52 protein-coding genes and 1 pseudogene (1 of these 53 running past the window's edge) are annotated in these 57,671 nt (G+C 48.1%); 20 read left to right on the forward strand and 33 right to left on the reverse strand.

The genetic code is table 11. The features are described 5' to 3' along the window. Positions 1 to 84: 84 nt before the first annotated feature. Positions 85 to 423, forward strand: a pseudogene (locus FHS77_RS07260) (transposase); the annotation flags it as partial. Here the strand turns inward: FHS77_RS07260 and FHS77_RS07265 are convergent. The 4 genes from FHS77_RS07265 to FHS77_RS07280 are packed head-to-tail and all read right to left on the reverse strand — an operon-like array spanning position 398 to position 4,497. Then, positions 398 to 1,669, reverse strand: coding sequence for a F390 synthetase-related protein (locus tag FHS77_RS07265; protein ID WP_184221843.1), 1,272 nt, complete (start codon positions 1,667 to 1,669; stop codon positions 398 to 400). The pseudogene FHS77_RS07260 and the gene FHS77_RS07265 sit on opposite strands and share 26 nt — an antisense overlap. Further along, a complete protein-coding gene (locus FHS77_RS07270; RefSeq protein WP_343060968.1) occupies positions 1,666 to 2,541 on the reverse strand; it encodes an MBL fold metallo-hydrolase in 876 nt (291 codons plus the stop codon). Before FHS77_RS07270 ends, FHS77_RS07265 begins: the two co-directional genes overlap by 4 nt. Beyond that, a complete protein-coding gene (locus FHS77_RS07275; RefSeq protein ID WP_184221847.1) occupies positions 2,510 to 3,487 on the reverse strand; it encodes an NAD-dependent epimerase/dehydratase family protein in 978 nt (325 codons plus the stop codon). Before FHS77_RS07275 ends, FHS77_RS07270 begins: the two co-directional genes overlap by 32 nt. Further along, a complete protein-coding gene (locus tag FHS77_RS07280; protein ID WP_184221849.1) occupies positions 3,487 to 4,497 on the reverse strand; it encodes a 3-oxoacyl-[acyl-carrier-protein] synthase III C-terminal domain-containing protein in 1,011 nt (336 codons plus the stop codon). Before FHS77_RS07280 ends, FHS77_RS07275 begins: the two co-directional genes overlap by 1 nt. 165 nt (positions 4,498 to 4,662) lie before the next feature. Here FHS77_RS07280 and FHS77_RS07285 point away from each other — a divergent pair, with 165 nt between their 5' ends. Next, the gene (locus FHS77_RS07285) at positions 4,663 to 5,283 is read left to right on the forward strand and encodes a phosphatase PAP2 family protein (RefSeq protein WP_184221851.1); all 621 of its coding nucleotides are present in this window, start codon (positions 4,663 to 4,665) and stop codon (positions 5,281 to 5,283) included. Further along, positions 5,280 to 6,395 carry a sterol desaturase family protein gene (locus tag FHS77_RS07290; protein WP_184221853.1) on the forward strand — a complete coding sequence of 372 codons (1,116 nt, stop codon included), beginning with the start codon at positions 5,280 to 5,282 and terminating at the stop codon, positions 6,393 to 6,395. The genes FHS77_RS07285 and FHS77_RS07290 overlap by 4 nt, the downstream gene beginning before the upstream one ends. 66 nt (positions 6,396 to 6,461) lie before the next feature. Here FHS77_RS07290 and FHS77_RS07295 read toward each other — a convergent pair whose 3' ends face one another. The 3 genes from FHS77_RS07295 to FHS77_RS07305 form a co-directional block, all read right to left on the reverse strand. After that, positions 6,462 to 7,133, reverse strand: coding sequence for a L,D-transpeptidase (locus FHS77_RS07295; RefSeq protein ID WP_184221855.1), 672 nt, complete (start codon positions 7,131 to 7,133; stop codon positions 6,462 to 6,464). 91 nt (positions 7,134 to 7,224) lie between these two features. Next, the gene (locus FHS77_RS07300) at positions 7,225 to 7,947 is read right to left on the reverse strand and encodes a L,D-transpeptidase (RefSeq protein ID WP_246431264.1); all 723 of its coding nucleotides are present in this window, start codon (positions 7,945 to 7,947) and stop codon (positions 7,225 to 7,227) included. An 87-nt stretch (positions 7,948 to 8,034) separates the two neighbouring features. Beyond that, on the reverse strand, positions 8,035 to 9,627 hold the full coding sequence (locus tag FHS77_RS07305) for a peptidoglycan D,D-transpeptidase FtsI family protein (RefSeq protein ID WP_184221858.1): 1,593 nt from the start codon (positions 9,625 to 9,627) through the stop codon (positions 8,035 to 8,037). Between the two features lie 162 nt (positions 9,628 to 9,789). Here FHS77_RS07305 and FHS77_RS07310 point away from each other — a divergent pair, with 162 nt between their 5' ends. Next, a complete protein-coding gene (locus FHS77_RS07310) occupies positions 9,790 to 10,260 on the forward strand; it encodes an Lrp/AsnC family transcriptional regulator (protein WP_184221860.1) in 471 nt (156 codons plus the stop codon). Positions 10,261 to 10,380: 120 nt separating this feature from the next. Then, positions 10,381 to 12,381: a BCCT family transporter gene (locus tag FHS77_RS07315; protein ID WP_184221862.1), complete on the forward strand. Its 2,001-nt coding sequence runs from the start codon at positions 10,381 to 10,383 to the stop codon at positions 12,379 to 12,381. A 30-nt stretch (positions 12,382 to 12,411) separates the two neighbouring features. Here the strand turns inward: FHS77_RS07315 and FHS77_RS07320 are convergent, their stop codons facing one another. Further along, positions 12,412 to 12,945 carry a response regulator transcription factor gene (locus tag FHS77_RS07320; protein WP_184221865.1) on the reverse strand — a complete coding sequence of 178 codons (534 nt, stop codon included), beginning with the start codon at positions 12,943 to 12,945 and terminating at the stop codon, positions 12,412 to 12,414. A gap of 10 nt (positions 12,946 to 12,955) precedes the next feature. Further along, a complete protein-coding gene (locus tag FHS77_RS07325) occupies positions 12,956 to 14,200 on the reverse strand; it encodes an ATP-binding protein (RefSeq protein ID WP_184221867.1) in 1,245 nt (414 codons plus the stop codon). 293 nt (positions 14,201 to 14,493) lie between these two features. Here FHS77_RS07325 and FHS77_RS07330 point away from each other — a divergent pair, with 293 nt between their 5' ends. The 4 genes from FHS77_RS07330 (at position 14,494) to FHS77_RS07345 (ending at position 17,641) form a co-directional block, all read left to right on the forward strand. Then, positions 14,494 to 14,874, forward strand: a complete 381-nt coding sequence (locus FHS77_RS07330) for a c-type cytochrome (protein ID WP_184221869.1) — start codon at positions 14,494 to 14,496, stop codon at positions 14,872 to 14,874. Positions 14,875 to 14,891: 17 nt separating this feature from the next. Beyond that, positions 14,892 to 15,281: a hypothetical protein gene (locus tag FHS77_RS07335; protein ID WP_184221871.1), complete on the forward strand. Its 390-nt coding sequence runs from the start codon at positions 14,892 to 14,894 to the stop codon at positions 15,279 to 15,281. A gap of 156 nt (positions 15,282 to 15,437) precedes the next feature. Further along, positions 15,438 to 15,968, forward strand: a complete 531-nt coding sequence (locus FHS77_RS07340; RefSeq protein WP_184221873.1) for a YcnI family copper-binding membrane protein — start codon at positions 15,438 to 15,440, stop codon at positions 15,966 to 15,968. 101 nt (positions 15,969 to 16,069) lie between these two features. After that, entirely contained in the window at positions 16,070 to 17,641 is a 1,572-nt protein-coding gene (locus FHS77_RS07345) for a copper resistance CopC/CopD family protein (protein ID WP_246431265.1), read from the forward strand. A 392-nt stretch (positions 17,642 to 18,033) separates the two neighbouring features. Here FHS77_RS07345 and FHS77_RS07350 read toward each other — a convergent pair whose 3' ends face one another. The 9 genes from FHS77_RS07350 to FHS77_RS07390 all read right to left on the reverse strand — a co-directional run bounded on the left by FHS77_RS07350 (position 18,034) and on the right by FHS77_RS07390 (position 30,323). Further along, positions 18,034 to 20,442 (reverse strand): TonB-dependent receptor, encoded by a 2,409-nt coding sequence (locus tag FHS77_RS07350; protein WP_184221877.1) that lies wholly within the window; start codon positions 20,440 to 20,442, stop codon positions 18,034 to 18,036. 106 nt (positions 20,443 to 20,548) lie between these two features. After that, a complete protein-coding gene (locus FHS77_RS07355; protein ID WP_184221879.1) occupies positions 20,549 to 21,508 on the reverse strand; it encodes a FecR family protein in 960 nt (319 codons plus the stop codon). Beyond that, on the reverse strand, positions 21,505 to 22,038 hold the full coding sequence (locus FHS77_RS07360; RefSeq protein WP_184221881.1) for an RNA polymerase sigma factor: 534 nt from the start codon (positions 22,036 to 22,038) through the stop codon (positions 21,505 to 21,507). Before FHS77_RS07360 ends, FHS77_RS07355 begins: the two co-directional genes overlap by 4 nt. Before the next feature lie 373 nt (positions 22,039 to 22,411). Next, entirely contained in the window at positions 22,412 to 24,022 is a 1,611-nt protein-coding gene (locus tag FHS77_RS07365) for an ABC transporter substrate-binding protein (protein WP_184221883.1), read from the reverse strand. 40 nt (positions 24,023 to 24,062) lie between these two features. After that, the gene (locus FHS77_RS07370) at positions 24,063 to 25,196 is read right to left on the reverse strand and encodes an S-methyl thiohydantoin desulfurase family protein (protein ID WP_184222129.1); all 1,134 of its coding nucleotides are present in this window, start codon (positions 25,194 to 25,196) and stop codon (positions 24,063 to 24,065) included. Continuing rightward, complete coding sequence (locus FHS77_RS07375; RefSeq protein WP_184221885.1) at positions 25,189 to 26,745, reverse strand: hydantoinase/oxoprolinase N-terminal domain-containing protein; 1,557 nt, start codon at positions 26,743 to 26,745, stop codon at positions 25,189 to 25,191. Before FHS77_RS07375 ends, FHS77_RS07370 begins: the two co-directional genes overlap by 8 nt. Before the next feature lie 18 nt (positions 26,746 to 26,763). Beyond that, the gene (gene nikE / locus FHS77_RS07380; protein WP_184221893.1) at positions 26,764 to 28,410 is read right to left on the reverse strand and encodes a nickel ABC transporter ATP-binding protein NikE; all 1,647 of its coding nucleotides are present in this window, start codon (positions 28,408 to 28,410) and stop codon (positions 26,764 to 26,766) included. Between the two features lie 3 nt (positions 28,411 to 28,413). Next, positions 28,414 to 29,295, reverse strand: coding sequence for an ABC transporter permease (locus FHS77_RS07385; RefSeq protein WP_184221895.1), 882 nt, complete (start codon positions 29,293 to 29,295; stop codon positions 28,414 to 28,416). After that, on the reverse strand, positions 29,295 to 30,323 hold the full coding sequence (locus FHS77_RS07390) for an ABC transporter permease (RefSeq protein ID WP_184221897.1): 1,029 nt from the start codon (positions 30,321 to 30,323) through the stop codon (positions 29,295 to 29,297). Before FHS77_RS07390 ends, FHS77_RS07385 begins: the two co-directional genes overlap by 1 nt. A gap of 136 nt (positions 30,324 to 30,459) precedes the next feature. Here FHS77_RS07390 and FHS77_RS07395 point away from each other — a divergent pair, with 136 nt between their 5' ends. Then, positions 30,460 to 32,817: a helix-turn-helix transcriptional regulator gene (locus FHS77_RS07395; protein ID WP_246431266.1), complete on the forward strand. Its 2,358-nt coding sequence runs from the start codon at positions 30,460 to 30,462 to the stop codon at positions 32,815 to 32,817. A 95-nt stretch (positions 32,818 to 32,912) separates the two neighbouring features. On the opposite strand, the gene FHS77_RS07400 is transcribed toward FHS77_RS07395, so the two are convergent. The 6 genes from FHS77_RS07400 to FHS77_RS07425 are packed head-to-tail and all read right to left on the reverse strand — an operon-like array spanning position 32,913 to position 38,666. Then, a complete protein-coding gene (locus tag FHS77_RS07400; protein WP_184221901.1) occupies positions 32,913 to 33,971 on the reverse strand; it encodes a sn-glycerol-3-phosphate import ATP-binding protein UgpC in 1,059 nt (352 codons plus the stop codon). Beyond that, the gene (locus tag FHS77_RS07405; RefSeq protein ID WP_343060969.1) at positions 33,964 to 34,665 is read right to left on the reverse strand and encodes an HAD family hydrolase; all 702 of its coding nucleotides are present in this window, start codon (positions 34,663 to 34,665) and stop codon (positions 33,964 to 33,966) included. Before FHS77_RS07405 ends, FHS77_RS07400 begins: the two co-directional genes overlap by 8 nt. After that, complete coding sequence (locus tag FHS77_RS07410; RefSeq protein ID WP_184221903.1) at positions 34,662 to 35,402, reverse strand: glycerophosphodiester phosphodiesterase family protein; 741 nt, start codon at positions 35,400 to 35,402, stop codon at positions 34,662 to 34,664. Before FHS77_RS07410 ends, FHS77_RS07405 begins: the two co-directional genes overlap by 4 nt. Before the next feature lie 24 nt (positions 35,403 to 35,426). Continuing rightward, positions 35,427 to 36,347, reverse strand: a complete 921-nt coding sequence (locus FHS77_RS07415; RefSeq protein WP_184221905.1) for an ABC transporter permease subunit — start codon at positions 36,345 to 36,347, stop codon at positions 35,427 to 35,429. 2 nt (positions 36,348 to 36,349) lie between these two features. Further along, positions 36,350 to 37,354 (reverse strand): ABC transporter permease subunit, encoded by a 1,005-nt coding sequence (locus tag FHS77_RS07420; protein WP_184221907.1) that lies wholly within the window; start codon positions 37,352 to 37,354, stop codon positions 36,350 to 36,352. Then, entirely contained in the window at positions 37,341 to 38,666 is a 1,326-nt protein-coding gene (locus FHS77_RS07425; protein WP_184221909.1) for an extracellular solute-binding protein, read from the reverse strand. Before FHS77_RS07425 ends, FHS77_RS07420 begins: the two co-directional genes overlap by 14 nt. 137 nt (positions 38,667 to 38,803) lie before the next feature. On the opposite strand from FHS77_RS07425, the gene FHS77_RS07430 reads away from it, so the two are divergent. Beyond that, entirely contained in the window at positions 38,804 to 39,739 is a 936-nt protein-coding gene (locus FHS77_RS07430; RefSeq protein WP_184221911.1) for a sugar-binding transcriptional regulator, read from the forward strand. A 68-nt stretch (positions 39,740 to 39,807) separates the two neighbouring features. Here the strand turns inward: FHS77_RS07430 and FHS77_RS07435 are convergent, their stop codons facing one another. Continuing rightward, the gene (locus tag FHS77_RS07435; RefSeq protein WP_184221913.1) at positions 39,808 to 40,857 is read right to left on the reverse strand and encodes an LLM class flavin-dependent oxidoreductase; all 1,050 of its coding nucleotides are present in this window, start codon (positions 40,855 to 40,857) and stop codon (positions 39,808 to 39,810) included. Positions 40,858 to 41,045: 188 nt separating this feature from the next. Between FHS77_RS07435 and FHS77_RS07440 the strand changes: the two genes are divergently transcribed. The 3 genes from FHS77_RS07440 to FHS77_RS07450 all read left to right on the forward strand — a co-directional run bounded on the left by FHS77_RS07440 (position 41,046) and on the right by FHS77_RS07450 (position 42,623). Further along, positions 41,046 to 41,741, forward strand: coding sequence for a helix-turn-helix transcriptional regulator (locus FHS77_RS07440; RefSeq protein WP_184221915.1), 696 nt, complete (start codon positions 41,046 to 41,048; stop codon positions 41,739 to 41,741). A gap of 79 nt (positions 41,742 to 41,820) precedes the next feature. Further along, entirely contained in the window at positions 41,821 to 42,192 is a 372-nt protein-coding gene (locus FHS77_RS07445) for a VOC family protein (protein ID WP_184221917.1), read from the forward strand. Next, positions 42,192 to 42,623 carry an EVE domain-containing protein gene (locus FHS77_RS07450; RefSeq protein ID WP_184221919.1) on the forward strand — a complete coding sequence of 144 codons (432 nt, stop codon included), beginning with the start codon at positions 42,192 to 42,194 and terminating at the stop codon, positions 42,621 to 42,623. The genes FHS77_RS07445 and FHS77_RS07450 overlap by 1 nt, the downstream gene beginning before the upstream one ends. Positions 42,624 to 42,681: 58 nt before the next feature. On the opposite strand, the gene FHS77_RS07455 is transcribed toward FHS77_RS07450, so the two are convergent. The 4 genes from FHS77_RS07455 to phnD form a co-directional block, all read right to left on the reverse strand. Continuing rightward, positions 42,682 to 43,827 carry an ABC transporter substrate-binding protein gene (locus FHS77_RS07455; RefSeq protein WP_184221921.1) on the reverse strand — a complete coding sequence of 382 codons (1,146 nt, stop codon included), beginning with the start codon at positions 43,825 to 43,827 and terminating at the stop codon, positions 42,682 to 42,684. 47 nt (positions 43,828 to 43,874) lie between these two features. Continuing rightward, positions 43,875 to 44,960 (reverse strand): ABC transporter ATP-binding protein, encoded by a 1,086-nt coding sequence (locus FHS77_RS07460; protein ID WP_184221923.1) that lies wholly within the window; start codon positions 44,958 to 44,960, stop codon positions 43,875 to 43,877. Continuing rightward, complete coding sequence (locus FHS77_RS07465) at positions 44,960 to 46,756, reverse strand: ABC transporter permease (protein ID WP_184221925.1); 1,797 nt, start codon at positions 46,754 to 46,756, stop codon at positions 44,960 to 44,962. The genes FHS77_RS07460 and FHS77_RS07465 overlap by 1 nt, the downstream gene beginning before the upstream one ends. A 180-nt stretch (positions 46,757 to 46,936) precedes the next feature. Continuing rightward, a complete protein-coding gene (gene phnD / locus FHS77_RS07470; protein ID WP_184221927.1) occupies positions 46,937 to 47,911 on the reverse strand; it encodes a phosphate/phosphite/phosphonate ABC transporter substrate-binding protein in 975 nt (324 codons plus the stop codon). A 107-nt stretch (positions 47,912 to 48,018) separates the two neighbouring features. Between phnD and FHS77_RS07475 the strand changes: the two genes are divergently transcribed. Genes FHS77_RS07475 through FHS77_RS07485 form a run of 3 tightly spaced genes read left to right on the forward strand, consistent with a single transcriptional unit; the run spans position 48,019 to position 51,129 of the window. Then, positions 48,019 to 48,690, forward strand: coding sequence for a response regulator transcription factor (locus tag FHS77_RS07475; RefSeq protein WP_184221930.1), 672 nt, complete (start codon positions 48,019 to 48,021; stop codon positions 48,688 to 48,690). Between the two features lie 19 nt (positions 48,691 to 48,709). Beyond that, positions 48,710 to 50,125 carry a sensor histidine kinase gene (locus FHS77_RS07480; RefSeq protein WP_184221932.1) on the forward strand — a complete coding sequence of 472 codons (1,416 nt, stop codon included), beginning with the start codon at positions 48,710 to 48,712 and terminating at the stop codon, positions 50,123 to 50,125. Next, the gene (locus FHS77_RS07485) at positions 50,122 to 51,129 is read left to right on the forward strand and encodes an ABC transporter substrate-binding protein (protein ID WP_184221934.1); all 1,008 of its coding nucleotides are present in this window, start codon (positions 50,122 to 50,124) and stop codon (positions 51,127 to 51,129) included. The genes FHS77_RS07480 and FHS77_RS07485 overlap by 4 nt, the downstream gene beginning before the upstream one ends. A gap of 49 nt (positions 51,130 to 51,178) precedes the next feature. Here FHS77_RS07485 and FHS77_RS07490 read toward each other — a convergent pair whose 3' ends face one another. The 4 genes from FHS77_RS07490 to FHS77_RS07505 form a co-directional block, all read right to left on the reverse strand. Then, positions 51,179 to 51,751: a DoxX family protein gene (locus FHS77_RS07490; protein WP_210307065.1), complete on the reverse strand. Its 573-nt coding sequence runs from the start codon at positions 51,749 to 51,751 to the stop codon at positions 51,179 to 51,181. A 136-nt stretch (positions 51,752 to 51,887) separates the two neighbouring features. After that, positions 51,888 to 52,586, reverse strand: coding sequence for an amino acid racemase (locus tag FHS77_RS07495; RefSeq protein ID WP_184221936.1), 699 nt, complete (start codon positions 52,584 to 52,586; stop codon positions 51,888 to 51,890). A 685-nt stretch (positions 52,587 to 53,271) separates the two neighbouring features. Continuing rightward, on the reverse strand, positions 53,272 to 54,849 hold the full coding sequence (locus tag FHS77_RS07500; protein WP_184221938.1) for an ABC transporter substrate-binding protein: 1,578 nt from the start codon (positions 54,847 to 54,849) through the stop codon (positions 53,272 to 53,274). 28 nt (positions 54,850 to 54,877) lie between these two features. Beyond that, a complete protein-coding gene (locus FHS77_RS07505) occupies positions 54,878 to 55,456 on the reverse strand; it encodes a MarR family winged helix-turn-helix transcriptional regulator (protein ID WP_184221941.1) in 579 nt (192 codons plus the stop codon). Between the two features lie 183 nt (positions 55,457 to 55,639). Between FHS77_RS07505 and FHS77_RS07510 the strand changes: the two genes are divergently transcribed. From FHS77_RS07510 to FHS77_RS07520, 3 genes are all read left to right on the forward strand, one after another. Continuing rightward, positions 55,640 to 56,347, forward strand: coding sequence for a creatininase family protein (locus tag FHS77_RS07510; RefSeq protein WP_184221943.1), 708 nt, complete (start codon positions 55,640 to 55,642; stop codon positions 56,345 to 56,347). A 108-nt stretch (positions 56,348 to 56,455) separates the two neighbouring features. Further along, positions 56,456 to 57,430, forward strand: coding sequence for an ABC transporter permease (locus FHS77_RS07515; protein ID WP_184221945.1), 975 nt, complete (start codon positions 56,456 to 56,458; stop codon positions 57,428 to 57,430). Beyond that, positions 57,430 to 57,671, forward strand: the 5' portion of a protein-coding gene (locus FHS77_RS07520) for an ABC transporter permease (protein WP_184221947.1). Its footprint extends 640 nt past the window's final position; only the first 242 of its 882 coding nucleotides appear in the window; it begins with the start codon at positions 57,430 to 57,432; the stop codon falls past the right edge of the window. The genes FHS77_RS07515 and FHS77_RS07520 overlap by 1 nt, the downstream gene beginning before the upstream one ends.

A 57,671-nucleotide genomic window follows, 5' to 3' on the forward strand; every position in this document is an offset into this window, starting at 1 on the left:
TGGCCATGGGCCAAGTTTGAATGGAGAGCCGTATGCGCTGAAAGGTGCACGTACGGTTCGGGGAGGAGAAGCGCGTTTGCGCTTCTTACTCCACTCTCTATGCAGCGTGGTTTTCTTTATCTGGTTGCGATTATGGATTGGGCAACGCGCAAAGTGCTTTCATGTCGACTCTCAAACACAATGTATACCAGCTTCAGGGTTGAAGCCTTAAATGAGGCTATTTTCAAATACGGAAAGCCTGAAATAATGAATAATGATCAAGGGGCCCAGTTTACTGGAAAAGACTGGATCGCTATTCTGACTGATGCCAAGATCAAAATATCAATGGATGATAGCGGACGTTATCCCGACAATATTTACATCGAAAGACTATGGCGCCCCCTCAAGCAAGAAGCGACTATTTCGCAATTACGCGGCGGCGTTTTTGATCTAAGTGGCTTGTAATACCTTGATGAAAATTAAGTTCTGGAAGCTGCGTATTTAATTTTGCAGCTTCCATCAGTAGGTTTTGCTCAACATATTGACAAGCCAATGCAAAATCATCCGTATCCAACCAAATTTTCAGCAGATGCTGGCCAACTTGCACAGCGCGATAATCACGAATTTCACATTGGCTTGTAGCAACGGCCTGCCGGATAAGATCGGAGGGGATCATTTGCAATCCGCCATCATGCTTTTGCCAATAAAGAATATCATCGCAGCGCCCTTCAATGCGTTTCAAACGCAGACTTGCACAGCCACAAGGACACGGCTCATCATCAGGGATTAAAATATCATCTAAGCGATATTTTAACACTGGTTGGGTTTCACGTGTCAAATCCGTAATAATGGGGGCAAAGGCGCCGCTCGCTTCATCAATAATATCTCGCTCAATATGCACATAAGCTTCATTTAAGTGCAAAGAACCGGCGCGGCATGTCATACCAAGCACGCCTTCGGTGCATTGATAAACCTGATCCACTTCCACACCAAAAACATCTGTAATCGCAACCTCGTCTTCGGGGGAAAGCACTTCTGCGACAGATATGATGCAACGAGGTTGAATATCAATTGCACCATCATTTTGAGCATGTGCCAAGAGCCGCAAAATTTGTGCCGGTGCAATCAGAACTGTTGGATTTTGCTTGTTCAAACGCGGCAGATGGAGATCAAACGCCTGTAGCAAATCGTAAAACTCAAAACTGATCAGCGCATTTCCCAACCGCTCATAAAGCATATTATTGGCACGCAGAAATAAGCAAACCCGCTGACTGCGTAAAAAAGACGGCGAAAAACGCCCCAACATTAAAGCAGCCCATAATGCGCGTTCACGTTTATTGGAAGCAAAAAGTCCGCGCTGACCGGATGTGCCGGTGGAAAGCCCCACAGCAACCTGCCCGATCATTGGTGCGAAATCGCGCTTTTCTTCTGAGGTTAAAGCGATGTCTAAGGCATCTTCTTTGGTAATACCGGCTGTGTTGATGTCTGTAAAATGCTCCATCATCAGTGCTTTATTCATCATCGGCCAGTTTTCATATGGCTGATCCGCAAAGTCTTTATAAAATGGCGAGCGCGGCATAATATGGCGGCGTAAATGCGCAAATGCCTGTTGCTGATGCCGGGCTATCGCTTCGCGCGATGCAAAGCATTTACCATAACGCGCGCGCAAAAAAACGCTGAACGGGTTCATATTTTCACCTCTGATGATGAAAGCGGGTAACTTTCAGTGCAATGCGAGGCGATTATTTTGACCTCCGGCTGAGCCAGGTGAAAGGCACGTAACTTTGCAAAACTATCCATAAAGGCGGCAGCATTGCCCAAACGATGCAAAGTAAACTTTGGTGGTGGCAAATTACGCTGCAAAGATTGAAAACTCCAAACGGCATCTGCCACCAGAAAAATCGCACCCTTAGAGGTTTTGGGTAAAAATAAACCTGTTTGGCCGAAACCGTGTCCGGGAAGTGAAACTGCAATCGCAGTCTGATCACCCAATAGATCATAACCGCTGCCGAAAGCTTGCAATCCGTAGGGTTGAAGGCTGAGCTGGGGCAGGCTTTCAACTGCTTTTAAAGGTAAGGCTTTTAACCGGTCACGCAGCATTGCCGGACATCCAGCTTGTAAACTGGCAAGGCGCTTTGCGTTTAGTTTTTCAATCGCCGTTTGGGATGTGATAACGGGCGGGATAGTGTTTAAATCAAATAAACCTGCCACATGGTCAGCATGAAGATGTGATAAAAAAACTAAATCAGGCGCAGAAACTCCAAGCTTTTGCAGTTGACTGGGCAAGTTATAATTCGCATTAAAAGACACAGGTGTCAGCCAGCGATAAATGCGCTCCGGAAATGGCTTTGTCGCTTGATTAAAAAGTGCGCCATAGCCCGCATCAAACAATATCGTGCCATGAACCGGATGGCGCAGTAGCGCTACACCCGCAGGAAAACGCCTCATGCGCCACGGCGCGCCGCGTTGCGTCATTGCGTGAGGCCCGCGACAATAGCCAATATGAAAACAAGTAAATTCCAGCACGGTTTCAGATGTTTGCGGCATAATCCTGAATACCATCTTCAATAGATATAGCTGGGATGTAGCCCAGCTTTTCTTTTGCTTTCGTGATATCAAGCGTCAGGCTGCAACCGAGCGACGCGACCGCCTGACATGTAATGACAGGCTCCTTTTGAGGCATCAAAACGCGGTGTACAAATTCCAGCATTTTTGCCAGTCGCATGGCATTTTCATGTGAAATATGAACTTGGCGAGGGGCAGCGCCGTTTAACGAACAAACAGCCGCCAAAAGCTCGGAAAAACGGTAAGCAACGCCGGAGGTAATATTAAAAACTTCGCCGCAGGCGCCATCTTCAAATCCAGCAAGTGCCATAGCGCGTGCTGCATCTGACACATGGGTGATATCAATCAGGCTTTTACCACCGCCAATCATCGGCACACGCCCGCGCTTAATGGCTTGCAACAGACGCGGCATCAGCGAACGATCACCGGTGCCATAAATCGCACGCGGGCGCAAAGCGGTGGTGCGCATAGCGCTCACATTATCGGCGGCCAGCACCAGACATTCCGCTTCATATTTGGTGCGGGCATAATGACTTGGAAAATGCTCCGGCAATGCTGCATCTTCTGCAAGATTAAAGCGGTCTTTTCCATTAGCATAAATGCTGGGCGATGAGGCAAAAACAAAGCGCCCAACTTGTGCTTTGGCCGCAGCTTCAAGCAAGCGTTTGGTGGCGGTAACATTGACGGCTTCAAACTCTTGACGAGGCCCCCAAGCGGATGAAAGTGCCGCGCAATGAAAAACGATATCAACATGCTGAAACGCTGCAGCCGGATAATTGCCCTTCAAATTAAAGGCAAGAAATTCGATGCCTTCAGCTGCAAATTCTGAGCCCGCAGCCAGGTCACGCCCCTGCGCCAGCACATGATGTCCTTGTGCCGATAAATATTGGCTTAGTCGTTTTCCCAGACAGCCGGTTGCACCGGTTACAAGAACTTTTGCCATTAATATCGCAATATTGCTCCGCCAATGGAAATACCCGCTGATGTGCCAGCCAGCAAAATTACATCATCACGCTTCACACGTTCTTCCGTTATTGCCGTATGTAAAGCCATCGGAATTGAGGTGGCGATTTGATTGCCGAAACGCGAAAATGTCTGGATGACATGATCAGGGTTAAGCCCGATACGTGCCAAACCATGCGTAAGCGACGGACCGCTTGCCTGATGCGGAATAATGCAATCAATATCTGCAATATGCATATCGGCCTGCATAAATAACCGTTTTAAAAACCGTGGCAAATAACGGGCAGTGATCCGAAATGCAGCCTGACCATTCATCTTGAAATAGGATGCTTCAGCCGCTGCGTCACGGTCAACAGCTGCCGAAATTCGAGTGCCACCACCTGCCAGCACACAAGCCTCGCCACCTTCAGAATAAGTTTCAAATCGGCTGGCAATCAGGCCGTTTCCGTCAGCGGTTAAAACAACAGCCGCAGCACCATCACCAAAAATGGCTGCAACATCCGGTTCACGCCAGTCCAAGCCAACGGAAGCAATATCAGCAGAAAAAATCAAAACACTGCGGGCAACGCCCAGCTGAATTTTCATCGCAGCTAAATCAAGCGCCTGAATGAAGCTTAGACAAGTTGCATTGACATCATATGCCGGTATGCCGGATTTTCCCAATCCTAACCGCTGCTGAACCAAAGTGGCGGTAGATGGAATAACTTGCTCCATAACCCCGCAGGCACCGAGAATAAGATCAAGCTCTTGCGGGACAATTCCGGCAGCTTTCAGCGCCTGTCTTGAGGCTTGTTCAGCCATGAAAGAGCTGGTTTCCTGCCCCTTTGCCACATATCGCGCGGTCAAACCAAAGCGGTTTTCCACCGTGCCCTGAGGCCAGCCAAGTCGGGCATCAATCTCAGAAGAAAGGACACGGGTCTCAGGCAGATAGGCACCGGTTCCAGCGATTTTTAATCCGGGTTTCCCCGCACCATTTTGAACGATTGTCATTAATGTCCGCACTTAAATTATGGTGTTCATTTACGCAGTCGCATGATAGTCCCCCTCCCGTCAAGAGGTGTTTTTCTACTATAATCTGACGATAATTACTTATAAAAACGGCTATATTGAAACAAATCTTATGATTATAAGCTATATTTCCGTGCTGGAGAATGAATGAATTCGCTATATTCGCGCTTGTGGTACATGTTAACCGGATGGGGTGCTGTGGGGGTTGTTTATAGCCTGACCAGCAGTCAGGATCAGGCATCGGCACACCTTCTCCAGCCTTCTGTCGTTGATTTGTGGTTTGAGTTTGATCCCAGTGCAATATGGCTTTATCTGTCGTTTTTTATATTATGTGCATATGCTTATTTATGCTGCCCGCAACAGCGTCTCGTTTGGCTGGCACGCTCCATGCAATTGTCAGCAGTTGGTGCAGGTATCGTTTTTACTTTTTGGCCAACGACAATGGAATTTCCGGCCGTCACACAGGAAACACTCAGTGCAGATGTGCTGCGTTTGTTAATCCAGCTGGATTCTATGCAAAACTGCCTGCCATCGCTGCATGTCACGCTGACAATTCTGGCGGTTTACGCACTATGGCAAAAAACGCAATTATTTCTCAGTCTTTTCACCGCTCTTTGGGGTATTGCCATTACTGTCTCGATTTTGCAATTACACCGGCATCAGTTTGTTGATGTTTTGGGCGGAGCAGCCCTTGCCATTTTTGCATGCATATTTGCTCACTCTATTCTTAATTGGCAAAATAAAAGAATTTTGAGGCGCGCGCTATGATGGCTATTGCCTTCCCCATTCTGCTCCTCATCATTCTGGTGCTCGGTGAGATGATTATTCTCACCAAGACCGAACAGGAAAAAGTGGATTGGCATGATGTCGTTTTCAACCTGAATTCAGGCCATATGATGTTATGGTTGTTTCGTGGGCTGGAACTTGCCTGTTACGGTTTCATTGTAACGCATTTGAGCTTAAACCTTGTCGAAGGCTGGCCGCAAGTCTGGGTGTGGCTGCTTGCCATTTTGATGTGGGATTTTTGCTTTTATTGGTTGCACCGTTTGCATCATAAATTCGCGCTTTTATGGGCGGTGCATGTGGTTCACCATCAAGGCGAACATTTTAATCTCTCTTTGGCCGTACGCAATTCGTGGTATTCGTCACTGGCGTCTATTCCGTTTTTCATTCCAATGGCCTTGATCGGCATACCGCTGCCCGTTTTCATCACAGTGTCGGTACTGCATTATTCCATTCAATTGATGAATCATAGTGCCCTGACACCGCGCCTTGGCTGGCTGGAATATATTCTGGTAACGCCGGCTCACCACCGCATCCACCATGTCAATGACAGAGCCTATTCGGATGCCAATTATGCAGGCAGCTTTGCTTTTTGGGATAGATTATTTGGCACCTATCGCCCAGATCTGCCGGAGCATGAATTTGCATATGGCGTTAAAGGCAAAAAATCGTCTCAAAATCCGTTTGTCGCGAGTAATGAACCGTTCCGCGAATATTTACAAAACCGCCGTGAGAAAAGAAAAGATAAAGCAGCGGATTTTGTCAGCTCCGGCTTCATCGTGCTAAGTGGCGCGATAATCTTATTCATACTGGTGACCGGATATATCTGGCTTTACGGTTATCAAATCAGCCAGTCATTGACAGAGCAGATTGTGTTGTTTTTACTTCTTGCGGCAGGCTCTGTTGCCCTTGGCGGCATTAGTGAGGGCAGACAATGGGGCGTTGTCGGCTGGCTCGCAATTACATGGGTAATGCTTCTAAGCTTTGCTTTTTATTTCCAATGGCACAGTGTTTTTTGGATGGTCAGCATGATTGCGCTTGCCGTTCATAGCAGCGCAGTGTTTTTGGGTTGGGGACGTGAAAAGGCTGACTTTTAAGATGGTTGTTATCGTGAAAAATTATACTGATTTTATCACGATAACAACTAATATTGATAATCTGCTTTAAGAGGCAGAAGCGACCTGTCCGGAATTACCCTGCAACACCACAACCTTTGTACCGTTAGGGATACGGGTATAAAGATCGATAATGTCCTGATTAAGCAGGCGGATACAGCCACTGGAAATCGCGCGGCCGATTGACCAGTCTTCATTGCTGCCATGAATACGATAAAGTGTATCACGCCCGTCTTTGAAGAGATAAAGCGCGCGTGCACCAAGCGGGTTGGTTGGCCCAGGCGCCATGCCGGATGCCAGTGGCCCATAGCGTTCAGGCTCGCGCTTGATCATATCCTGCGTCGGCGTCCAGCTTGGCCATTGGCGTTTATATTGAATGGTGCCTTCGCCCTCAAATTCAAGTCCCGCCTTGCCAACACCGATACCATAACGCAATGCGCGGCCATTTTCCTGTTGTAAATACAGGAAACGTTTCTGCGTATCGATAATAACCGTACCCGGTACATAACCGCTCGCGTAAGCAACTTCCCGGCGGTAATATTGCGGGTCAATCTTTTTCAAATTAGGTGCAGGTACCGAAAAAGGCTCCCCCTCAACGGCTGCATACATTGCGTTATGATATGCGGAAACCTTCGGCCCCTCTTTCACAGCTTGTGTTGATGTACAAGCTGCAAGGGCTGCCGGTAAGCCAACAACAAATGCGCGTCGTGTCAGAGACATAATATAATTATCCTACAATCAATAACTGTTCCGGATTGGCACACAATAAGCGCACCAATCCTGTTTATAGGTCACAATAGACCGGACATCGTTAACGAACTATGATACGCGAGCCTGGTTTGACGCGATCATGAAGATCGATAATATCTTGGGACAAAAGACGGATACATCCAGCGGAAACCGCTTTACCGATAGACCATGGCGCATTTGTGCCGTGAACGCGATAATATGTGTCCTGACCATTTTGATGTATATAAAGTGCACGCGCACCCATCGGATTTTTAGGCCCGCCTTCTACACCATCCTTATATCGTCCATAATGTTTCGGGTTACGTTTAATCATAGATGATGTTGGCGTCCACCGTGGCCAAGCCTGTTTATAGGCAATAGTTGCCGTTCCCTGGAAATTGCGCCCTGCAGGCCCGACACCAACAGCATAACGTACCGCTTTATTGTCAGGCAAAACATAATAAAGATAGCGGCTTTTCTGCTCGACAATCACAGTTCCGACCGGTTCATTTGTCTCATAAGATACAATCTGGCGCATATGCTCAGGCTTCATGCGCTTCACATCAACCGCAGGAATATCAAACCGACCATCATTCATCGCACGATACATATGTGCAGGATCAGCAAGCGGTTTACCTGATGTTTTTTTCGATGATGTGCCCGTTTCAGCTTTTTGCTGCAGCTTGACTTCCTTCGCCGAAGTGTCGGTTGCAGCCACCGTTTCCGTTTTCTGCGTGGTGACGCAGCCCGCTAAAAATAAAGTGCTGACTAGTGCACAAATTGAAACTAAACGTCCTGATCTCAAAGGATTGCTCCATTATAATTTTCATCAGCCTGCTTAAAAAAACAGTACATATTGGGAGGGTTGGAATTAGATATTCTGGCCTTCAAATCATGGTGTCAGATTTAAAAAGCTAAAAGTCTTGCGGATGATTTCACCGGCAAGCGGCGCTGCTGTCAGACCCGCGGTCTGGCCGCGCGTTTCAGATTTCGGTGCCGGATCATCAACAATAATGAGATAAACAAAGGCAGGATCATCCATCGGCATGGCAGCCGCAAACACATTGAAGTTGCGATTTTTGGCGTAGCGACCATCGATAACTTTTTCTGCGGTACCGGTTTTTCCGCCTACACGAAGCCCGGCAATATTGGCGCGTCTACCCGAGCCTTTAACCGCGCTTAAACGGTATAAATGACGCAAAATGGCACTGGCTTTTTCACTCACAATCCGAGTTGCCGGCAATTCATCCAGACTGGCACGTTTTAAAAGGGTCGGAGCCACTAATATGCCGTTGTTTAATACACCGCCAATACCAACGGCTGTTTGTAATGGCGTCGTGGCAAAGCCATGTCCAAAAGCAGCAGTGATTGATGTTGGTGGCGTCCAGTTGCGTGGCTCCATTGGCTTTGCAATTTCCGGCAGTTCCAGTTGCAATCGCTTCAGCAAACCTGTTTCCAGCAAGAAGCCGCGATGCGCCTCCACACCAACGGATAAGGCTTCATGCGCTGAACCGATATTGGACGAATAAAGGAAAACCTCTTCCAAGGTCAGCGGACGTTTTTTACCAAAATAATCGCGTACAAATTGATTGCCAACCCTGATCGGATTGGTTGCATCATAAATGGTTGTCAGGTCAGCTCCGGCAAATTCCACTGCCATTGCAGTGGTAAAAGTTTTGATGATCGAACCCATTTCTGAGGCGCTGGCGGTTACACGATTCAATCTGTCTGGCAGATGTGCTTCGGTCGGAAAATGCGGATCAAAATCCGGCAATGAAGCCAAAGCAATAATTTCGCCGCTCTTAATATCAAGAATAACGCCACCGACGCCGGCGGCACCATACTCCACAAGTGCACGGGATAATTCGTGATGCAAGACATGCTGCACCCTTATATCAATCGAGGTGACAATGGGTGCAAAGCTTTCGGCATTTGCAAGGCCCGCATTACGCAGATCTGCAATTCCCTGTCCGTCAAGCCACTTTTCCAAACCAGCCACACCTGAATTATCAATATTGGTCAGACCAATAATATGCGATGTGGTACGTCCTGCCGGATAAAAACGTTTAAGCTCAGGGCGAAAACCAATGCCCGGAATACCTGCCATCATCAGTTTGTTTTTGACGGCCGGCGTCAACTGGCGTGCCAGCCAAATAAAATCAGACGGGCTGGATAACCGGTCATATAATGTTTTTAATGAAAGCTGCGGAATGATGCGGTTCACTTTTTCCGCAACTTCATCAATATCTGTAATGCGGCGTGGTTCGGCATAAAGTGAATAAGCCTTAATATCCATCGCCAGTATTTTGCCGTTTCGATCAAGAATTTGCGGGCGGTTCACACTCACCTGTTGTGAAACAAAACGCTTTTCCGGGCTTTCAATCGTACCGTAATACACAAGACGTGAGAAAATGGTTGCGTAAACCGCAATAAATAAAGAAATGACCAGGGCAATTCTATTTTTATAAGATCTGTTTCTTATCATTACGACTTGTGATTGCTCATCAATGTTTCGCCTGGCACCATTTCTCCTCACGTAAAACAATCACGCAAAGTTACAGATAGAAATATTTCATGCAATCATATATTAGGGCTCTATGATTTATAAAACCGCGCAATTTTCACTCGCTTTAATACGGAAGATGCAATGTCCGCTCATATCAAGTTAGATAGTTACGACAAGGCACTGCTCAAGCTGCTGCAAGAGGATGCCTCACGCTCGCAAAAAGAACTGGCAGAGCGCATTCATCTTTCCCCTGCCGCTGTTCAGCGCCGCATTGTCAAATTGCAAAATAATGGCGCAATTAAAAAAATAGCTGCCATTGTTGAACCCTCAATCGTCGGCCTTCCGGTAACAGTCATTGTCGAGGTAACTCTGAGCGATGAACGTTCCACAACGGTCGCTGCTGCTAAAAAAATGTTCAAAAATGCAGAAGATGTGCAGCAATGCTATGGCGTCGCCGGAAATGCGGGCATTATTTTGATTATGAGTGTGCCCAGCACCGAAGAATATGAGGCCAGAACCGCACGTCTTTTGGGCGATAACCCTTATGTCATGTCCTATCGGACAATCATCGTTCTGGACAGGGTCAAGTCTGATCTTGCTCTGCCGATATGAGTTTTGATCAAACGGCATTAACCACGTGGCAAATTTTCATACACCCGCGACCTTGCTATTATCTCACAGCTCAGACAATTATGACTGCCGCCCTAAAGCCATCAACTTCAGAGAGCGCCCATGCCTGCTAAATTTGTCATAAATCCTCCTGTTTTTTTCGGTGCTATTATTATCATCGGAATATTTTTAGCAGTAGGAGTGGTTGTCCCTGATCGCGCAGCGACTATTTTTGCGCAGCTTCAGCAAACGATCCTCACCAATTTCGGCTGGTTTTATTTGCTCTCAGTCGGCATTTTTCTTATCAGTGTTTTGCTCATCTGTTTAGGGCGCTATGGACGCTTAAAACTCGGCCCTGATGATGCAACGCCGGATTTCAGCTTTATATCATGGATTGCAATGCTGTTTGCGGCCGGTATGGGCATTGGTCTGATGTATTATGCGGTTGGTGAGCCGATGACGCATTTTATGGCTCCGCCAACCGCAGAGCCACGCTCCGTTGCCGCAACCCGTGAAGCAATGGCGGTTACATTTTTCCATTGGGGCATTCACGCCTGGGCAATTTATGCCGTGGTTGGCCTTTCACTGGCGTATTTTGGCTATCGATATAATTTGCCGCTCACCATCCGCTCCGGCCTTTATCCATTGCTAAAAGAACGCATTAACGGACCAATTGGTCATGCCGTGGATATTTTTGCCATTGTCGGCACCATGTTCGGTATTGCAACATCAATGGGGCTTGGTGTTTCACAGATGAATGCTGGCTTGAATTACCTGCTCGGTGTGCCGATCAACCTGGAAATTCAATTACTATTGGTTGCGGCTGTTACTGGCCTGGCTACAATTTCTGTCGTTACAGGGCTTGATAAAGGCGTCAAAATTCTATCCGAAACCAATCTGCTATTTGCAATTTTGCTCATGTTATTTGTCTTGGTTGTTGGGCAAACAACTGAAATTTTCCGTGATTTCGTTCAAAATATCGGCCTTTATCTTGATACAATCGTGCTGCGCACTTTTAATATTTATGCATATGAACCAACACCTTGGGTTGATGCATGGACATTATTTTATTGGGCATGGTGGATTTCATGGTCACCATTTGTCGGCATGTTTATTGCCCGTATTTCCCGCGGGCGTACAGTTCGGGAATTTGTGACAGCGGTTCTATTTATTCCTGCCGGTTTCACCTTCTTCTGGATGACGGTATTTGGCAATTCAGCCATCATGATCGACACGACAGTCGCCGGTGGTAAACTGGGTGCAGAAATTGCCGCTGACGTGTCTGTTGGCCTGTTTTATTTCTTCGAGTATCTGCCATGGACAACCCTCACTTCAGGCTTGGCTGTCGTTTTGGTGGCAATTTTCTTTGTTACATCCGCCGATTCCGGCTCCTTGGTTATTGATGCAATCGCTGCAGGCGGCGAGACCGAAACCACTACAGGTCAGCGTGTTTTCTGGTGTGCATTAGAAGGTGTCGTCGCAGCCAGTCTGTTGATTGCTGGCGGTTTAAATGCGCTTCAATCAGCAACAATTGCAAGCGCCTTACCATTTTGTATCGTTATTCTTGCACTTGTCTGGTCGCTTTTCAAAGGTATGAAAGCCGACTTGGCACAAAGAGAGGCACAGGCAACAATTCCTTCGCCACCAAGTGCACAACCGGCTTCCGGTTTGACATGGCAGCGCAGATTGTCCTTAATTTTGCACGCCCCGTCTAAACGTGAAGTAACCAACTTCATGAATGGTACAGCCAAAGATGCGCTCAATGCAGTGACCAAAGAGCTGAATAATCGTGGGCGTGAAACCATCGTAGACGAGGATGAGAATGGTTCGATTGCCCTGCGGTCCACGGCAGAGGGCATGCGCGATTTTATCTATGGTATCATGCCGGTTCAGCAAGTTGCCCCTGCCTATTCAACATTAGGTGTCGGTAAGCCTACTTACCGACATGAAGCGCGCACTTACTTTTCCAGTGGTGGTCGTGGTTATGATGTAATGGGCTTTACCCGAGAGCAGCTGATTGCCGATATTCTGGTTCAGTTTGAACGCTATCTGGCTTTGGTTCACACGCCTGAAACACAACTGGTTCACAGTGCACCAGAGCATTCCAGCTCAGAGTTAGGCTAATCATAAAATGGGTGAAGTGATACAAATTTATTACTTCACCCGCCTTTTCTCAAGTTTTCGCGCAAGTGTGCGGCGATGCATACCAAGGCGGCGTGCAGTCTCTGAAATATTAAACTCAGCCTCTACCAAAGTTTCATGAATGCGCTCCCATTCCAAATTTTTAATGGACGTCGGACGTGTCGTCAGCGGCACTGAAGCATCCCCCTCTTCCTTATCAAAGGCTGCAATAATATCATTGGTGTTGGAGGGTTTCGGCAAATACTGACAGGCGCCAAGCTTGATTGCTTCAACGGCTGTAGCAATACTTGCAAAGCCGGTCAGCACCACAATCTTCATGTCCGGATCATGCGCGTGCAAAAGCTTTACACATTCAAGACCTGAGCCGCTTGGTAATTTTAAATCCACCACCGCAAATTTGAGCGAAACATTTTTCAATATCGCTTCAATCTGCCCGACATCATCACATAAATGCACATGGTAGTCCCGCCGCTCAAACGAGCGTTTTAACGCACGAGCAAATGATGCATCATCCTCGATGATCAATAATTCACGCCGATCAGTCATCATTATCACCTTAGCAAATCGAAAAAAGCGGTAAGCGAATAGACACAATTGCGCCACCTGATGTTTGGTTACGCGCACTCACCTGACCATTGAGTTTACGCACTACATTACTGACCAGATATAGCCCCAAACCACTTTCAGGGCGTTTCTTGGTGGAGCAATAAGCCTTGCCCAGCTCTGCCAGTACATCAGGTGCAAAACCTTTTCCTTCATCGCTGATAGCGATAACCAGATCATCTGATACTATGCTTGTCTCAATACCAACCTTGTCAGGTGATGCCTCACGTGCATTATCCATCACATTGAAGATAACCTGTTGCAAAGCTATGTCACCGATAATCGGCATATCCGGCTGGCAATGATTGATATAATCGACGCGGGTTGCCGGATATAAATTTTGCCAATCGACTACAAGATCATCCATAAATTTATTGATTGTGGTGCGCACTGCACCTTCGCCGCGGGCTGTGCCGGAGGAAAGCAATATATTGGACACAATGCCCTTACAACGGTCAATCTGCGCCAGCATATCAGTAAGTTCCTCTGTCAAAACCGGATCATTTTGCAATATAGGCATACGTTGCCAATCGCTCAAAATAACCGAAACGGTTGCCAGCGGCGTGCCAAGCTCATGCGCGGCACCTGAAGCCATCAAGCCCATGCGAACAATATGATCTTCTTCCGCCGATTGCGCATCACGCTCACTTAAATTACGCTGAATGCGACTGACAACTAAAACCAGCAAAATGGATGCCAGCACAAAGCAAATAAACATACCCTGAATATGCAGATTGAAAAAATCGCTGCCATCATGATGCGGGATTTCAATGGGACGATAATAAACCGTCAAAGCAATGAAAGAGAGACTTGATACAACAACCAATATCCAGGTCGCCCATGCCTCAAGCAGAACAACGGCGAGGATAATTTGCAATAAAAACAATGTTATAAATGGATTTGAAGCCCCGCCGCTCAGATAAAACTGGATAGAAAGTGCCAGAACATCAATCAGCATGCCAACAAACATATATCTTTTGCTAATATATTTTTCTTGTCTGTAGTGGATATAACTGACACTATTCAGCGCAACCAGTAAGCCAATAATAATTGACATTGGCACGAGTGGTAGTGCGATGACCAACCACTGGCTCACAAAAAAAATGGTGAAAACCTGCCCTGCAACAGCAAGCCAACGCAACTGTATCAGAAATAAAAAATGCTGTTTATTGGTGACGTTATGAATTTGCGCGGGCATTCCAGCTTTCCGGATTAAAGGGCATGACGGTGCCTTTTAACAAATTTTACGAAAATAACGAGCGCCGACAGGCTTGGACAATTTGTCCAAGGGCGCAATTGGGCAACATTGCTATGACCGGATATTGTTGGTCAGGAATAAACATCATTATTATGCGAAGCAAAGTCCGAGTGTTGTTTCGCTAAGTCCCGATGTTGTTTTCTCATACCAACAGACTGATCCCCGCTTACGGGGTTAAGGGTTTTACATTGTGTAAAGTGCAGTAAAATCCCTAAATAAATTAGGAAATAGCAATGAAACTACACGTCGCCATTGTGGCTTTTCTCACCACTCTTTCCATGCCCGCCTTGGCGGATGGTGATCCGGTTGCAGGAAAAAAAGTCTTTAAAAGATGTCAGGCTTGTCACACTATTGATGGTGCCAACCGCGTTGGTCCAACTTTGGCTGATATTGTAGGCCGCCCCGTTGCATCGGCCGAAGGATTCAAATATTCAGCCGCACTGACAAAATTTGCAGATGACGGCAAGATATGGGACGCAGAGCTGCTTAGCCAGTTTCTCAGCGCTCCCAAAGCGACTGTCAAAGGAACCTCTATGGCCTTTGCCGGCATTAAAAAACCGGAAGACCTGAGCAATCTGATTGCATATTTGAATGATCCGGCTCAAACCAATTAAACGATAAGAGAACAGTGATGCATAAAGAATGGCTGACTTTACGAGGGAAAGGTATAGCGCTTGTCGCAGCCTGTCTGCTCGTATTGCAGTCACTCACAGGTGCATTGGCTCTTGGTTATGCATCCGTCTCGCCGATGCTTGATGCTTTTGGCAATCCGATCTGTATAACATTAAGCGAAATAGCTGATAATTCTTCAGATCAGAATGATCAGCCAATGATCCCTGATTGCTGCACAATCAATTGCAGCATGTTTGCCCCCATTTTTCAGGATCAGCCCGCCAGTCACTCACTCGAGAACCCGCTGTTGCAGCGTACTGACCGGTTAATGGTCGCGGAAGATTATCTTCTGAGTGGCTCTCTCATTTCTGACAAGCCGGGCAGTCCGCGCTCTCCCCCATTTATATAATGTTCAACACATAGTCGGGCACTCTGGTCAACGGATAAACGACTTGCGGCAGCACGCCTATTATTAAAATCGCCATATGCTGTTTGATGTTTGTTTTTAGCATTTCAAAAAAAACGCTGGTGTGAGACCGGCTCAACCCCCAATGGAACTTTGCCAATGATTAAAAAGCTAACCCTTGCTGTTGCACTCGCTGCTATCTGCAGTTCATCTGCTTTAGCGCATGTCAGCCTTGAAAAAAACGAAGCGCCGGTCGGCTCAACTTATAAAGCCGTTTTACGCGTACCACATGGCTGTGAAGGCAAGCCGACCAATGTTGTCCGCGTTAAAATTCCAGATGGTGTGATTGCGGTCAAACCAATGCCAAAAGCCGGATGGCAGCTTGAAAAAACCCGTGGTGAATATGGCAAAAGTTATGATTATTACGGCACACCAATCACAGAAGGCGTCAAGGAAGTTATCTGGAGCGACGGTAATCTGGGTGATGACGAATATGATGAATTTGTCTTGCGCGCTTATCTGACCACCGATCTGAAAGCTGGCGAAATGCTCTATTCCCCTGTTGTGCAGCAATGTACTGACGGTCTGGCGGAGCGCTGGATTGAAATTCCTGCTGAAGGCAAAACATCCGATGATCTGGAATTGCCTGCCCCGGCTTTGAAGCTGCTGGAAAAAAGCGGCAGCCACTAAAATTTCAAAGACTGACCGGCGCATAACTTGCGCCGGCCAGCATTAATTGCCGGACAATGAGCCTTATGCCCCAAATCATTTTTTCATCTAAACACAAACAAATGCTGACGATTGTCGCTTTCTTTTGGTTAGCGCTTACATCGCTGGCATTTGCTCACGCGTCTCTTACAGGCACCGAGCCAGCAGATAGCGCAGTCATAGATTCAGCACCGTCAAATTTCAGTTTGTCTTTTAGTGAGCCGGTATCTCCGCTCATCCTTAAACTCATCCGGCCTGACGGGTCGGCAAGCGTATTAACTGACTTTGCACTGCACGATCAAAAGGTCAAAATAACTGCGCCTGACAATCTTGATCAAGGCACGCATGTGCTGACATGGCGGGTTGTATCTTCAGACGGCCATCCGGTTAGTGGCTCAGTAATATTTTCAATTGGTAAGGCAAGTTCCGCGCCACATCAACTTGTAGCAACCAATGATGCAAAAGTGAGTTCTGCCATCTGGCTGGCTAAACTTGTGCTTTATATCACCCTCTTTATCGGCATTGGTGGTGCATTTGCTCTTTCTTGGTTATGGCCAGCTCAACGACCGGCACGCCGGTTAATACAAGCTATCCTAAGTGCAGGTTTCATCGTCACGGCTTTGTCGCTTGGCCTGCAAGGACTTGATGCGCTAGGTGTCGGTTTTAGTGATTTCTTCAGCCCTTCTGTATGGCTGGCGGGCTTCAACACAAGCTATGGTATGACAGTCCTTGTGTTGCTGGCAGCCATAATTCTCACCACTATTGCACTCGCAATAACATGTAAAAAAGCTGCCAAACTCTTATCACTCATCGCAATAATTACCGGTGCCGCAGCCCTCGCAATTTCCGGCCACGCCAGCGCTGCTGAACCGCAATGGCTTACACGCTCTGCTGTTTTTCTTCATGCCTTCATCATAGCATTATGGGTAGGGGCACTCATGCCTTTGGGCATATCACTTTACCGCAAAGACAGTGATACAACCAATGGCTTGCGCCGTTTTTCTAACTTCATACCTTATGCACTGCTGATACTGATTATTGCAGGCATGACGCTGACCATTATTCAAGTTCAAAAGCCATCAGCCCTGCTTGAGACAGCATATGGAAAATTACTGGTTGCGAAACTGGCAATATTATTTTTGTTATTTTTATTGGCCGCTTATAATCGTTGGAAACTGACCCAACCAGTCATGCACAATGATGGTATTGCAACCCAAAAACTCGCCCGCTCAATTATTATCGAAACAGTGTTGGTTCTTGTGATTTTCGGCACTGCTTCAGGCTGGCGTTTTACGCCGCCACCGCGTTCCATTGCCATTGCAGCAGCTCAACCTGCAACAATGCATATTCATACGGATAAAGCGATGGCTGATGTTTCCGTCGCACCGGGTCGCACCGGCTCAGTCACGGCCTCTGCAATTTTAATGGATAGTGACTTTGCAACTCTTGAGGCGCAAGAAGTCACTTACGTTTTTTCCAATTCAGAAGCTGGTATCGAACCTTTCCGCCGTAAGGCGGTAAAAACAGAAAATGGCAATTGGGAAGCCACAGATGTGCCGCTGCCTTTGGCCGGCACTTGGAAAGTCCGGCTTGACATTCTCATCAATGATTTCGAGCTGGTGCGGCTTGAGGAAAACATTCAAATCCGGCCATAAATCGATAAAAGCAAATCGAAGATTCAGTTTCCGCCAATTTTCGGCGGCCTACTAGTTGGAATTGGAGAAAGGGAAAATGTTCGTACAATAACTATGTAAATTGGATTTTTATTTCAAAGGATCTGATCATGAAAAAATTAGTTGCTTGTACAATCGTTACATTGGCTGTGTTAAGCTCTGGATCAGCTTATGCCATAACCTGTGGTACGAACCAAGCTTGCCTGGATAGGTGCACGCAGGGGTTTAACATCCTAATACCTATTTGCTTGTAACGTATTTTTCTTAATCATGATGGCTTCATTGTCTATACAAGGCAATTAGTAAATCGATCTGCACTGATTTTTCTGCTGTCTGCCCTATGCAGCAGACAGCAGAAAGAAGTGTTCAGAACATTAAAAACGCAAAGTCATTCCGCCGATAACAGTACGGCCGCGCCCTAATTTGCGCGTATCCATATATTGCGCCGGCTTATAAGCAACATTGCTCAGGTTTTCGATATTGACGAAGAATGTTGCGTTTTCATTATATTTATAAGACGCAAAAACATCCGCCAGTGTATAGCTGTCCACATCAACGAGTGCTGGGCCAAATGGCGGTTTTAAAGCTTTACTCTCGCCGATACGCCGTATCTGACCACCGATTGTCAGCTTCTCATCCAAAGCGCGGAAACCGGCACTGACAGTCAGGGTTGAATCCGGCAGATTGTTGATAGCGCCAACCCCATAATCACCCGACCACATGCCATAAGGCAGCTGTGTTTTTGTTTTCGAATAAGCAAGTCCGGCAAAAATGAAGCCGCTATCATAATTGGCTTCCAGTTCAAAACCGTTGATCCGTGTTTTTCCGGGTGCATTGATGAATTTCAAACCTGGCATATTCGACATCGAAAACACACCAGAGGTGATATAATTTTCAACATTATTGTTGAAATAATTGGCCTTCAGCAACAATCTGTCACCCGCAGTCAGCAGGTTTTTTTCGGTGACATTAACGCCGAATTCCCAGCCCTTGCTGGTTTCACCTACCAGATCAGGATTGGGTGTAATATCGGACGGCGTTGCACTATGGGCTCCCGGAAAGAAGGTTTCCGTCACACTCGGCGGGCGAAAAGTTTTGGCATAAGTGGTATAAAATTGTAAGCCATCAAGCGGGTTGACTGCTAGGGTGACACGCGGATTAAAGCTTGATTGCGTTAGTTTGACATTTTCAGTGAAAAGATTGCCATTTACTTTTTTAGCAATATCGCCGTTCAAACGAAAATGATCGTAGTGAAAGCCGGTCTTCAAATCAAAGATGCCATAGGAGAACGTCGCGTCTGCAAACAGGCTGCTAATAGCTTGCGTGCCATCACCCGGCCCACCCGTGCCCCATGACTGACCACTGGTTACATCATCGTGATAATAGGCTCCACCAGTGGTGAGCTTCAGGCCGATCTCCTCACTGAGCGCAAACTGGCTGTTATTTGTAATATCAATACCTTTGCCCTTATCCCGATTAAACTGTCCTTTGTAATTGCCTTCAACAAAACGCACCCGCGCATCATTATAAAAAGCATTGATGTTCAGATTAATCAGATCGCTGTCAGGCGTATAATTATAGCGTGCCGTATAGGTATGGTTGCGATAATCTTGTGGTTCACCGCGGATGGCAGAAACATTGTCATACCAAATGCCGCCCAAAAGCAGCTTATGATCTTGCCCGTCACCCAGTTCCAGCTTTGCCAGACCGGATTTCAGGTCTTCGATCATATTATTGTTGCGTAAGCGGTTGCCCTTGTCATCAACACCAGAGAGCGGCGCGCCGCTATCACGACGGTTGAAGGCCCCCATAATGCCAACACCATCCATGCGGATGCCACCGGCAACAAGCTTTGACCAATTATAGGCGTTATTGCCATATTTAATGGTTGTCATTGCACCGTACGAATGCCCCGGTAAAATCACATCATCAATGCCGATGGTGCGGAAATTAGCGGCACCGCCCAAAGCCCCAATGCCTGCTGCTCCACCCAGTGCTCCACGGCCAATATCCATACCGGCCAACAAATCCGTATCAATAAAAGTCGAGCCGCCGGCCACGCCATGACCCATCACGCGGATATTTTGCCTCGCGCCATCAATCATCATATTGACGCGGCCATAGCCTTCCATGCCACGTATATTGACGGCAACACCCGCGCCGGACATTGCTTTGCGGGTAAAAGTGCCCGGTGCAGAGCGCAAGGCATTATCAATATTGCCAGCATTTCTGTGCTGCAAAGTTTCGCCGTCAGTGCTCGAAACAGCTGCTGTCGTACGATAAGCGCTCTCGTGATCGGCCACCAGTCCGCTAACGGTTGAACCCGCTTTTGTAACGGTGATTGTCTCCAATTGCAGAGCGTTGGCATCGCCAGTTTCCGTATTATTTGCTTCCTGACGGATCAAGGTAAAAGAGCGCGTCCCATTTTGCTTGAAACTATAACCAGTGCCGCTCAACATTTGCGTCAGAGCTTCATGAACCGACATTTTTCCCTGCACAGCCTGCGCCTGAATTGACAATGGCAATGTACCGTCAGCCATAATATTCAAGCCGCTTTGGGTTGCAAATTTAACAATAGCTGATGCCAGTGGCTGCCCGGCAATCGAAAACTGTGTGGTCTTGCTTGCCCGAACCAAGCGTGCTTGTGTCTCTTGCGCCTTTACAGGGCCGGCATGGAGCGCCAATGCAACAAATGCTACCGAGCACAATAGTGCTTTTACCATCATGCCATTATGCAGCTGGCCAGCATATACGGCTGAACGATATTGTTTATGGGCAGGCATCTTATATCTCCGGAGGTCAAAATCTCAGTCTCGGATACAAGACGGAATGGCCATCAGTTTTTATGATAAAAAAAGTCATATATTTAAAAGTATTTTTAAATACTGATCAGGAACTATAAATCATCGTGCCTAAAAACGGCACATAATGCGTACTGATCGGCAAAGCCTGCAATAATTGCGGCACAATATCCCCGATATCGCTGATATTGACGATCAATGTTACCGGCCGGTTTGCCAGGCGTCCATCCAATAAACGCAACCGCTCAGGGCTCCAGCGATTAAGCTCTTGTAAAACTTCTGAAAATGGCCGCGAGAGAAAGATCAGTTTTCCACTGCGCCACGCCAGTTCCGTCTCACTATCTGCTTTTTCCGGCAGATTGATGATGTTAGCAGCATAATGCAGTTTTTCGCCCTCGATGATTGTTGCGGAGTGACGGGCATAATCAACACGTACCATATGCTCGGTGACCATGACGATTACCTGCTCTTTTAACAGCCTGACATTAAACTGCGTTCCAAGTGCGGTAATACGAGCTTCTGCTGCCTCGACAACAAATTGCAAAGCGTGACGGGCAACAGTAAAATAGGCTTCACCATAGTGAAGGGTAATTTGGCGCATTTCCGGTGTAAACTGCACGGAAACCGCCGTTTCACCTGCCATTTGAATTTGCGAACCATCCGGTAAAACAATAAGACGCACTTCACCGGCAGCGGTGACATAGTCATAGTCATTTACCTTCATAAAGCTAAAAGCAGCCCCGCCACCCAAAACAGCAAAAAGCGCCAATTGTCCGAAGCGCCGGCGGGTAAGTTTTACAGTCTTTTTCTGATGCTGCTGCAATAAGTTCAAATGGGCAAGATTACCCCACATCCTGACAGCTTCGCTATAAGCAAGTTCATGTTCAGCGCTGATTGCGAGCCAGTTTTGGTGTGCCGTCAATGTGGCTTCATCCGCCTGCCCGTCGCTTAATTTCGATAGCCAGTTAATGGCTTCCTGCATCAGCGGATCGATCGCCTGCTCAGCTTCACTGCTCCAGCTCTGATCGTTAAAGTCACCGGCCTTCATGGCTTGCGCCCTTTGGGGGAAAGATGTGTGCTTTGCAAACGATATTGCAGATGCATCATCACACGTCCCCATTGGCTATAAGCTGTCTGCAAAGGGATTTCCAATTGTGCGGAGATTTCAGCAAAAGTCAGGCCATCAAGCCGGAGAAAATAAATCTGACGCACTGCATCCGGAATTTCAGCCAGAGCCTGATCGACAATACGCATGGCCTGATTAAATATAAGAATATCATCAGCCAGTGGTGCATGATCAGCCAGAGTCTCATTCAATAGCTTGTCATAAGCCGTAAGTGGCATAGTTTTTAAGTGTCGCGCATAATCAATCTGTAAATTGGCCGCAATACGGTAGAGATATGCTTTGTGGTTTTGAAGCGGCGTTGATGACACATCCTTCTTTTGTGAAGTGATCAGCCGCAAAAATGCTTCTTGTGTCAGATCGCAGGCAACATCATGGGTTGAGCCGCGACGCTGTAAAAAACGTTGCAGATTTCCACTATGGCTTCGAAACAAAGAAGCGATATCCCACATCATAATGCCAACAGATTTCCACGGCAGCTTTATTAGCTGCTATTTTCAAACTAGATGGCTTTTAATAAACATGAGTATTTAAAGCAAGATATAGCGCATATGAATTATACTCCCCCACCATCGCGTGCCTATTTATGACAGGGTGATCAACCATCGCACCAGTCAAAAATAGGTGAAAAACTTTGGAACCACCGATTAGTTATCATCAAGATACATTGGAACCATAATCTGAAGGCGTTTGCCTTATTTATAGAGACGGCGCAAATTCAGCGTTGCGAGATAAGGTTTTCGACCGTCACCTGTGCCTAAAATACTCGACCTGTTTTCATTAAAAAAACAGGCTCCGTGAAAACGGAGCCTGCCTGATAAAAGTCGCTTAGTCTTTGGTGCAATCCCAATGGAAATTCGAGAAGTTAAAGTCCCAGCTCTGCATCGGAATAAACTGATAGCCCTGCAGACATTTGCTCGCACCCAAACGACGGTTTGGTGCGACAGCCCAGACATCCGGCTGCAAATCGACGATTTTCTGCTGCAATTCTTTATAAATTGCATTTTGCTCGGCCACATCCGTTGTGGCACGTGCCTTGTCGATTAAGCCGTCAACTTCTGCATTTTGCAGCCATTCCATCGACATCCATGTGCCTGATGCTTTGGAATGGAACTGGTTGTAGAACATCGCATCCGGTGACGGATAAGTCGGAGATATATTGACTTGAGTTGAAGCAGGTGTGGTTTCCGGCTTGGATGACAATTCAACAATACGGTTCCAAGGCTCAGGCCTGATATCCAGCGTGATGCCGATTTGTTCGAGATTGGCCTGCAACATCAGCGCCACTTCTGCTTCAAAAGCAAGGGAAGCGACATAGCTGTTAACAAGCTTGATTTCCTGACCGGCATATTTGGATTTTGCCAGCTCTTCTTTTGCCTTTTCAAGATCAAAGACACCCGGTTCAATCGCATCATTATGCGCATCTTTGAATGTCTGGGACAATGGCCCCTGCATATCAAAACCCGGATAGATGATTTCATGAATGGTCTTATAATCCGTCGCATAGGCAATAGCACGGCGAACATGAACATCATCGGTTGGGTAGGTCTGGGTATTCAGTTTGATGATAAAACCACCGGCTGTGCGGGTCTGCAACAGCTTATAACCTGGCATACGGGCAATTGATTCATATGTTTCATTGCCAAGGCCATGCGATGTAAGGCCAAGCTCGCCTTTTTCAGCCAAGGCTTTGACCGTTGCATCATCGCTGGTCTGAACAAAACGTACCTGATCAATCGGCTTGCCCTTGTTCCAGCCAAGGAAATAATCCGGATTACGGGTTATAACCAAATCAGCGGAGCGGTTATAACTCACCAGTGAGTAAGGGCCCGAGCCGGCAGAATGCTCGCCGACATAGGCTTCGCCCCATTTGTCATCACTTGCCGCATTGGCAGTGATGAGTTTTTCATTAAGTGCCACCATAATTGGTGTTACCGCCATAAATGGCGAGAACTGGCGATCAAGTTTGAAAACAACGGTCTGATCATCCGGTGCAGTGATGTTTTCCGGCTTCAACAGATCAACGATCAGATTGGACGGGCCTTTATTGATGCCAACCAAGCGCTGAACTGACCAGGCGATGTCGGATGCTTTAACCGGTGTGCCGTCCTGAAACTTAACATCATCGCGCAAATGGAATGTATAAGTCAGACCATCTTCCGACACATCCCATGATTTAGCGAGATGCGGGACAATCTCACCGGACGGGCTGACAGTGGTCAGGCCGTCATACATATTTACCACCGCCATATAGCCGGTATAGTCGGTGACTTTAGCCGGATCGAGCGAGCTGAAAATCTGCATTGTATTAACAGCGATAGACACTTTATCGGCAGCTGATGCTGTCGGCATCAGGCTTGGCGCCATTAAAGTCGGCACTGCAATGGCAGCGCTTAAGAAAAGCGCTGCAATGCGTGATTTGCGGATCGTATTTTTCATAAAAATTCCTCCTCTATGATGCGGGTTGTCCCGCTTTTTGTTAATCAGCTTTCGGGTTGAAGGCAGGCATTGGTGAAAATTGTATTTCCGGATAGCCGAACGCTGAAGGGCCGACCACTTCCAAAGCACGCTCTGTACGCAGCAGATCATGGCAAGGAATGGCAACAACAGCGACACGCTGGCCGTAACGCAGCATTTCCGTGGTGATCGGATAACCGGTATCAACATCCAGGAGCACAATCAGATCCGGTACGCAGACTTCCACTTTGCCCTCGCGGCGGAAAATCAGGAACTCGTTCTGAATGGCAACATCAGCCGTTTCACCGCTCCATTCATCAAAACCGACAAGTGCAATATCACCCACCGCAAAACCACCACGCAAATGGCGCTTCAGATCGGTAATTTTGCCGTTGAAAATGCGACGGCCACCTTCAAGCGCACAAATGGCAGCAATCGGGTCTTCCTGCAATTTACGAGCTTTGATAACCGCCTCACCCAAAGCAATTGCCTTGGTGTAGCTTTTCGGAATAGCATATTGATGCACGTAATGTGCCTGCATTGGTGCTGTTGCCAGCATTGCGCCACCACCTTGTGCCACAACACAGGCGCGCGCCATCCGCTCGTGCCAGACTTCTGACGCAGCATGGCTGAAAATCACCGAATTGCCGTGCAAATCGCACATGACGGACGGTGTTGAACTATGACCATAGATCGAAAAAGTGGTCATTTGCATTTCAGGAAATGCACGTCCCATGCCGTCACAATCAAGGATTGGCAAACCACCAAGTGCCGCTGTGACAAGCGGGTTCATCGAGTTAGCGCCACCAATTTCTTCACAGACAACAGCATCAATAGAGGTGCGGATCAACTCTTCCATTGCGCGCAGACAACGAACGCCTTCGCGTCCTTCACGCAGGCGCTCAACACCGACAACCGGCGCACCAATACCACCGATCGACATGCAGAGCGCATCCGGTTCGATTTTATCAGTTGCCAGAATTTTCAGCTCATAGCCTTCCTTCATAGCTTCAAGTGCAAGCAATTTGCCCTGATAAGGATTGCCGCCGCCGCCAGTGCCTAAAATGCCCGAACCGATTTCCAGTGCGTCGAGATCTTCCCGCGTCAGAACGCGTAAATCTGCTTCATCATATTTCAATTTGCGAGCCTCAGGCATCATAGCTTCCCATCTCTCCAACAACTTTCACGTGAATGCGGGTGGCATTGCCCGGCAAATAGGCAAGCGGCATATCTTCACGTTCAATTACTTCCAAAGTTTCGGCCAATGCACCGGCAGCAATTGCCTTTTCACGTGCTTCAGCTTCAGCTTCCGCCAATGCGCTTTCACGGGTGCGACCTTCGATAAGGGTGAAAATCCGGTCGGTTTCACCACTGATCTGGGCAATGGCTGCACCAACAGCATTAGCAACCGAGAAGTTTTCCGGTCGGATCACATTCAGTTCGCCAACCTTTTCCGGCATCAAAATTGAACCGCCGCCAACGGCGATGACCGGCACAGGCGCTGATGAGATACGACTGCGTTCAACACAGGCTTCCAGCATCTGGTCAATTTTTTGAGATGCTTTATCGATCAATGTTTCATCAAGCTTTTTCACCAGTGAAACATCGCCAATATCAGTTTTGCCGGTTGCAACCGCAATGTCGGTTGCTGTCAATGTTGAGCCGCCAAAACACAAAGCTTCTTCCGCCACGCGATAGCCGACAGATTTAGGGCCGACTGTAACAGCATCGTCTTTTTCGACAACCAAGGAGCCGCCACCCAGACCAATGGAAAACACATCCGGCATACGGAAGTTGGTGCGCACGCCACCAATATCAACTGTTGTGGAAGCCTGACGCGGAAAGCCGTGCGAAAGCGAACCGACATCGGTTGTCGTGCCGCCAATATCCACCACAACCGCATCTTTAAGACCGGTGAGGAATGCAGCACCGCGCATGGAATTGGTTGGCCCCGAAGCAAAGGTCAGAACCGGAAATGCCCGCACCACATCGGCAGCCATCAAGGTGCCGTCATTTTGGGTAATATAGAACGGGCGATTAATACCGGCGCTGCGCAAAGCTTTGCCGAAAGCTTCCACAGTATGATCAGCCAGTGACAACAGGCTTGCATTCATAATCGCCGCACTTTCACGCGCCAGCAAACCATGACGGCCAATATCTTTAGACATCACAACCGGCAGTCCCGGGCAATGTTCCTGCAAGATTTCTTTGGCACGAACTTCCATCGTGTCATTGATGCCGCTGAAAACGCCGGTTACGGCAGCCGCTTTCAGGCCTTTGGCACGAATTTCGCCAGCAATGCGGATGATCGCATCTTCATCAAGCGGCGAGATTTCACGGCCGTCAAACTCATAGCCACCCTTCACCTGATAGGCATGATTGCCAACAATCTCACGCAAATCATCCGGCCAATCCACCATTGGCGGCAGACCCGCACCGGATGGCAAACCTAAACGGATGGCTGCCACTTCATCCATATGACGGCGTTCAATCACCGCATTAGTGAAATGCGTGGTTCCGATCATCACCGCGCCGATACGGCTGCGATCAATACCGGAAGCTTCAATCACTTTTTCCAGCGCCTGAATAACACCCGAGGTTACATCTTTCGTGGTAGAGGCCTTCACCCCTGCCAGAACCTTATTATCCTGCAAAACGACAGCATCCGTATTGGTGCCGCCAACATCGATTCCAACGCGATACACGCTAGTTTCCTCTTCCAATCAATCGGTTGTTTTTACAAGGAATTGCATGCGCTCTTCCTCGGTCACAGTTGGTTTCAAGCTCTCTTCCGCATCTGTCACCACCGGAATGGCGGCAATCAACGCGCGGGTATAAGGGTGTTGGTGCTGGCTAAAGACTTCAGCCGTTGCACCCTCCTCCACGAGTTCACCCCGCAGCATGATGGCAATGCGTGAACAGAAATTGCGCATCAAAGACAGATCATGCGAGATCATCAGATAGGTAAGCCCCAGCTCTTCACGAAGCTGCAAAAGCAGGTCGATAACCGTCTTTTGCACTGACACATCAAGCGCTGCCGTCGGCTCATCCAAAATCAGAATTTTAGGTTCAGCGGCCAGTGCACGGGCAATTGCCACGCGCTGTTTCTGGCCACCCGACAATTCATGCGGATATTTGGCTAAGTAAGATTGCGGCAGACGAACAAGCTGCATCAACTCTTCCAGCCGTGCCTCAAGCCGCACTTTATCCATGCCAATGGATTTCAATGGCAGGGTCAGCGTCTGGCGCACAGTTCGTTTCGGGTTCAAAGATGTGCCCGGATTTTGATAGACAATCTGGGTCAGTCTTTTGCCACGTTCGGGCTTTGGCGCATGAATGGTGACATCGCCGGTGGTTGGCTGTGACAACCCCATGATGATACGGGCAACAGTGGTTTTACCGGAGCCGGACTCACCGGCAAGCCCGTAAATTTCGCCCTCTTTAAGCGTGAGGCTGACATCACGCACCGCATGATAACCAGCACGGCGTCCGTAAATTTTATTGAGCTTGTCGATCGTGATAATCGGCTTGCCCGTTGCCTGTGCAATCGTTGTAACCTTGTCACCATAAAGCGGCGGTACGGCATCCAAAAGCGAGCGCGTATAATCCTCACACGGATTAAGCAAAATTTCGTTGCATTGACCCGTTTCGACAATATCGCCATGATGCATCACCACCACACGGTCGGCGACTTGACGCACCACACCGAGATTATGGGTAATCATCAGCAATGCCATATTTTCTTCAGCAACCAGCTGGTTGATCAGATTGAGGATTTCATCCTGTGTCGTCACATCCAGTGCCGTGCCCGGCTCATCAGCAATCAGCAGTTTCGGCTGATGCAACAGAGCCAAACCAATCAGTACACGCTGGCGCATACCGCCGGAAAGTTCCGACGGATAAGCATTCATGATGCGCTCGGTATCAGCCAATTGCACCCGTTTCAGCACGGCCGCAATACGTTCGCGGCGCTCTTTCTTTGATGATTTAATGCCGTTGCGTTTATCCGCAAAGCGCATCACATCATCCAGATGTGTGCCGATGCGAAAAACCGGATTAAACGAAGAAAGCGGATCCTGCATGATCAGCGAAAAAGCCGAACCTTTAAGCGCCTCACGCTCATTGCGGGTCATCGTGAAAACATCACGCCCTTCCACATGAATTGCGCCTGACGTAATGCTCGCATTCTTCGGCAATGTGCCGATAATCGCTTTAGCTGTAACAGACTTGCCCGATCCAGTTTCACCGATGAGAGCGACGCGTTCGCCCGCCCCAATAGTAAAGCTGACATTGCGCAAAACCTGTCGGCTGCGGCCATAAGTGGTGAAGGTAACATTGAGGCCTTCGACTTTAAGAAGTGGTTCTGTCAAAGCTCAATTCTCCACATCAAACATATCGCGCAGACCGTCACCCAAAAGGTTGAAGCCAAGCGTTACATAAAGAACGGCAAATCCCGGACATAAAACTTCCCACCAGAAATCCGGCATAAATTGACGGCCATCGGCAACCATCGAACCCAGATCAGGGATTGGCGGTTTGACCCCGAAACCAAGGAAGCTGAGTGTGGCACCAAAGAGGATGACAAAGGCCGCATCCAACGTGGTTTTGACCGAAATAACCGACACACAATTGGGCAAAATTTCACGGAAGAGAATATGCAGCGGGCCAGCACCGGCAAGACGCGCAGCCTCGATATAATCTTCAGATGCCACCGATTTTGAAACCGCATAGATCAGGCGTGCGTGCCATGTCCACCACAGCAAAGTAATGGCAATCATCGCATTCATCAAAGTGGGTTCCAACAGATTGGAAACTGCCAGCGCCATCACCAGCGGCGGCATTGCCAGCATGACATTGGTCAGGCCGCTGATGAATTTTTCTGTCCAGCCACCAAAATAACCGGCAACAAGACCCAGTACCGCACCAACAGGCACAGAAATGCCAAGCACACCGATAACCAGCAGCAAGGAAATACGTAGCCCGAAAATCGTACGCGTAAAGATATCACGGCCTGCTTTATCTGTACCAAACCAATGGTTCAGATCAGGAGGCAAATGACGCGCACGGAAATCCACCACCGCGCCAATATGCTTAGGGTAAGGCGTTATTAATGGCGCAAACACCGCCAAAAATACGACAGACAGCAGAATGAGCGTGCCGATAACTGCCGCCGGATTGCGGCTGAAACGATACCACATCATATAGCCGGAACTTAAAGCCCGATCATTGGCATCGAGCATTTTGACTTCAGCCATCAGCGAGCCTCCTTATGACGCAGGCGCGGATCAATGATTGAAATCAGAATGTCCACGATCAGATTTGCAATGATAAAGAACAGCCCAGCCACCAGCACCACAGCGGTGACGGAATTGAGATCTTTTTGCAAAATGGAGTTAAGGCCATAAGAAGCAAAACCGCCCCATGCAAAAATCATCTCGATCACAAAAGCATTGCCGATAAGGGATGCAAATTCGAGCCCCATAATGGTCAGCGGTGCAATGGATGAAAGCTTGAGCAAGTAACGGAAAATTATAACCCGCTCCGGCACACCAAAGCTTTGCAAAGTCAGCACATGATCTTTGCGCTGATTTTCAATCATCGATGAGCGGGTGATGCGCGTTATCTGGCCGATCCCTGCCATTGAAAGTGCAAATGCCGGCAATGCCAGATGCTGCAAGGCACTTGCCACCACATCAAAACGGCCGGCAAGCAAACCATCAACAATCAAAAAGCCGGTGGGGCCGCCTGTCCAGCCGAGATTATGATCAATACGGCCAATAATCGGCCAATTATTCAAATAGCGCGCAGCCAGCAATTGCAGCGTGATCGCAAACAAAAAGCTTGGAATAATCACACCGGTGAGTGAAAGCACGCGGCCGATATGGTCAAAAGCACGATCACGGTAATGCGCGGTGATAACCCCTAATGGGATTGCCACGAGAAACATGAAAATAACCGAGACCAGCACCAGTTCAACGGTTGCCGGAACAGTGCTTGCCAGATCGGTTGTGACAGGACGCTGTGAAACCAGCGACATGCCTAAATCCCCGTGCAGAGCTTTGCGGATATAATCAAAATATTGCACGACCAGCGGCTGATCGAGCCCCATGGACAAACGTAAAGCGTCAACTTGTTCAGGTGTTGCGGCAGGGCCCAAAGCCATGCGCGCAGGGTCGCCCGGCACAACACGTGCCAGTATAAAAATCATGACCGACAAGGCAATCATCACCAGAATGAAAGTGCCTAATCTCGTCACAATAGCGACTAAAGGGTGTTGCTGCATTGGCGCCTCCTCCTCTGCATCATCATTTCAGGCACCAAGCTTCTGCGCATGTTGCCCAACGCGCAACTGCAGAAAAGTATAGTTTTTTTGAAAAATGGTATAGGTATTTTATGAAAAGCACTTTATGCTTTTGCGCATGACATCAGAGCTTCTCCCCCGTTTATTGCTGCGCAAACGTCTTGCAGAAGAAACTGCAAAAACCGTCTATCTGCACGCACCAAGCGGTGCCGGAAAAACGGTTTTATTGAAGTTTTTAGGGGAGGATTTAGGCGCTTCCATCTGCACTCTTCCGCAGCCAGACGAGCGTCATTTTCAAGGTAATCGCCTGTTATGGGATGTGCCCCCCGGCTTACGCGCACCGCATATTCCAGCACACCTGTTGAATGAAAATACGGTGCTTTTTATTGCATGTCGCCCCGATCAGCATGTTAAAGGGATAGCGCGTCATGGTCTGCATTATGGCGTTTCGATTTATGATGCCGATAAACTCAGTTTCAAACCAAGCGAATTAGAAGCGCTTGAGCCACAGCAAAGACACCTGATTTCGCAGGAACTTGCCAGTTGGCCTGCGTTCCTAGTGCTAGCAAAAGAGCCGAACGAACAGCTTTGCATTGATTATTTGGAGCAAGTCTTTTTAGCGCAATTTCGCGCAGGCGAGATTGTCGAGCTTTCCATCTGGCTGGATAATCCAAACACCGAAAGTCGCGCTTACTGGCATTCTTTATTACCGCCTGCCTTGATGAGAGATTTGAATAAACACAAATTTTTACGTGCGCTTTTAAAACGCGCCGTTCAAAATAAACTCAATGATTTCAATAGTGATGAAGCCCTGTTTGAAGCTGCACAGGCATGGGAAGATTCCAGACAACCACTGGCCGCGATGCGCTTGCTATTAGATCATCAACACGAACATCACGCCGCACAGATTTTGAAACGCGCACAAGGGCGTGAGCTGATATATGACTCTGATTTAGAGGCTTTTCAGGACATCATCATGCGTTTTTCGACGCAGATGCTGGCAGAAGATGAAACTGTCCTTTTTGCCGTTGCGCGTACTTTGCTAAAACAAGGGGAGTTGCAACGCGTACGCCATCTTTTGATGCGCTATATGGGCTCAGATTACCTTGATCCGCTCAAAGTGCTGAATGCTAAATCACGCTATTCTTTTACCGCTAAAACCTTCCGCCTCACATTCATGATTTCAGAAGACTTGACCCCGAGCGATACAATGATTGCAGGGCTTGGCGAGTTCATGGCTGATTACCCGATGCGGGCATATAGCCGGTGGGCCGGTTATTATAATTCCATTCTTGAATTTGAAGTCCGTCGTCGTAATTTTCGCGAGGCGGAAGCCGCTGCTGCACGCGCATTGATGTATCTGAAGCGTAGTGGTGATCGCCCGCTCCTCGATTTTTTCATTCATTTGCACCAGATCGTCTTGCGTTTAATGAATGGCGATGCACTGCTTGCGCGACAAGCTGCGACTGAAGCCAGAAGCCGATTAGAGCAGGTTACACATCCGGCTCCGCAAGAATTTCGTATGTTACGGCTGGCAGAAGCGTGCCTCGCTTATGAGGCGGGGCGTCCGCGTGATCTTCTTGAATTCGTCAATAATGAGTTTGAAGCTTTTGCTGCTGCAGAAATCTGGCCAAGTCTGATGCAGTTTGCGCTGTATTATGCGTCCCAGATATTGGCCGATAATTTTCCGGTCGCCATCCGCCCCGGCTTTCTGGATCACCTATGGATCCATTTGTCGGAAGGTTTGCAATTTAACGCGATGATGGAAATACGCACTGCAATTGCTTATCAAAATGCCAATCGCTGGCAGGATGCAGCATTAACACTGTCAGCCGTGCGTATGCCGATGGGGCGAACCGGAGTTGAAAGTGCGATTTATGAATTAAGCCGCATTAGTCGCCGTGATGAAATTTCATTCGCCATGGCATGGTTGCGTGATGCAGTGCATCAATGGACACCGCGCTCTTATCTGCCCAAACAGCTGGATGCTTTGCTGGTTAATCCTAAGGTGACCAACCGTGAGAAAGTGGCATTACAATTATGGCTGAGTTTTGCAGCCTTCCGTCGTGGCGATATAGCGGCAGCGCGCGCAGGTCTGCTCTCAACATTGCAGACAACCAAACGCCTAGGCTGCTACGGCGTTCTGTCTGAAGAACGGATTTTTTTGTCACCGCTTTTAAAAGAGAAACGTATCCGAAGTTTCATTGAGACGTCACCTGAAGCGCAAACAGCACTGACCGTCCTGACCAAAGCTATCGACTCTCCGCAGGCACGCGCCATTCAAGGCGGACTGTCACAACGTGAAATACAAATGTTGCAGCTTTTGGGCTCCGGCATGTCCAACAAACGCATCGCACATACATTGAGCATTTCAGAAGTGACGGTAAAATTTCATTTAAGCAATCTTTATCGCAAAATGGGCTGCCGCAAACGCAGCGAGGCACTCAAATCGGCACTTGCCTTAGGCTGGATTTGACGACGTTGTAAAGAAACCGCCGGATCTAACCGGCATTTATAATTCCGGTTAGATCCTGTTATTTTATATAAATTTAAAGTACCCGGTCATTTCATTTAATCAATCCGGCAACCGGATTGCTGATTAAAATAATGCAGATTGGCATATGGCACTGTAAAACGCAGTGTATCGCCTTCGTTTAATGACGGCCTGCCCTGCAATACCGTCACCAAAGGTTTATCAAGTCCCCCAATACGGACATAAATATGGCTTTCTCCACCGACTTGCTCAATCAATTCAACGATGCCGGATAGTTGCAGCGCATCACCTGTTTCCGCCCCATCAGACGTAACAATCTGATCCGGACGAAAGCCGATTATATCCACCTGCTTCGATAAATTTGCAGGCAAGTTAATCCCTGTAAGTGCCGCAAGATGTGTGACAGGCATCAAATTCATTGGTGGCGAACCTATAAAGCCCGCCACGAAAAGTGTTGCGGGGCGATCATAAAGCTCAATGGGCTTGCCGACCTGTTCAATGTGGCCGCCATTCATCACAACCAGACGATCAGCCAATGTCATAGCTTCCAGCTGGTCATGAGTAACATAGACGCTCGTTGTTTTAAGCGCACGTTGCAGACGGCGAATTTCGATGCGCATCTGACCGCGCAATTTTGCATCCAGATTGGAAAGCGGCTCATCAAACAAAAAGGCTTTAGGCTCGCGCACAATTGCACGCCCCATAGCCACGCGCTGACGTTGCCCGCCCGAAAGCTGTCGCGGTTTGCGATCCAAAAACGCCGAAATCTCCAAAATCTGTGCAGCATTGGCTATCCGGCGATCAATTTCACCCCGTGCCGTGCCGCGGTTTTTCAAGCCATATTCAAGGTTCTGGCGCACCGTCATATGTGGATAAAGTGCATAATTTTGAAACACCATGGCGATGTCGCGTTCTGCCGGTTCTTTATCATTCACAATCACTTCATCAATACTGATGGTGCCGCCGGAAATGCTTTCCAAGCCAGCAATCATTCGCAATAAAGTGGACTTGCCGCAACCAGAAGGCCCGACCAAAACCAGCAATTCGCTGTCTTCAATCGTCAGGTTTAAATCATGAATGGCAGTCACATCACCGGCATAGGTTTTACGTATATTCTGAAGTGCGATACTAGCCATGCAGGTGCTCCGCTTCGTCAAATCTGCAACCTAGAATACGCAGAATTTCACGCAATTCTTCCGCGCCTTTAGCGATATGGGCAGCGCCGGCTTTACGCAAAATTATCTCACGATTGGGACGCGGATCATTGAGATCAATAAAGCCGACCGGCATCATACCGGCAGCAACCGCCGCGCTAATGCCATGCGGACTATCATCAATCATAATGCTCGCTTCTGGCTTTACCTTATGTTGCGCAGCGCAATGCAACAATAAATCCGGTGCCGGTTTTGGGTTTTTGACACTGTCAGCCCCATAAACATGAGGTGCCAGACTTTCCCATAAAACCGTTCTGCCCAAGCTCAATAAAAGGCGTTCATTACGGCTGTTTGAAGCCACTGATTTTTTCACCTGCAATGAGCGCACTAAATCCGGCATACCATCCATTGGCATCAAATCAACGGCAAAAGCTTCATAGAGCGTTTCATGCCACGATGAAAATACAGCATCCGTATCGGTCAGCCCATATTCATCTTCACAGATACGACGAATGTCGCGTTCCGATTTTCCGGTAAAATGCAAATGCACATCCATCGGTGACAAATCCACATTGGCACGGCGGAGTGCTTCAGACAGAGTACGGCTCGACAAAATCTCGCTGTCGATCAAAACGCCATCACAATCGAAAATAACAAGTTCAGGTTTATGCATCATAGTGTTGTGCCGGAGCCTCTGACTGCAAGAGCCGTATCAGGATTATCGGTGGTTATCTGGCGCAACCCGCAATTCATCCATTTTTCAAGATCATCACGTTCATTGGGCACCCATGCGCCAAGACGTGATAAAGGTGCATTAGCAATGATCGCATCCCAATGGGTGCCAAGCAGATGTTTTTCAATTGCAACAATGTCGGCCACTGCAAGACGTGTTTTCAAGCCATCCACCACACCTTCTGCTTCCGCATCCGGCATATGATAAGAATTTAATGTACGAATATGAGGGGCTTTAGCACGAATGGTTTTCAATACATCAACGGAAAAACTGGTTAGATAAGCACGCTCTGCCAACCCAAACTTGTCAATCGCAGCAGCAGCCAATGCCTCCAAACCTTCATAAGCATGACCATTGGCGTCTTTTTTCAATTCAATATGCAGCTCAAGTTTTGTATCTGCATAGATTGCCAATACGTCCTCCAATGTCGGAATAGTATCCGAACTGTTTTTCAAGCGGATCTGCCGATGGACGCCTGCACTCAACTCTGAGACAGGCCCCTGTGCTTCTGCGGTGCGATCCAATAAAGCATCATGGATCACCAGCAACTCACCGTCTTTGGTCAGATGCACATCAAATTCGACACCCTCAACATTCAAATCCAATAAATTGCGAAATCCGGTAAGGGAGTTTTCTGCCCAGAGATTACGGGCGCCACGATGGCCGATAATAAAGGTCATTTTTAATTTTCCTGTAAGAAGAGATTATTTACCGACATCCGTCACGCCCTTGGTGAGCCAGCGCTGCAAAAAGATAACCACGAGCGTCGGCGGCAGCATGACAAAGAAAGAAGCAGCCATGGCAATGTTCCATGCCGGAGGCTCGTCCGGCCCGGGCACGAGGCTGCGCAAACCAAGCACAACGGTTTTCATGTCCGGCGTGGTTGTGAACAAAAGCGGCCATAAATATTGGTTCCAGTTGCCGATAAAAAGCAGCACCACCAACGCCGTAATATTCGTGACCGATAGCGGCAGCAGAATATCAATGAAGAATTTGAACGGTCCGGCATTATCGATTTTTGCTGCTTCCAGTAATTCATCCGGCACTGTCAGAAAAAACTGGCGAAACAGAAATGTTGCCGAAGCAGAAGCAATCAACGGTAAGATGAGCCCGCTATAACTGTTGATCAAATTCCATTGCAACCCAATTTCCAGCCGATAACCGGTCGCCATTTCAACCAGCCAGCTGATACCGGTGACGCGGAAGAAATCCCGCAAAGGCCCGCCCACATCAGCAAGCGCCTCATAGGTTGGGATAATACGCGCCTCAATCGGCAGCATCAGCGAAATGAAGATGATCCAGAACATCGTCATGCGGAAAGGAAAGCGGAAATAGGTGATGGCAAAAGCCGCCATCAATGAAACCGTTACCTTGCCAACCACAATCAAGGTCGTGGTGATGATGGAATTAATATACAGCCGTGAGAAGTCAACGGTTGTCCATGCCGCCACCATATTGTTCCAAAACTCACCTTCCGGCAGCAATGGAAAGGGCATTTTTTGCAATCGGGCAAAATCAAGCGAGCCCGCAACAAAAGCCAGATATAGTGGCAGACAGACGATCAACGCTCCGATCAGTAAAATCGCGTGACAAAAGAAAGTTAAAATGGGAGAGCGTTCAACCATGATCACACCCCGTAATTAACGCGGCGTTCAACCGCGCGGAACTGAAGAACAGTGAAAAGAATGGCAATGCCCATCAGCACGACCGATTGTGCCGCTGAAGTTCCCAGATCAAGCTGCACGAAACCATCCTGATAAACCTTATAAACAAGCGTACTGGTTGCAGCCGCCGGACCACCGCCTGTCATCGTTTCAATGAGAGCAAATGTTTCAAACAGGCCATAAATCAGGTTCATAATCATCAGAAAGAAGAATGTAGGCATAATCAGCGGCATGGTCACGGTAAAGAACCTGCGCACAGGTCGTGCACCATCAAGAGCTGCTGCTTCCATCAAAGAATTCGGCACAGACAAAATAGCTGCGACCAGAAAAATATAATCATAGCAAAGATGGTTCCAAACGGCTGCAAGCACCACCAAAATTTGCGCGTCCATCGGGCGCAAAGCCGGGTTCCATGGCAAGCCAAGCTCATGCAAAAAGTGCGCGATGGGGCCAACATTGGCGTTAAACATAAATGCAAAAATTGTACCGGAAGCAACCGGCGCAATCGCATAGGGCAGCAAAATAATACGGCGATATACGGCACGCCCACGGATCACCCGATCAGTTGCAAATGCAAGCATTGCAGCTAGACCAAGTGTAATAACACTTTGTACAACGGTCAGCGCAAGGGTCAGAAGAGCACTGAAGCGATATTCAGGACTGGAAAAAAGACGGGTGAAATTATTAAACCCTACAAAAATGACACTCATGCCAAACGGGTCTGTTTCGACAAAAGCCAAAGACAGAGCTTTATATGCCGGAATGTAGAAGAAAAATAACAAAATCAGCAATTGCGGCGCCAGCAGCAGAAAACCAGCACCATTTCGTTTGAAATGCGCAGCTTTCAGGCCAGTCAGCGAGGGTGTCGTCAATTTTGTAAACCAGCCAGGGAGCTGAAAAATTCCTGCCTGTTGCTGGCGCCCTTGAGCGCCAGCAGACATGGTCATACTATCATTATTTACCGGCATTGATCCGCTCATACTGACGGAGAACTTCATTGCCGCGCTTGACCGAGGAGTCGAGTGCATCCTGTACGGATTTCTGACCTGTCCAGACTGCCTGCAATTCTTCCAGCATGATGGCACCGGTCTGGTTATGATTGCCGAAACGGAAACCACGTGAGTTTTCATTTGGCGTGCCGCGTGATAGCTGCATGATAGCGATTTCACGGGTTGGATTTTTCTCAAAATATCCTTCCGCCTTCAGAGCTTCATAAGCTGCTGTCGTAACCGGCACATAACCGGTGGCTTTGCTCCACCAGACCTGCGTTTCAGGCTTGGCAACAAAATCCAGGAATGCTGCTGCACCGGCCTGCTCTTCTTGAGATTTGTTGCCCAGAACCCAAAGCGCTGCACCACCAATAGTGGAGTTTTGCGGCTCAACACCTTTTTCATAAGGCAGATATGTTGCGTTCCATTTGAACTCAGCCGAACTTTCAACTGCAGAGTGGCCAGCGGTTGAATTGATCAAGGTTGCGCAAGTACCGGAGGTAAACATTTGCGATGGGTTCAACCCCTCACCCGCAACATGCAAAATACCATCATCGATCCAGCGCTTGAGACGTTCGGTCTGCTGCACGACAGATGTTTTATTATAAACAAACTCCGTATCCAAACCATCAAACCCATTGGATTTCGTACCAAATGGCTGATTGTTGATGGCTGAATAATTTTCAAACAGGCTCCAATGATAATCGCCCGCTAAGGCCATCGGGCATTTGGTAATACCTTTTTCCTTCAAGGCATAAAGGCGCTCATCAACGTCTTGCCATGTTTCACCAGGGCCATCAAAACCAGCCTGCTTCAACTGATCTTCATTAAACCAGAAGATTGGCGTCGATGAATTGAAAGGAAGCGCTGCAGGTTCACCATTTACGACATAAAAACTTGCAACAGGCGCGATAAATTCGCCCCAATTAGTTTTGTAACCCTGATCTGCCATCAGCTTATTAACCGGAATAATCGCACCGGAATTCAGCATGGTCAGAAAACCGCGCTCGGCTGATTGCAAGATGGTCGGATGCTGACCTGCACGATATGCCGCCACCATCGCCGCCATCGTTTCTTCGTAGTTGCCCTTATGAACACCGACAACTTCATACTTATCCTGTGAAGCATTAAAATCAGCAATAAGCTCCTGCACAGTTTCGCTCAGCTTACCGCTGATTGCATACCACCATTCAATCTTTACCTTGTCTGCAGCAAAGCCCGGCATTGTCATTGCCAGCAAAACACTGCCTGCCGCTGTAGTGGTCAGGACTTTTTTTAAGATCGACGTCATATTTGATCCTTAAGACGCATGATTGTATGAGCTGTAGTGCGGTTCTTCTTATGAAGAATCGTGCCGCAGCGACGATGCACAACCACTAACGCACATTTGTTACACTCGAATGACAAATGTAACCCAAAGGGATTACGATGGATCAAAATGACCTGATTGTGCGCGCATCATGGCTCTATCACGTGGAAGGATTAACGCAGGCGCAGATTGCCGACCGCCTTCATCTGACACGCCGGCGGGTCAATGAAATGCTGGCGCAGGCGCATCGCGACGGCGTGGTCAAAGTTTCCTTCAATAGTAAGCTGGCTGATTGCGTGGCCATGGAAGCCGAGCTTTGCAAGCGTTTTGCCCTTGAGGATGCGATTGTTGTGCCAACGCCCGAAGATGTTTCACAGATCCATAAGATTATGGGGCGGGCAGTGGCTGCTTATCTTGATCGCTTTATTACCGCACACAATATCCGCTCTTTTGGTGTCGCATGGGGCTCAACATTACGTGAGACAATCCAGTTTATGACACCACAGCAACGCCCCGAAATGGAAGTTCACTCCATGACAGGCGGCCTGACACAAGGCACTGAGATTAATACTTTTGAGATTGTACGTGGCTTTGCGCAGGTTTTTTCAGCCAATTGCCGTTATTTCGTTGCGCCTATTTATGCAGAGTCACCGGAATCAAGGGATGCGATCATTTCGCAAACTGTCTTCCGTCGTACTTATGAAACAATTTGTAATGTTGATCTGGCTTATTTCAGCGTGGGCGATGCCTCCAATCGTTCATTGCAGGTGCGCTATGGCCTGCCGGAAGGCATCGACATTGAGGAATTAAAGGAGCATGGCGCAGTTGGTGATCTGGGCGGTCGTTTTCTGAATGCCAAAGGCAAGCAGCTTGACCATACGATTAACAGGCAAGTCCTGTCGCCGGAACTCACCAGTTTAAAAACAATCCGCCACCGGCTGATTGTCGGCGGCGGAGCGCATAAAGTGCCGATTGTGACAGCAGTCTTACAAGGTGGCTTTGCAACGATTTTGGCTATTGATGCCGAAAGCGCCGCATCTATTCTTGAGCAATAGAACGGGCAGCATAATGCTGCCCGTCAGGGTTTTAAGAACAAGTCATCAGGCAGACTGGAGGGTTTTGATCAGTTGATCTGATCGCCTGACACCCGTCCCTCCCAATTTGGTTTCCAACCCAAACTTGGTGCCACATGCTTGGCAAAGGATTCCAGAATATGCAGATTATATTCCGGCCCAAGCTGGTTCGGGATTGTCAGCATCAACGTATCGGCCAAAGCAATCGCCTTATCGTTTTTCAACTGCTCAATCAGCACATCTGGCTCGGCCGCATAAGTGCGCCCGAAAGTAGAGCGGAAACCATCAATCATACCGATGCCGTCATCTCTTTCCGCTGCATTGCCAAAATAGGCTCTGTCCGTATCATTCATGATCGGAAATACACTGCGGCTGACTGAAACACGTGGTGCACCTTTATGGCCTGCATCACGATAAGCTTCACGGAAACGGATAATCTGCTCCGCTTGCAATTCGTCAAAAGGCATACCACCATCTTCGGTTAGCAAAGTTGACGACATCAGATTAAGTCCCTGACGACCCGTCCACTCCGCTGTTTCACGCGTTGCCGAGCCCCACCAAATATGATCTTTCAATGTGGCCGAGCGCGGTTCAACGGGCACTGGGCCGCGATAACCCATTGTCGGATCACCCAATGCCAGCTTTTCACCTTCAATGGCACGCATGAACAAGTCAAATTTCGGACGTGCAATATCAGCTCCACGCGGATCGGTTGAGCCTGTATAGCCAAAGGCTTCATAACCCCGAACAACCGTTTCTGGCGAACCACGACTAATACCAAGCGCGATACGGCCATCAGCCAGAATATCAAGGGCTGCTGCCTCTTCCGCCAAATAAAGCGGATTTTCATAACGCATATCAATCACGCCGGTGCCAACTTCAATATGTTTGGTCTTGGCGGCAATCGTTGCCAAAAGCGGCATAGGCGATGCCTGCTGCTGTGCAAAATGATGGACGCGGAAATAGGCACCATTAACGCCGATTTCATCGGCGCCAACACCAAGCTCCACGGCCTGCTTCAGCATTTCGCTGGCTGTGCGGGTTTGAGAACCGCGTGCGTTCATATAATGGCCGAAGCTTAAAAAACCAAAAGCTCTCATGAAATATCTCCTGCCGTCTGTTGCGGCTTTCATCACTGTTGGTAGTCATATAGTATACAAAAGTAACTACAACAGGTATGATCGATCGAACGCAGTGTTCACTATTTCATCATTAAACACTTACAATTTTTATAGGACAGAAGAATACTGCCACTTTCTGACAGCGCGTTTTGCTGATAGATTTAATTATGTCCCGCTCCGAACGTCTGTTTGATCTTTTACAAGTGCTGCGCAGGCACAAGCGACCCGTCAGTGGCAAAATACTCGCTACAGAAACGGGTGTGAGTATCCGCACGCTTTACCGTGACATTGCCAGTCTTCAGGCTTTAGGCGCAATGATTGAAGGTGAAGCCGGCGTTGGCTATGTGCTGCGCCCTGGTTTTCTGCTACCGCCGCTGATGTTCACTCAAGAAGAAATTGAAGCACTTGTTTTAGGTTCACGTTGGGTCATAGAAAGTGCCGACAACCATTTAAGCGATGCGGCACGCAGTGCGCTGAGCCGTATTGCAACTGTTCTCCCAACAGATTTGCGCAATGATTTGGAAAAGTCCACTTTGCTTATCGGCCCCGGAACAAATCTTCCAGCTGATATTGTTGATTTAAAGTATTTAAGAAAAGCCATCAGGAATGAGCATAAACTCATCCTTGATTATAGTGATAAAAATGATGCTGCATCAACCAGAACCATCTGGCCTTTTGCCCTCACCTTCTTCGATTCGGCGCGCATATTATTAGGGTGGTGCGAACTGCGCCAAAGCTTTCGTCATTTCCGAACCGACAGAATAATTTCCGCCCATATGACCGGTGAACGCTATCCTGAACGTCGTCAAACTCTATTTAAAAAATGGCGCGAAGCCGAAGGTATTAAAAGAAATTTTGATTGAACCATCACTACTGCCATAATCTGACAGCAAGCTGCATTAGTTTGTCTCCATGTTAAAAAATACAAACCGGAGCGAACCAATGACCAAAAACAATACTCTGCTGCTTTATGTCAATGATGTACCCGAAAGCATAGCATTTTATGAAAAAATGCTGGAACAACAACCGGTTGAGCAAAGCGCCAGCTTTGCTTTGTTCATTCTGTCATCCGGCTTAGCGCTGGCTTTATGGGATAAAAAAGAAGTGCAACCCGTGCCAACAATTATGGCTGGTGGCTGTGAACTGGGTTTCAAACTCAATGATGCTGCTGACATTGACCGCCTCCATCAAGAATGGTGCGACAAAGGTGTCAAGATTGCACTTGCGCGGATGAATGCAGGTTTTGGCCGTAGCTTTATGGCGCTTGATCCAGACGGCCATCGTCTGCGTTTTTACACGATTGGGCAAGTGTGATGGAGCGCCCTCGCCGCTATTGGATTGCGGTCGCCTCTGCTGATCACGTTGCTACAGGTAAAGAACTAGGCATTATGCAAGTGTGCCATGGTAAAGCGGCACCGTTAAAGCGCGTTTTGCCCAATGATTATATCATTTATTATTCACCGACCATTTCCTTTGCCGGAAAAAATCGTCTGCAATGTTTTACGGGATTTGGCATAGTTCATCAGGGCACTGTCTATCAGGTAGAAATGGCACCCTCATTTAAACCTTGGCGCAGAGATGTGAACTGGTTCACCACACGCGATGTGCCAATCCATCCTATATTGGATGAATTGAACTTTACGCGCGGAGAAAAAAGCTGGGGCTATAAATTCCGCTTTGGTCTTTTTGAGATTGACCAGCAGGATGCCAAAATAATTGCGGAAAAAATGCTCATAGATAACTGAGCTATAAACGTCAAAAGGGCAGTAAACTGCCCTTTTGAATATTACTTATCCGTTTCAATTAACGAGAATGGATTGTCCAGAAATCCTGCCAATCCTGAAGCTTCGCGTAATCGCTTTCAGCAGTTTTAGCATTCGGAACATGCAGCTGATCAATCACATTCACGATACCGGAAGCTTCACTTTCAGGAATTTTTGCATTTTTATTGGATGAAATTTTGCCATCACCCAACTGTGGCGCCATGCCTTCTTCGGTCATCATGTAATGAACGAAAAGCTTGGCAGCATTCGGGCTCTTGGTGCCAGCAGCAATCACAGCAACACGCGGGGTCAACTGACCAGCCCATGGGTTCATGCCAGCGCAAATGCCCATGGAATAGTCATTTTTCTTGGCATCACGGAAAATCGATGTGCTTAAGAAGCCCATAAATGGCTTTTCCTGACCCTTGGCACCAACAACCGGGCCAACATCAGTGTCTGAGCGGGTAACACTTGGCTTGTTTTTGGCAAAACGCTTAACCCATTCAGCGGTTGCGCTTTTTTCGTCGGTTTTCAAAGGCTCGCCGAAGAAATCTTCGTAAGCTTTAGCCATGGCTGCATCGTCATGTTCTGCAATCTGGTTGAACCAGAACATGGTTTCGTTGCGCAGCAACGGATCAGGAATAGCCACGCGGCCTTTCCAATCTTCCGTGGTCAGCGCCCAGATATTATCAATCGGGCACTTGTCGCCGTGAACATCGGAATTATATGCCCAAACCCATGGGTTGAGGCTGGTGATCGCAGGGTTCTGATATTCTGCCGGAATTTGATCTTTCAGATCCGGCGGCAACCAGCTCAGGCCTGCGCCCTGAACGATAATTTCAGAGGTAACCGATGGCAGGTTGCTCATGTTGAAAACATCAGTGCGCACATTGCCTGCTGCTGCTTCACGCAGGATAACCTGTTCCTGGTTCTGACCGTTCATTTTAACGCCGGTTGCTTTTACACCGTATTTTTCGGTGAAAGCATCAGCCATTGCAACGATCTTACCGGTTGCATCAACGACGGTAATCGCCGGCTCTTTTTTCGCAGCTTCAATCAAAGCTTCGAGTGAGTAGTCAGCATCTTTAATGCCGATTTCGCCAGCAGGCTCAGCCAATGCAGCTGTGCCGGACAAAAGTGCTACGCTCAATGAGAGAGCAGCAATATTACGAAGGGTCAAAGACATTCTATCCTCCAGAGTTAATCGAATATTCTAAAACACTTGCGGTATTCTCAGCCGCTGATGCGTTTACCTCCACCGTCGAACACATGAATATGGTTTGCTTCGACTGTGATCCAGATTTCTTCCCCGGCTTTTTGTGCCGGAGCGTCTGAAATGATTGCGAAATATTGTTCGTCTTGAACCGCTAATTCCACGATCCAGCTGCCGCCGGTCGGCACAATATCAACAATTTTAGCAGCACATGCGCCCTCAACAGCTTGCGCGCTGATGCGGACAGATTCAGGACGAATACCGACAGAGCCAACCTTGGCCGCATCGATTTTCTGTGCAGCCAAAAGGCTACGGGTCCAATTTGCCAATGCGCCTTTATTGGTGTCGTTCAGCTCGGTAATATTAATCGGCAGATTACCAATGAACTCCGCCACAAAACGATTGGCCGGACGCTCATAAATATCATCCGGTGTGCCAAGCTGCTGCAATTCACCTTCACTCATCACAGCGATAGTGGTTGCAAGGGTCATGGCTTCCCACTGGTCATGGGTCACAAAGACAACAGTTGAGCCCATTTCCTGATGGATGCGCTTCAATTCAGCACGCATTTCAAGGCGCAGTTTTGCATCCAGATTGGAAAGCGGTTCATCAAGCAGAATGATTTCTGGCTTCAACGCCAGCATTCGGGCAAGTGCAACACGCTGCTGCTGACCACCGGACATCTGCGCTGGCAAACGATCACGATAGCGCTCAATACCTAGCTTTTGCAGCACATCATTGACGATCTGGTCGCGTTCCGGCTTTGCAACTTTGTGCAGTTTCAAGCCAAACTCGACATTTTCCACGACTGTCATATGAGGCCAGAGTGCATAGTTCTGGAACACCAGACCCATGCCGCGTTTTTCCGGCGGTACATAAATGCCGTCATCAACAGAGACGATCTTTTTGCCATCGACCAGTATCTGGCCTTCGGTTGGAAATTCCAATCCCGCAATCATCCGCAAAGTGGTGGTTTTACCACAACCGGACGGCCCGAGCAGGCACAGAAATTCTGATTTAGGAATTTCCAGTGTAAGTTTTTCGACTGCAGCGCGGGTGGCTTTGCCGTAGCTTTTTCTGATATCGCGAAGTGTAATACTCGACATTATTTGCCTCCCAATCCGTCAGATAATTTACTGTTGGTGAGTTTTTGAACGATGATCGTGCCGCCAAAAGCGATGACGCAGATCATCAGGACGACAGCATTGGCAGCCTGTGAATAGCTGTAATCAACAAGGCGCAATGCATAAGTTGTAAGAACGTCAGTGCCCGGAACAGCCAGCACCACAACAAGGCTCAAACCTTTGATGCCGGAGATAAAGGGCAGCAGAATTCCGGAAACGAGCGAACCTTTTTGAATTGGTGCCACGATGGAAACCAAGCGTCTCCAGAAACCGGCACCAACAATCTGCCCTGCTTCTTCCGGTGCCTTGCCAAGCTGCATCATCGCGGAAATACCGGCACGGGATGCAAATGGCATCTGGTCAGCCAGAATAGCCAGAACCAACAGAATTGGCGTGCCGTAAAGAGCTGGCAATGGTCCGCGCTGCACTGCAAACATGGTCAGATAAGCAGCAGCAAATGCAATGCCGGGCACAAGATATGGCAGGAAGGTGACCTGTCGCAAGAATGTGCCAAGCATTGTCAAAGGTGTGCGCGCCACCACATAGCCGACCAAAAGACCAAGCAGACCTGCACCCAATGCGGCGGAACCAACGATCCAAAGCGTATTCCATGTTGCACGCCAGAATTCACCGGTGAGCAAAATACCATGGCTCATTGCCGTTGTTTTCAGATCGCTGCCAATCCAGAAATCAAGGGTGAAATTATCGAGTGCAAAGACGCCCGGTACACGCATGATGGTGGTCAGGAACAGCGCCATCAACGGGATGAATGCACTGATGATAAACATCAGCATAGCAAAACTGAAAGCCGGAAGGCGGAAGCGTCCAAGCTCGGTCTGGCGGTTCATCGAACCTTTATTACCGATTGTCACAAATCGACGGGCTTCTTTAAGCAGATACATATCGAGGAAAATCGAAATACTGCCCAAAATCACGATGGTCGCAGCCAGAACTGCGCTCATGCCAGCCTGACTGGTGGAAATTGTACGGAAAAGCGAAGTCGCCAAAACGTCAAAACCAACCGGTACGCCCAAAATATAGGCCACACCAAAATCGCCCAAGCATTTGGCGAAAATCAGCGTCGCGGCCGATACGATCGCTGGCTTCATCAGCGGTAAGATAATCCGCCGTGCGATCAGAAATTTACCCGCACCCATAATACGGGCGGAATCTTCCAGTGTTGAATCAAACTGACGCAGTGCATTGCCAAAAAGCAAAATGACAAATGGCGTATAATGCATCGCCAAAATCAGCATGATCGGCAACATGCCATAAGCCAGCCAGTCCGGCGGCGCAAAACCTAAGCCTTCCATCCAGCTTGGCTGACCACCCGTGGTGCGGTTTTTAAAAAGCGTTAGCCACGCAAGCGCAAATGTCCATGAAGGTAGCATATAAGGTACGATCAAAGCGGTGGAAAACCACTTTTTACCCGGTAAATTGGTACGGCTTAAAAGCCATGCCAGCGGCATACCGGTTGCAAGGGCAAAGAGAATTGAGCCCACAGCAATGATCGCAGTGTTCCAAAGCGGACGCCAGAAAATATCGGTCGAAATCGGCGAAAACAGTGCACGATTGATATAATATAAGGTCAGCTCGCCAATTTGCTGGCCGGAACGGGCACGATCTGCAAACTGAACCAGTACCGCATCCGACAACAGCAACACAATTGGCGCGACAATCAGATAGGCAAAAACAACAGACAAAACGATCCCGATCATTGTCGTCGGGTCGGAATTGTAGACCTTATGTTTATATATCAGGTTCTTGTAATAACTCATGGTTTCTCCACTTTGAGCCGGGGCTCCCCCTTTAAAACTCCACTCATTTTTAACAGTGGAATTTCAACTGGTTATATGCTGGCTGGGTGCAGGAATTGTTGTTTTAATCCGCGCTTGGCCTGACCTTATAAAAGGGGCTTTGCAATTGACTTTTGCCTGATAGATCAACGCTCGATAAACTCATGGAAGCATTGCCCCCGCTTGCTTGTTTACCTCGCGCACCACAGACCATGCGGGTGCGTATTCAATCGGAATAAAATGGTCATCCCCCTGAAACTCAGCTTTCATTTCGGGGGTAAATGTAAAATTGAAAAAGCAGCGTTTCATATCGTCCACCAATGTAGGTGCAAGATTATGCGCATAGGCAAAAGAAGATGTCGGAAAGAGATCGCTTTGATAAATAAGGCGCACTGCATCGCGCTTGACAAGGCCGCGCTCCATCATGCGTTCCAGCACATCGGAGGCAACCGCCGCCATATCATAATCGCCCGCCACAACACCTAAGATTGATTTATCATGACCGCCCGACATAATCGGCGCATAATCCTGCACCGGTGTCAGGCCATGTTTTGGAAACAATGCACGGGGCGCAACATTGCCCGAATTGGAGAAAAGCGAGGCGTGAGCAATACGCTTGCCCTTCAGATCGCTTAAATTTTCATAAGGTGAATCAGCGCGCACAACCGCTACCAGACGATAGCCACGCATCTGATTGCCCGAGCCTTTTGCGGCAAATGGCACAGCACCCGCCCGATTAACCGCTTCAATTGTAGGCCCCGTTGAAAAACCGGCAAAATGCAACCGACCGGAGCGCATGGCTTCCACTTCATCAGCACTTGACTGGATCGGGTAATAGACGATCTGTCTGGCTAAACAAGCTTCCAGATGCTGCGTAAAAGGCTTGAACAAGCGGGCATAAACGGCCGGATCTTCAATCGGCGAATAAGCCCAGACAAGGGTTTGCGGATCGCGCCATTGGGATGGATCTTTCGGCGCATCGGCTACGAGGTCGTTGTTCTCATCGCAATAACGCTCATCAAGCGCACCACGATTGGCGCAAGCGCTCTCAGCCGCAGAAGCAACGCTTAACTGCAGTCCGATAATCGCTCCGGTTATAGCAATACCAACAAGGTATGCCATTTTGCGCCAGAACATTTCTTCCTCCCAACCCCGTTTTTATGTTACAGTTTGATATTGGTATCTAAAAACAATACCAATTCTTCCTGTCAGAATCCTGTCATTATGGAAACTTTACACCTCTCATGCGTATCCTTCTCATTGAAGACACCATCGACATTGCCTTTGCCATTGCCTCAAAGCTTGAAAAAGAAGGCTATCATGTCACCACTGTTTATGATGGTGCAGAAGGTGAGGAACTGGCAGTAAACGGCTCTTTTGACTTGATTGTGCTGGATATTAACCTACCCCGCCGAGATGGTTTTGAGATTTTGCGCAGCATGCGCGAGCAGTCTTTATCTTCACCGGTTTTAGTCATCACGGCACGCAATCAAATTACCGATAAAATTGATCTTTTAGAGCTTGGTGCGGATGATTATTTGGTTAAACCGTTTGATTTACGTGAGCTGGTGGCGCGAATCCGTGCGGTTGCCAGACGCCATATGGGCGTGGCCCAACCGCTTATCCGGCTTGGCGATCTGACTATAAATTTAAGCCAGCGCTCCGTGATGCATGGTGAGGAACCACTGGATTTCGGCAAGCGTGAATTTGACGTACTAGAAATGCTGGCAACCCGTTTTAATGTCACCGTGCCCAAAGATATGCTGGTGCTCAAACTTTTCGGCCATGAAGATACCGGCACGCCAAATGCCATTGAATTGCTGATATCACGCGTACGCAAGAAGCTTGAAAACAGCAGTTTAGAAATTGTAACGCAGCGCAGTGTTGGCTATTTATTACGCCTTAAAGCCAGCTGACTGACGCCCGGCAGATCCTATGTCACAAGCAACCGCCAAGCCCGTTCTGAATAAAGAATATTCCATCCAGCGCCGCATCATGATGGGTGGCGGGCTGACACTGCTTGCGGTTACGATTGTGCTGTTTTTTCTTGGCCGCCTTTATGCGCAACGCGCTGCTGATGAAGCTTTTGACCGTGTTTTGGGCGCTGCCGCACTTTCAATTGCCGATACAATCACCTTGCAAGACGGGGCTTTAAGCGTTGACCTGCCCCACTCCGCCTTTGCAATTTTAGGCACTTCACGCCTGAACCGCATTTTTTACCGTGTGGTGACACCTGATGGTAATTTGCTCACCGGCTCGCCTATTTTGGGGCTTGAGCTTGCCCATGGCACCAATAATCATTTACGCCTCAGCGATAGTGTCTATCGTGGAGAAAAAATTCGTATTGCCGCTGTTGCGCGTTATCATAGTGATGCACAAGGCGGCGGCTGGGTGGATGTACTGGTGGGCGAAACCCGTGAAGCGCGCGACCAGCTCACTCTGCAATTAAGCCTTAATACAATTTTGCCAGTTTTAGGTGTCGCCCTGCTGGCGATAGCACTTATTTGGTTTGCGATCCGCTTGGCTTTCCGCCCGTTACAAATTGTTGAAGCGAATTTACGCCAACGCTCATCAGCCGATCTTAATCCGGTTTCGGGTGCTATTCCAAAAGAAGTTAGTGCGCTTGTCTCCGCATTGAATGATTTTATGGCGCGCCTCAATAGTTTGCTGGACGGCCTTAAAATGGTAACGGCTGATGCCGCCCATCAAATGCGCACACCTTTAACGGCACTGCGTGCTTTAACCGAACTGTCACTGGAAGAAAGCGACGCTAAGAGACGGCATGAAATTCTCACCCGTATTCATGCCAATTCAATCAGCGCCAGCCTGCTTGCCAACCAGCTTTTATCTGAAGCCACGACATTGCACAGTATCCAGTCACGCAAGCTTGAACTGATTGATCTCCTGCAAGTGGTGCAGGAAGCAATCCGCCGGTTGCGCGCTGAAGGTAATTATCAAGATTTACAAAAAACCATCCGACTGGATGCCACACAAAAAGCTTTTTATCTTTATGGTGAGCCGGTCAGTTTGCGTGAAATGATCCGCAATATTATTGAAAATGCACTGATCCATGCCCCCGGCCCTATTGATATCAGCCTGAGCGAGAACAATAACCTCATCGCACTTGGTGTGCATGACAAAGGTGCAGGCTTTACCGCAGCTATGAAGGAACGGGCTTTTGAGCGTTTTGTTCGCGCGGATCAAACCAAGCCCGGATCTGGCCTCGGTCTTTCAATTGCCAAAATGGTGGCTGAAGCCGTCGGCGGCCACATTGAGCTGCAAGACCGCGAAGGCGGCGGCACCAGTGTTATTGTGACATTACCTGCTGCTCATCCGGAGGACGCGCAATGAAGCACTTTTTCTTGCATATCATCCTCACCTTCTTTTTGGTCAATATAGCAGTTGCTCAAAATAATGCCGGTTCTTTGCCGCAATTTCTCATTGTCGGCGATATAGCGCCTGAAACAATTGCACCACTGATTAAAGGCTTAGATCAGCATTTACCCAATGCCACGATCAAATATAAGCAGGTGAGCCCTGGTGAATGGACATCCAGATTGCTGGCCGGTGCAGAAGAAGCCAATAGCGCCGATCTCATCATCCTCTCCACACCAGACCTGGCTGTTCTGATTGCCAATGAAGGTGCAGCGCAACAACATAGCTCAATCACGCGCAATGCCGCACTGCCCTCACGAGCCCATTGGCGCAATGAATTATTCAGCATCGGCTTTGACCCTGCCGTCACTATTGTCAGGCGCAGTGTTTTGGACAATGAACTGCCGACAACACGTATCGAATTAGCGCGCTTGATGGAACAAAATCCGCAGCGCTTTCAACGTCGCGTTGGCCTTGTTAATATCGGCATTGATAATGGCAGTTATACGCTGGCGGCGCAGGATTCCATCCGCTCGCCGCTTTTCTGGCGCATCGTACGCGCTTTCGGTGCCTCACAAGCTCGCATCTACGATGACAATGAAGAACTATTGCAAGCTTTATCCGATGGGCGCATTGATCTGGCCTATAATGTGCCGCTTTCTTACATCACCAAATGGCAACATAATGCAGAAGAACTAACAGTTATTCTGCCTCGTGACTATGTTGTGGCATTGCCTTGGACAGCACTCATTCCGCTTAAAAGCAAGCAGGCCGCAGAAGCAGAGCAGGCAATCACATTTTTATTTTCGCCTGCCGGACAGGTCATCTTGCAGCAAACAGGGCTGGTATCAGCCACCAGCCCGTCAAATCTTGCTTCATTACAGCCAGTCGAATTGGGTCCCGAATTGCTGGTTTATTTAGATGCCCTGAAACGCACCCGCTTTTTGGACACCTGGTTCCAGCTGGTTGTGCATGAATGAATTGAGGGAGACTAAAGCCTCCCTCAATTCATATAAGACTATAAGGACTTTAAAATTCTTTGCGCAATGCTCTGTCCACAGAGAGCTTGCCGCCGCCAAAAGCTGCAATAATAGCCGCACCAGCCGTCCAGAAAATCGAGTTAAACTCAGCTTTCATCTGAACCTGCTCCAAAAATGCCGCGCCGCCATCTATCAAAAGGCGCGCCTGACCTTCAGCAGTCAGATATTCCAGATTGTCTTTTAAGAAAGCAATCCCTTCCGGTGTCAGAAATGCGTCGCCATAAGGGCGGGTAACATGGAAGTAAATGGTCATCGCCAGCATCACTGCATTAGCGAGCGCAACCGGACGGGTTAAAAAGCCAATGACGATCAGGAAACCGCCGACAAATTGCATGACTGCCAGCAATGGCGAGAAGAACCAGCCCGGATAAAGGCCAAAGCCTTCAACAAAACCAACCTGCCCAAAAGGATTAAGAATTTTTGGCCAGCCTTCAACCATCAAAAGTCCGCCGATAATCAGACGAAACACCACCCAGCCAATCGGCTGCGCGACGTTATGATAGAAAGAAGACATGAATGGCAAAATCAACCGCTCGCGCGGGCCGGATGTCATTTCTTCCATGATGCATCTCCTCATATAGAAATAGAATAAAATCTGTCCCAAGACCTTCGACCATCAAAGATGACGATCATGTATAATGCAGCTTAAACAGATTTTCTGTCATTCATCTATAGGAATTAATGCTAGTATACTGCAGTTAACCGGCCAAGGAGTGCTCGACAGCGGCTTCTGCGTGAATGGTTGTCGTGTCATAAACTGGCACAGAACTATCACTTTGTTTGACGAGCAACATGATCTCTGTACAGCCTAAAATTATCGCTTGTGCACCACGCGCAACGAGACGATCAATGATCTCGCGATAAGCCAGTCGGGAGCTTTCATTCACGATGCCCTGCACCAATTCATCATAGATGATCTGATGCACAATTTTGCGATCGTCATCATCGGGCACCAAAACATCAAAACCATGTTTATTGATAAGCCGGCCTTTATAAAAGTCCTGCTCCATGGTGAAGGCCGTTCCAAGCAATCCGACTTTGCTTAAACCTGCTTTCTTCATGCGCTCGGCAGTCGGATCGGCAATATGTAACAGTGGAATATTAATCGCAGCCTGAACATCATCGGCCATACGATGCATTGTATTAGTACAAATAACCACAAAATCAGCACCACCACGCTCTAATCGCTGTGCGGCTTTGATCATTTCCTGCGTTGCATCGTCCCAGTGCCCTGTACTTTGCAAAGCTTCAATCTCGGCAAAATCAAAAGACCACATCAGACATTGTGCCGAGCGTAAGCCACCCAATCTTTCTCTGACCAGTTCATTGATTATACGATAATATTCTGCCGAGCTTTCCCAGCTCATACCACCGATCAGGCCGATAATCTTTTGCACTAAGCTAACCCCAGTTAACGCCTCAATAAATATCAGTACAACAAGTGAAAATTATTTAACGGACAAATTTCCTCTCAATTGACGAAATGTATAGAAGCAATAATATATACCACCCCAAAACAGTCCAGCCAGCAACCCCGAAAGGGACACATGAAGCAGACTGTAAGATATATTACTACTGAATTCCGGCTTGACTACCTTTAATGCTGAAAAAAATAAGTTATGCAAAAACTAAACAATATTAATGCCAGCGGAAACCACGAACCTTGCATGATCAGTTCATTATTTTGATTAATAATTATAGGGCGAAAATTTTTATTTATAATAAATCCAATCAAAATTCCAATCGATAACGTGAACGAAAATAAAATTAACGATAAAAACACGTATGATAAATCAACAACAATAGAATATATGGACCAAGATATAAACATCACAGGCAATATAAATATTTTCTTTAAATCAACTTTACTCTCATTGAAACTTTTAAGTCCGCTAATAATAAGAAATGCTAAAAGTGGCCACACCCAAACTGGCGTATTTCTAATATATTCTATAGCAATCATAAATTTCATCCATCCAATATTAATATTCAAAACATATTGGATGTAATTTAATTCATATTTTTTATTAAGAAACAACAAAAATAGCCCGCTTTAAGCGGGCTATTTCATATTTGAGCAGCTTATTTCACCGGCTTGATATTCATAGCCAATGTGTCTTCATCCGCACGCGGCGTTAAAGTAACCTTGTCTTTTTTAACCGCCCATGCGTTGAGCAAAATGGCCAATGGCAGGTCAGGACGATCAGTCGCTACAAGATTGTTGGCTTTTTCCAGCAATGTGCGGCGTTCATCTGCATTCATTGCGGCAGCCGCATCTTCAATCAGCTTATCCATCTCAGGGTTAGCATAACCACGCACGTTAAATGCGCCGAGTGATTTTTCCGGCTCATTAGAATGCATCAGCGATGAAAGCATGTAGTTTGCTTCACCGGTCAATGTGCCCCAGCTTGCCATGTAGAGTGAATATTCACCGCGGGTTTTAGCAGGGTTGAACACAGCCGCAGGCACACCATTAACTTCGGCGTTGATACCAATTGCAGCCAGCATCTGAGCAATAGTCGGCCCCAACTCGTTTGGCATACGGTCATTGGCATAGCTCAAAGTAATTTTGAAACCATCCGGATAACCAGCTTCTGCCAACAATTCTTTCGCGCGCTGAACATTATATTCAGGTGCTGTAAGCGACTTGTCATAGCCAAAGATATTGGACGTCACCAACTGTGTTGGAACTGCCGCCATACCTTCAAGCGCGAATTCTACGATCGTTTCGCGATCAACGGCCAGATCAAAAGCTTCACGGACACGCGGGTCAAGAAGCGGGTTTTTATCCAGTTTCTTGCCGCTCTTATCCCATACCATCGGACTGTTTTCGCGGAAATCGAATTCCAGATAGCTGATATAGATGCTTTCATGCTTGGTAACTGTAAGCGATGAATCTTGTTCCAATACCGGCACATCGGAAGCCGGAACCTTGGAAATTACATCAACCTGACCAGCCTTAAGCTGAGCAACGCGTGCTGCATCATTTGGGATTTCCTTGCGGATTACACGATCCCAAGGCTGTTTCTCACCCCAATAGCCATCAAAACGCTCAACAACCAGATCCTGTGTCGGTGCCCATGAAACAAATTTATACGGGCCGGTACCAATCGTTGCTTTACCGCTGTTAAAACCTTCAGCTGCAGTTTCCTGCGTCGAATAATCGGCAGCCGCCTTGTGCGAGGTGATGAACAAACGAATGAAATCATTTGGCAATGTAGGTGCAGCTGAATTGGTCGTCACACGCACAGTCAGCGGATCAATAACTTCAACAGATTTCACACGGCGCACAAAAATGGTTGCCGGATTAGGGCCGGTTACATGCGGAATGCGTTCAATGGAAAATTTAACATCTTCAGCGGTAAAATCGGAACCATCGTGGAATTTAACGCCATCACGCAGTTTAAACTCCCATGTGGTGTCATCGAGAGCTTCCCAGCTCAGCGCCAAAGAAGGTTCCAGTTCCAGATTGTCGCCTGAACGGATCAGCGTATCAAAAATATGTTTGGTTGCTTCAGCATTCGCTGCAGTTGCAGTAAAATGCGGATCCATTGAAGCCGGGCCTGACTTAACAGCCATAACCAGATCAGCAGCAAAAAGCTGACCGGCGCTAAACAGCAATGTTGTGCCAAGCATAAATGCGCGCAATGTGTGTTTCATTTTAGGTTCCCAGTTCCCTGTTTGCTATTCATTCAAAGTAGTCGTCACTATCAGCGTCACCCGATGTGATTGTTTCCGGCCAGTCGCGCGAAGCGATGACGAGTTTGGCAAGTATGTCCGAGAGCATCATGCGCTCGGCAGGACTTAATGCTTCAAGCATCAGGCGTTCACGTTCCAGCATCGGCGCCATCTTGGCTTCCACCACAGCGCGCCCCGCCTCTGTCAGGCACAAGACAACACGGCGTAAATCCGCAGCGTCTTCTTCACGATGAACGAGCTTCAGCCGTGTCAGCTTTTTTGTGGCACGGCTTAAAGTATTTTTGGGAAAACCAGAGCCTGCAACCACTTCAGAAAGGGTCGTCCGGTCACGTAGAAACAGTGAATAGAGCACCACAAATTCCGGCCGCAATAGATCGTGGTCAGCACCGATCATGCCGTAAACAGGATTGTTGTAATGCAGCGCTAAATAATTGATCCGAAACGAAAGCCAGCACGGATTTTCCCACAATTTTGTGTGCAGAATATCACTCTCGCTGAGCCTGTCGTCACTTACTTCACTTCGCCCTGCACGCCCCTCCAGCAGAGCGATTTCCACCCGCTTTTCCATCGCCCCTCCCGATAAGCAATTTAACAATTAAGTTCCATTTAGAACAAGATAATGCTAGTTTCAGGAATGTCAAACGTAATTTTTGTTCCAATTGGAACTTGTCTGTGCAATAAATTACGAATATTAGTTTTTTCAGATCCCGCGGCTGAGACTCGGGAAACCTTGGGATGAGAGGAATTTTATATGCATATTAACGCCATGAACTGGGCTCAGGTTGAAGAGCGCGTCAAGCATGACGACCGCTGCATTTTGCCAATCGGCAGCGTTGAGCAGCACGCCCGTCTGAGCCTCGGGACAGATATGATTCTGGCTGAAAAAGTGTCTCTGGATGCAGCCGAACCACTCGGCGTTCCGGTCTTTCCGGTTGTGCCTTACGGCCTTGCTTCAAGCTTTGAAGATTTTCCGGGCACAGTGTCTTTCAGCCTGCGCACTTACATCGGCGTTATCGAAGATATTCTCGACAGCATTTACCGTTCCGGCTTCCGCCGTATTCTGATCGTCAACGGTCATGGCGGTAATACGCCTGCTGGCACAGTTGTGTCTGAATGGCTGAACCGCAACCGTGATGCCAGCGTGAAAATGCATGATTGGTGGCGCGCACCAAAAACCATGGGCAAGGTGCTGGAAATTGATAATCGCGCTTCGCACGCATCATGGATGGAAAACTTTCCGTGGACCCGTCTTGAAGGTGTGGACCAGCCGGATCATGCAGTGGAGCGCGCTGATTATGCAGGCATGGCACGCGTTGATGCCGGCCGCAAACGCGCCATGCTGGAAGCCACCGAAGGTAATTATCAGGGGCTCTTTGTACGTCCTGATGAAGACATGCTGGCAATTTGGGATGTGGCCGTGCGCGAAACCCGCGATGAGCTGGAAAACGGCTGGCACTAATCAATTTTACCATAGTTTTCAGGCGGATCACCTCCGCCTGAAAACTACAAGAAACGAAGCGGAAAAAGCAGCCAGGCTGCACATGATCCGCTTGGGGGAGCACTGCTGATGATTGCATTTATTGTCAGACGTTTATGGCAAGCCATCCTGATTATGCTTGTCATGTCATTATTAGTTTTTATGGGCGTATTCGTCATCGGCAACCCTGTCGATGTGCTGATCTCGCCTGATGCAACGCAGGAAATCCGTGATCGCGTTATTGCGCAATACGGCTTGGATTTGCCGGTTTGGCAGCAATATCTGCAATTTATGAACAATCTGCTGCATGGCGATTTAGGACGTTCTTTCGTTTATAATATGCCGGTTGGAGAACTGATTGCATCGCGTTTGCCAGCCACTGCGGAGCTGGCATTGACGGCCGTTTTCATGGCCAGCCTGATCGGCATTCCGCTTGGTATTTATGCAGGATACAAACCGGATAGCTGGGGCTCCAAAACCATTATGGCATTGTCCATTTTGGGCTTTTCGGTGCCGACATTCTGGATCGGGCTGATGCTGATTATGGTTTTTGCAGTTCAACTCGGCATAATGCCAGCTGGTGGTCGCGGTGAAACCGTTTCGGTTTTTGGCGTGCCTTTAAGCTTTCTGACCATTGACGGCTTGCACCATCTGGCCTTGCCGGCGATCAACCTGTCCTTGTTTAAATTGTCCTTGATGATCCGTCTGGCCGCCTCCGGCACGCGGGAAATCATGCTGACCGATACGATCAAATTTGCCCGTGCTGCCGGTATTAACGAGCGCACCATTTTGCGTCGTCACGTTCTGCGCCTGATTTCCATTCCGCTTGTCACCGTCTTTGGCTTGGAGCTTGGCTCAACCGTTGCCTTTGCCGTGGTCACGGAAACAATTTACTCATGGCCGGGCTTGGGCAAGCTCATCATTGACAGTATCACATCGCTCGATCGTCCTGTCATGGTCGCCTATCTCATGCTGGTGTCATTGCTGTTTATCACGATTAATCTGATTGTGGATCTTTCCTATGCTTTGCTTGATCCGCGCATGCGTCAGGAGGCAAGCAAATAATGGCTTTACTCAATAGCAGATCATTACAATTCTGGTCAGAGTTTAAACGCCATCCGGTGCCGGTCATTGCCGCTCTCGTGGTTCTGGTCATCATTTTACTGGCAGTTTTTGCGCCCCTCATCGCGCCGCAAGATCCTTACGATCTTTCAAGCCTCGTTTTACGTGACGGCAGACGTGCCCCCGGCTATGTCGGCCAAGGCGGATATGTCCATCTGTTAGGCACTGATGGTCAGGGACGCGA

Origin of the sequence: Paenochrobactrum gallinarii, assembly GCF_014205685.1 — a bacterium.
In the GTDB taxonomy this organism is placed as follows: Bacteria; Pseudomonadota; Alphaproteobacteria; order Rhizobiales; family Rhizobiaceae; genus Paenochrobactrum; species Paenochrobactrum gallinarii.

Excerpts from the sequence above, each read along its gene's own strand:
- FHS77_RS07385 (WP_184221895.1), bottom strand. The coding sequence starts at position 29,295 with ATGGCTGAAGTCAAAATGCTCGATGCCAATGATCGGGCTTTAAGTTCC.
- FHS77_RS07350 (WP_184221877.1), bottom strand. The coding sequence starts at position 20,442 with ATGCCTGCCCATAAACAATATCGTTCAGCCGTATATGCTGGCCAGCTG.
- FHS77_RS07465 (WP_184221925.1), bottom strand. The coding sequence starts at position 46,756 with ATGAGTTATTACAAGAACCTGATATATAAACATAAGGTCTACAATTCC.
- FHS77_RS07450 (WP_184221919.1), top strand. The coding sequence starts at position 42,192 with ATGGAGCGCCCTCGCCGCTATTGGATTGCGGTCGCCTCTGCTGATCAC.
- FHS77_RS07265 (WP_184221843.1), bottom strand. The coding sequence starts at position 1,669 with ATGAACCCGTTCAGCGTTTTTTTGCGCGCGCGTTATGGTAAATGCTTT.
- FHS77_RS07475 (WP_184221930.1), top strand. The coding sequence starts at position 48,019 with ATGCGTATCCTTCTCATTGAAGACACCATCGACATTGCCTTTGCCATT.
- FHS77_RS07455 (WP_184221921.1), bottom strand. The coding sequence starts at position 43,827 with ATGTCTTTGACCCTTCGTAATATTGCTGCTCTCTCATTGAGCGTAGCA.
- FHS77_RS07480 (WP_184221932.1), top strand. The coding sequence starts at position 48,710 with ATGTCACAAGCAACCGCCAAGCCCGTTCTGAATAAAGAATATTCCATC.
- FHS77_RS07445 (WP_184221917.1), top strand. The coding sequence starts at position 41,821 with ATGACCAAAAACAATACTCTGCTGCTTTATGTCAATGATGTACCCGAA.
- FHS77_RS07295 (WP_184221855.1), bottom strand. The coding sequence starts at position 7,133 with ATGTCTCTGACACGACGCGCATTTGTTGTTGGCTTACCGGCAGCCCTT.
- FHS77_RS07390 (WP_184221897.1), bottom strand. The coding sequence starts at position 30,323 with ATGCAGCAACACCCTTTAGTCGCTATTGTGACGAGATTAGGCACTTTC.
- FHS77_RS07305 (WP_184221858.1), bottom strand. The coding sequence starts at position 9,627 with ATGATAAGAAACAGATCTTATAAAAATAGAATTGCCCTGGTCATTTCT.
- FHS77_RS07345 (WP_246431265.1), top strand. The coding sequence starts at position 16,070 with ATGCTGACGATTGTCGCTTTCTTTTGGTTAGCGCTTACATCGCTGGCA.
- FHS77_RS07270 (WP_343060968.1), bottom strand. The coding sequence starts at position 2,541 with ATGGTATTCAGGATTATGCCGCAAACATCTGAAACCGTGCTGGAATTT.
- FHS77_RS07405 (WP_343060969.1), bottom strand. The coding sequence starts at position 34,665 with ATGATGCATAAACCTGAACTTGTTATTTTCGATTGTGATGGCGTTTTG.
- FHS77_RS07340 (WP_184221873.1), top strand. The coding sequence starts at position 15,438 with ATGATTAAAAAGCTAACCCTTGCTGTTGCACTCGCTGCTATCTGCAGT.
- FHS77_RS07280 (WP_184221849.1), bottom strand. The coding sequence starts at position 4,497 with ATGACAATCGTTCAAAATGGTGCGGGGAAACCCGGATTAAAAATCGCT.
- FHS77_RS07515 (WP_184221945.1), top strand. The coding sequence starts at position 56,456 with ATGATTGCATTTATTGTCAGACGTTTATGGCAAGCCATCCTGATTATG.
- FHS77_RS07415 (WP_184221905.1), bottom strand. The coding sequence starts at position 36,347 with ATGGTTGAACGCTCTCCCATTTTAACTTTCTTTTGTCACGCGATTTTA.
- FHS77_RS07320 (WP_184221865.1), bottom strand. The coding sequence starts at position 12,945 with ATGACTGATCGGCGTGAATTATTGATCATCGAGGATGATGCATCATTT.
- FHS77_RS07460 (WP_184221923.1), bottom strand. The coding sequence starts at position 44,960 with ATGTCGAGTATTACACTTCGCGATATCAGAAAAAGCTACGGCAAAGCC.
- FHS77_RS07355 (WP_184221879.1), bottom strand. The coding sequence starts at position 21,508 with ATGAAGGCCGGTGACTTTAACGATCAGAGCTGGAGCAGTGAAGCTGAG.
- FHS77_RS07395 (WP_246431266.1), top strand. The coding sequence starts at position 30,460 with ATGACATCAGAGCTTCTCCCCCGTTTATTGCTGCGCAAACGTCTTGCA.
- FHS77_RS07335 (WP_184221871.1), top strand. The coding sequence starts at position 14,892 with ATGCATAAAGAATGGCTGACTTTACGAGGGAAAGGTATAGCGCTTGTC.
- phnD (WP_184221927.1), bottom strand. The coding sequence starts at position 47,911 with ATGTTCTGGCGCAAAATGGCATACCTTGTTGGTATTGCTATAACCGGA.
- FHS77_RS07500 (WP_184221938.1), bottom strand. The coding sequence starts at position 54,849 with ATGAAACACACATTGCGCGCATTTATGCTTGGCACAACATTGCTGTTT.
- FHS77_RS07430 (WP_184221911.1), top strand. The coding sequence starts at position 38,804 with ATGGATCAAAATGACCTGATTGTGCGCGCATCATGGCTCTATCACGTG.
- FHS77_RS07330 (WP_184221869.1), top strand. The coding sequence starts at position 14,494 with ATGAAACTACACGTCGCCATTGTGGCTTTTCTCACCACTCTTTCCATG.
- FHS77_RS07435 (WP_184221913.1), bottom strand. The coding sequence starts at position 40,857 with ATGAGAGCTTTTGGTTTTTTAAGCTTCGGCCATTATATGAACGCACGC.
- FHS77_RS07275 (WP_184221847.1), bottom strand. The coding sequence starts at position 3,487 with ATGGCAAAAGTTCTTGTAACCGGTGCAACCGGCTGTCTGGGAAAACGA.
- FHS77_RS07400 (WP_184221901.1), bottom strand. The coding sequence starts at position 33,971 with ATGGCTAGTATCGCACTTCAGAATATACGTAAAACCTATGCCGGTGAT.
- FHS77_RS07420 (WP_184221907.1), bottom strand. The coding sequence starts at position 37,354 with ATGCCGGTAAATAATGATAGTATGACCATGTCTGCTGGCGCTCAAGGG.
- FHS77_RS07365 (WP_184221883.1), bottom strand. The coding sequence starts at position 24,022 with ATGAAAAATACGATCCGCAAATCACGCATTGCAGCGCTTTTCTTAAGC.
- FHS77_RS07505 (WP_184221941.1), bottom strand. The coding sequence starts at position 55,456 with ATGGAAAAGCGGGTGGAAATCGCTCTGCTGGAGGGGCGTGCAGGGCGA.
- FHS77_RS07290 (WP_184221853.1), top strand. The coding sequence starts at position 5,280 with ATGATGGCTATTGCCTTCCCCATTCTGCTCCTCATCATTCTGGTGCTC.
- FHS77_RS07510 (WP_184221943.1), top strand. The coding sequence starts at position 55,640 with ATGCATATTAACGCCATGAACTGGGCTCAGGTTGAAGAGCGCGTCAAG.
- FHS77_RS07360 (WP_184221881.1), bottom strand. The coding sequence starts at position 22,038 with ATGATGTGGGATATCGCTTCTTTGTTTCGAAGCCATAGTGGAAATCTG.
- FHS77_RS07440 (WP_184221915.1), top strand. The coding sequence starts at position 41,046 with ATGTCCCGCTCCGAACGTCTGTTTGATCTTTTACAAGTGCTGCGCAGG.
- FHS77_RS07310 (WP_184221860.1), top strand. The coding sequence starts at position 9,790 with ATGTCCGCTCATATCAAGTTAGATAGTTACGACAAGGCACTGCTCAAG.
- FHS77_RS07410 (WP_184221903.1), bottom strand. The coding sequence starts at position 35,402 with ATGACCTTTATTATCGGCCATCGTGGCGCCCGTAATCTCTGGGCAGAA.
- FHS77_RS07490 (WP_210307065.1), bottom strand. The coding sequence starts at position 51,751 with ATGGAAGAAATGACATCCGGCCCGCGCGAGCGGTTGATTTTGCCATTC.
- FHS77_RS07325 (WP_184221867.1), bottom strand. The coding sequence starts at position 14,200 with ATGCCCGCGCAAATTCATAACGTCACCAATAAACAGCATTTTTTATTT.
- FHS77_RS07425 (WP_184221909.1), bottom strand. The coding sequence starts at position 38,666 with ATGACGTCGATCTTAAAAAAAGTCCTGACCACTACAGCGGCAGGCAGT.
- FHS77_RS07285 (WP_184221851.1), top strand. The coding sequence starts at position 4,663 with ATGAATTCGCTATATTCGCGCTTGTGGTACATGTTAACCGGATGGGGT.
- FHS77_RS07370 (WP_184222129.1), bottom strand. The coding sequence starts at position 25,196 with ATGCCTGAGGCTCGCAAATTGAAATATGATGAAGCAGATTTACGCGTT.
- FHS77_RS07315 (WP_184221862.1), top strand. The coding sequence starts at position 10,381 with ATGCCTGCTAAATTTGTCATAAATCCTCCTGTTTTTTTCGGTGCTATT.
- FHS77_RS07485 (WP_184221934.1), top strand. The coding sequence starts at position 50,122 with ATGAAGCACTTTTTCTTGCATATCATCCTCACCTTCTTTTTGGTCAAT.